Origin of the sequence: Ensifer adhaerens (genome assembly GCF_000697965.2) — a bacterium.
In the GTDB taxonomy this organism is placed as follows: Bacteria; Pseudomonadota; Alphaproteobacteria; order Rhizobiales; family Rhizobiaceae; genus Ensifer; species Ensifer adhaerens.
Map to the genome: position 1 here is coordinate 1,237,639 of NZ_CP015880.1, position 56,539 is coordinate 1,294,177.

Genomic DNA, 56,539 nt, shown 5'->3' on the forward strand with positions numbered 1-56,539 from the left:
ATCATGCTGCACGAAGGATCCGACTGGGATGACGGCATCGATTGCCCGGGAGTCTATCTCTGGCGCTTCATGATCGCTCGGCCTTTCCAGGGCAAAGGGTATGGCAAGCAGGCGATTGCCCTTGTCGTGCGCGATCTGAAGGCGCGGGGCCTGCATGAGCTCTACACGAGTTACGGGCAGGGCCCTGGCAGCCCTGAGGGCTTTTACCAAGGCCTCGGCTTCAAGCCGACGGGCGAGTACTATGATGACGAGCTTGAGGCTGTGCTGAAATTCTAAGGGCGCCGGGATACGGGGAAAAAACCTCCCGTGTCTCTCCCAGATGTTCAAGAGTTGGAACATGAGTATTGATCTTCACGAGGCCAATCGCCTCTCGTGGAATGCCGCGACCGTCGCGCACAACAGTCACAAGGGCGACCAGGCCGCTTTCTTCCGCGCCGGCGGCTCCACGCTCTATCCGGAAGAGATCGAGTTGCTCGGCGATATCGCTGGGCTCGACGTCCTCCACCTGCAATGCAATTCCGGCCAGGATAGCCTGAGCCTGGCGCGGCGCGGCGCGAACGTGACCGGCGTCGATATCTCGGATGAGGCGATCGCCTTTGCCACACGGCTTTCGGCGGAAAGCGGCATCGCCGCCGTCTTCGAGCGGTCCGACCTGTTCGGCTGGTTCGACGACGCCCGCAAGGCCGGCCGCCGGTTCGATCGCGTCTTTGCTTCCTATGGTACCATTTGCTGGCTATCGAACCTCGGTGTCTGGGCGCGTGGCATTGCCGATGTGCTGAAGCCCGGCGGGCGTTTCGCCTTCGTTGAATTCCATCCCTTTGCGATGGTTTTCGATCAGGGCTGGAAGCCACACTACGACTACGCGCCCAAAGACCCGGTCGCGGAAGCGGGCGTCGGTGACTATGTCGCCGACTCGGGCGCAGGCCTTGCCCATGGCGGCTATCAGGAGGGCGTGGTGGGATTCGCCAATCCGCACCCGTCCTTCGAGTTCAACTGGGGTATCGCCGATGTTGTGCAGGCGCTGATCGACGCCGGGCTCCGGATGGAAGTCCTGAAGGAATACCCCTATGCCAATGGCTGGGTGGCGTTTGAAGGCATGCGCGACCTTGGCGGCGGGCGCATGGCGCCGCCGGCGGCCATGCCGAGCCTGCCGCTGATGTATGCGATTGTGGCCGCAAAGGTCGGGTCGACGGCGGAATATCGCGAGAAGGCAGGGCGTCCTTCGTCATGATGCTGGCGACGCGCAACGCCTGATGGCGGGGCAGGGCAACCGGCCCCGCGGCCCATGAATAATCGCCGGCGGTGCTTTTATTTGCCGGCTGCATTTGCTAGGCCGCTTCCGGAGAAAAGTACCCGGAGGAAATAGCATGACGCCCGATATCCGCCCGCTCGTCGCCGGCAACTGGAAGATGAACGGAACCCGCGCTTCGCTCGATCAGATCAAGGCGATGGCCGAAGGGGTCAAGGGCGAACTCTCCGCCAAGGTCGAAACGTTGATCTGCCCGCCGGCAACGTTGCTCTACGTGGCGACGGCGCTTTGCGACGACAGCCCGCTGCTGATCGGCGCGCAGGACTGCCACCAGAAGCAGTCGGGCGCCCACACTGGCGACCTTTCCGCCGAAATGATCGCCGATTGCTTCGGCACCCACGTCATTGTCGGCCATTCCGAGCGCCGCACCGATCATGCCGAAAGCGATGCGCTGGTACGCGCAAAGACGGAAGCGGCCCATTCGGCCGAACTCGTCGCGATCGTGTGCATCGGCGAGACCGGTGATGAGCGCAAGGCCGGCAAGACGCTCGATGTTTTGAAGCGCCAGCTCGCCGAAAGCCTGCCGGATGCAGCAACCGCGGAAAACACCGTGATTGCCTATGAGCCCGTCTGGGCGATTGGCACCGGCCTGACGCCGACGGCCACGGATGTCGAGGAAGCCCACGCCTTCATGCGCAAGGAGCTGATCGCACGCTTTGCCGACGCCGGCGCCAAGATGCGCATCCTCTATGGCGGCTCGGTCAAGCCGTCCAATGCGAAGGAATTGATGGGCGTTGCCAATGTCGACGGCGCACTGATCGGTGGCGCAAGCTTGAAAGCCGAAGACTTCCTCGCCATCTACCGGGCTTATGAAGAATTGACGGCCTGATCGCCCGGGTTACCGGGCAGGGGCTTTTAATGGCGCACGGCATGGTATAAAGAGGCGCGAAAATTGCGCCCGGCCATGCCGAGTTTGCGCAGGGTTTGATTCGTGTGCCCCAAGGGCAGGACTGGAAGCTGATGCAGACCGTACTACTCGTCATCTATCTCATGGTCGTCGTCGCCCTGATCGGCGTCGTACTCATTCAGCGTTCCGAAGGCGGTGGCCTGGGCATCGGCGGCGGCTCGGGCTTCATGTCCGCGCGCGGCACGGCCAATGCGCTGACCCGCACGACGGCGATCCTTGCCGCGCTCTTCTTCGTCCTGGCGCTCGGCATGGGCATTCTCGCGCGTTACCAGCCGCAGGCGACCGACATCCTCGACCGTATCCCGGGCACCAGCTCGAACGGCGGTGGCGTTCTCAATTCGCTCGGTGGCGGCGCTCCGGCTCCGGCTGGCGGTGCGACTGGACAGCAGCCGGCAACCGGCAACGCCGCTCCGGCCGACAATGGCGTTCCCTCGACGACCGCACCGGCAACGACGGGCGAAGCCCCGGCCGGCGGCGCAACGACCCCGGCGCCCGCCGCTGGCGCCAACAGCAATACGGGATCGCAAGTTCCCAGCGGCCAATAAGGTCGCAATTCTGAAGAACCCGCCGGCGGATGTTTCATCCGCCGGTTTTGTTTTGTGTGAAATCTGCCTCCATCCCAAGACGAAAAGTTCTGGAACATGAATTTTTCGGTGGCGGAATCATTTGTTAAAAGGTATCCGGTGACTCCCATGGCGCGATATGTATTCATCACAGGCGGCGTGGTTTCCTCCCTCGGAAAAGGCATCGCTGCAGCGGCTCTCGGAGCACTGCTGCAGGCGCGTGGCTACCGGGTGAGACTGCGCAAGCTCGACCCCTATCTCAACGTTGACCCGGGCACCATGAGCCCGACCCAGCACGGTGAGGTTTTCGTAACCGACGATGGCGCGGAGACAGATCTCGATCTCGGCCACTATGAACGCTTCACAGGGCGTTCGGCGACGAAGACCGACAACATCACCACGGGCCGGATCTATAAGAACATCATCGACAAGGAACGTCGCGGCGACTATCTCGGCGCAACCGTTCAGGTGATCCCGCACGTTACCAACGAAATCAAGAACTTCGTCACCGAAGGCAACGACGACTACGACTTCGTTCTCTGCGAAATCGGCGGCACCGTCGGCGACATCGAGGCGATGCCCTTCATGGAGGCGATCCGCCAGCTCGGCAACGACCTGCCGCGTGGCACCGCCGTCTACGTCCATCTCACTCTGATGCCCTATATCCCGGCTGCCGGCGAACTGAAGACCAAGCCGACGCAGCATTCCGTCAAGGAACTGCAGGCCCTCGGCATCCACCCTGATATCCTCCTCGTTCGTGCGGACCGCGAAATTCCGGAGGCCGAGCGTCGCAAGCTCTCGCTCTTCTGTAACGTCCGCCAGTCGGCAGTCATCCAGGCGCTCGACGTTGCCTCGATCTACGACGTTCCGATCGCCTACCACAAGGAAGGCCTCGACAACGAAGTGCTGGCAGCCTTCGGCATCGAACCGGCGCCGAAGCCGCGCATGGACGCCTGGGAACGGGTTGCCGATCGCATCCGCACGCCGGAAGGCGAAGTCACGATCGCGATCGTCGGCAAGTACACCGGCCTCAAGGATGCCTACAAGTCGCTGATCGAAGCGCTTTACCATGGTGGCATCGCCAACCGGGTGAAGGTCAAGCTCGAGTGGATCGAATCGGAAGTCTTCGAGAAGGAAGACGCAGCGCCCTACCTTGAAAAGGTACACGGCATCCTCGTTCCCGGCGGTTTCGGCGAACGCGGTTCGGAGGGCAAGATCAACGCGGCGCGCTTTGCCCGCGAGCGCAAGGTGCCGTATTTTGGCATCTGCTTCGGCATGCAGATGGCTGTCGTTGAAGCTGCCCGCAACCTCGCCGGCATCGAGAAGGCGTCCTCCACCGAGTTCGGTCCGACCAAGGAACCGGTCGTTGGTCTGATGACCGAGTGGGTGAAGGGCAACGAACTCGAGAAGCGTTCCGCATCGGGTGATCTCGGTGGCACGATGCGGCTTGGCGCCTATCGCGCATCGTTGAAGGCCGACACCAAGATTGCCGAGATCTACGGTTCGACCGAGATCTTTGAGCGTCACCGCCACCGCTACGAAGTCAACGTTGACTACAAGGATCGGCTTGAGTCCTGCGGTCTGGTGTTTTCGGGCATGTCGCCGGACGGCATCCTGCCGGAGACGGTCGAGTATCCGGATCATCCGTGGTTCATCGGCGTTCAGTACCACCCGGAACTGAAGTCGCGTCCGCTCGATCCGCATCCGCTGTTTGGAAGCTTCATCGAAGCTGCACTGGAACAGTCGCGTCTCGTTTGAGGCGCACAGGAAAGACAAGCAAAAGGCCGGTCGCAAGACCGGCCTTTTTCATTTCTGCCGTTGCGCTGCGGCCGAGCTGCGACGCCTGGAGCCACTAACTGCGACGGGCGATGTGGTAGCTATAGAGCGCTGCAATTGCGACCGGCAGCAGCAGCGCGGCGATCGTCGCTGCGGCAAGCGCTGGACCGGTGCTCATGACGAGGGCCAGCAGCGCCAGGGTGATACCGGCGCAGACCATCAGCAGGCCCGCAAGCCGGTGCGTTGCCCGCCAGTTGGCGTTATCGGCGAGCGTCCACGGCAGCCGAATGCCGGCAAGGCCGTTCGGCTGCGATTTCGGCAGGACGTTGCCGACGACGATCGACAGAAGTCCGAGGCCGAAGGCGATCACGCGCGTCATCGAGAGGTCGCCGCCAAGCCCGATCAGCACGATCACAGTTTGAATGGCGGCAAAGAGCGCGAGGATCGCCGGGAGGGTGACTTCGGCGATATGCCGGCCCGCCTGAAGCTCGGCCTGTGGTGCGAACCGACCGACGACGAACGAGAATGCGGCAAGCACGGCGACCGCCACAGGCGCCAGCGCTAGCGCCCGGTTACGCGGCCAGAAGGCATCGGCCGTGCCGTCAACACCCCAATGGATCGGAAGCAGCGCCTCGGCGGGGATTGCGAGATAGCCGACGAGCGTCGCGGAAAAAAGTATGCCGCCAGCGACCAGCGCGATCGGGGAACGCAAAAGCAAGGTCATGGTGCTTGATCCCTTGTGCTGAGGAGACCGCCGAGCGCCTCTTCGAGAATGGACATGTTGAGGTGGTAGATGAGGCTCGTGCCGCGCCGCTCGACCGCGACGAGTTCTGCCTCGCGCAGCTTGTTGAAATGCACGGAAAGCGTCGGCTTGGTCAGGTCGAAATGCTCGGCGAGTTCGCCGGCGCTCATCGGCCCGGCCTTCAACAGTGCCAGGATCTGCCGCCGCACGGGATGAGAAAGCGCCTCGAAAACCCTGTTGATCCGCATCGTCTCCGCTCGCTTGTTGTCTCAATATTTAGACAAACATCTAATTAGAGTCAAAGCGAAATAGTGCCGAACTGCGTCTCAAGCCAGGAAGCGAAAATGCCCAGCGCCGAAGGCGCCGGGCAGCATTGGTTGCGGGAATTGGCTGGTGTCCGTCAGCGCGCCTCCGCCGGGCGGCGCCACTGCGGCACGCGGCCGATGGTGATGAAGCGCAGGATCCATTCGAGCGGGCCATAGGCGAAACGGGCCATCCACCAGTGGCTGATGAAGAGCTGGGCGGCAAAGATCGCAAGCGCGATCAGCACGCTTGCCAAAGGCGCGACCTGGCCGATGAGACCAAGGCCGTAACCATGGAAGATCAGCGCCGCGATCAGCGACTGCAGCAGATAGTTGGACAGCGCCATGCGGCCGGCAGGCGCCAGCAGGTTGCGCAGGCTGTGGCCGGTTTCGGATCCGAAGAGCAGCATCATGGCGCCGACATAGGCGCCGGTGAGAAGCGGGCCGGTGGCGAGCCCGATCGAAAGCGCGATGACCGCGATTGGCGATTCGGGCATCTCGACGCTGACATAGGCATAGATGACGGCGCCAGGCAGGCCGATCCAGAGACCGGTACGAACGAGGCGCTGGAACAACGCCGTGTTCTCCTCCGGCCGCGCCAAGGTCTTGCGACGCCCGGCGATCAGGCCGAGCAGGAACATCGCCAGCGCGCACGGCGCTTGCAGCAGGACGAGGATGATCCAGACCGAGTTGAGCTCCGTAAGGTGCTGACCGATGACGGCTTGCCAGTCGCCTTGGAAGGCAAGCTCGGCCGCCTCCGCGGCGGAAAGAATGGCAGACCGATCGAGCGGTACCGGATCCAGCGTGATGAGGATGCCGAGTGTGCCCCAGACCACTGCAAGGATAAGGACCAGCCATTTCGCCAGGCGGAAGAGGGCCCCATCGCTGCGGTTTTTGAGCATCAGGAGGACGATGCCAAGCACCGCGTAGGTGGTGAGAATATCGCCATGGAAAAGCAGGACCGCATGGGCAAGCCCGATCAGCCAGAGGCCCATCTGTCGGCGCAGGAGCCTGGGAACGAAGGCCTCGCCGGATTTTTCCGCCGAACGCATCTGCAGGGTGAAGCTGTAGCCGAACAGGAACGAGAAGAGCAGGTAGAATTTCATTTCGAAGAACAGGGCGATCACGAAATGCACGCTGCGATCGAGGATGCCGCCGAAGGCGGGGTCGGAAATTTCCAGCCCGTAGAAGGCGGAGGCGAAGGCCATGATGTTGACAAGGAGGATGCCGAGCAAGGCAAAGCCACGCAATGCATCGACGTCGTCGATGCGGTCTGGGGTACTCATTCGTGTTCTCCGTTACGGGAGGCGCTATAAATTTGCGCCGTAACCGATTGAAAAAGTTTGCTTTCAGGAAGCTGCGACCATGTGCCTGATCCCCGCCGATCTTGGTGCGCGAGAGCATTCGTTCATCGCCGATGCTCGTAGCATTTAATAAATAGACTAATCTATCTAATAATTGGCATGGACATACGTCAAGAGGGCCGCGCGATGTTGCTGCGGCCTCGTTCATGATGCGTGAAGAGGGTGTTTAGCCTTTGTGGGGAGCGTTTTGCCGAAGCCAGGCAATCTGGCGACGAGCGCGCAGCAGGGCCGTAAGCGCAGCCCCAGTCGAGATCGCAAGGAGCGCGATCCACAGCAGTTCGCCATCGCCGAGCCAGAGGCCTTCGAAGGCGGACACCACGGCGGCCAGCGTCATCGTCGCCATGCGGTGTTGTTTGGCCATCGGGCCGGAGAAATCGCCCGGCGCGCCATTGGCACGGCCGAGCTCGCGCACGTAGGCGGTCAGCACGCCGAAGGTGGCCGCGGCAAAACCGAGAGCCGGCACGCCGATGGCAAATCCGGCGCCGACGAAGATGAAGATGTCGGCGATGCGATCGGGAAACTCGTTCCAGAAGGGACCATCGGCCTCGCCCTTGCCACCCTCGACGGCGACCATGCCATCGAAAAGGTTGCAGAGCAGGCGCAACTGGCAGAAGAGCGCGGCGGCGATGAACAGGCTCGCCCTTACGCCGTCCTCGCTTTCGCCCGTGAGCCAGAAGGAAAGGCCGGCAAGGGCGGCCGCCAGCATGCTTGCCTGCGAGATCCGGTTTGGCGTGAGGTTCATCGATGCCAGGCGGCGCGCAGTGGCCTGCGCCCAGCGGGTGTTGCGGCTTGCGAGCGGCCTGCGGTCACCGGTCTCGGTCATGTTCGCCTCGGCTGATGGAATAGTTGTAGATGGCGGCGTAGGTGGTCGAAACCGTGAGCGGCAGCGCAATCGTTTTCAGGATCTCGGGCGTGCCGCTGGCGGCATGGATCGCGACCAGAATTGCAGACGAGCCGAGGCACGCGAAGAGCGGTGGCAGAACCAGGCGCCTGGCGCCGTTGAACCGCCTGGAAAGCGCATCGATCGCCGTCTTGAGGTAGAGGGTAAGCAGCGCCGAAAGCGTTCCCTGGACGAGGCCGGCAACAAGCGGCTTGGGCATGGGGTGATGGCGGTTGGCGAAAAGCGCCCAGCCGCCCATGGCGAAAAAGGCGAAGGCCACATGTACGACCCCGCTTGATGCCAGCCCCTTCAGTTTCGCGCTCATGTCAGCGACCACCAGTAGCGCGTCAGGTGGAAGAAGATCGGCGCGGAGAAGACGACGGAATCGAGCCGGTCGATCAGCCCGCCATGGCCTTCGATCAGATGGCCCCAGTCCTTGACGCCGCGGTCCCGCTTGATCGCCGACATCACGAGCCCGCCGAAGAATCCCATCAGGGTTATGATGAGCGACATCAACGCGGCTTGCGCCGGGGTGAACGGGGTAATCCACCAGAGCGAGGCGCCGATCAGCGTTGCGCTCGCAACGCCGCCGACGAAACCCTCGACCGTTTTCGACGGCGAAAGGGTTGGCGCGATCTTGGTTTTGCCGAAGAGCTTGCCCCAGACATATTGCAGCACGTCGCTCGACTGAACGACGATGACGAGGAAGGCGATGAGAAGCACGTTGCGTCCCTCATAGCCCGGAATCTGCAGCGTTAGCAGCGCCGGCACGTGCGAGGCGCAGAAGACGCAGATCATCAACGCCCATTGCACCTCGGAGATCCGGACCAGGAAGTCGCGCGTGTCGCCGCGAAGAACCGCAACGATCGGCATCAGCAGGAAGGCGTAGACCGGCACGAAGATCGAATAGATGCCGTATTGCTCGGCCCAGAGCAGGAAGTAGTTGATCGGCAGGACGACGAAGAAGGCGCCTGCGATCGCCCAGTGGTCGCCGCGCCGCGTGTTGATGAGCGTGATGAACTCGCGCAGCGCCGCAAACGAGCAGAAGGCAAAGAGCAGGAGCACGCCGACCCGTCCGGCAACGAAGGCGATGGCGATCAGCACTACCATTGCCCACCACGCCTTGATGCGGGCGTTGAGGTTCTCGATCGAGCCGTTCGACCCGTCAGGCGACAGCTTCTGCTTGAGCATGTAGCCGACGCTTGACGCCAGCACGAGAACGCCGCCGACGCCGAAGAGCAGCTTGAGCATGTCCAGGCTGGCCGCGCTCATGCGCCGTCATCCGTCGATGAAGGCGCGAGCGAAAGCAGGGCGGTCTCGGCGCGAGCGATGAACTCTTCCTTCGTCTCCTGCGCCTTGAGGCGCATCGGTTCGCCGAAATTGACGGTGCAGATGAGCGGGATCGGCACGAACTCCCCCTTGGGCATGACGCGGTTGAGATTGTTGATCCAGACGGGAACCAGCGCCACGTCCGGGCGCTTGCAGGCGAGGTGATAGAGCCCGCTCTTGAACGGCAGCAGTCGCGCTTCGGTCTGGTTGCGCGTTCCCTCGGGAAAGAGAATGAGCGACGATCCGTCGTTGAGCACGGCCGTCATCTGCTCGACCGGGTCCTGCGTGCGCGCATCCGGGTCGCGCTCGATCAGCACCGCGTCGAAGACGTCGCGGCCGATGAAGGTCGAAAGCTTCGATTTCAGCCAGTATTCGGCACCTGCGACCGGCCGCGCGCGTTCCCTGAGCCAGGGCGGCAAGACCGCCCAGATCAGCACGAAATCGCCGTGGCTGGAGTGGTTGGCGAAATAGATGCTCTGCTTCGGCGGCAGGCCGGTCTCATGCCAGAGGGCGCGCGCCGCCGTCAGCGCCCGCGCAAACATCATGATGGCGATGGAAGCCAGCTTGGCCATCATCTCGCGCATCATGTGGGTTTGTGCCCGGTTGGGAGCCGAGTCAGTGTGCCGAAGCGCCCCTTGGCGTGACTCGGCCGTGCCCGGATGCGTTTCTTGTCTTGCGACTCAATAATCAAATGCTGCCCCTCAGCCTGCTGCCCGGCATAACTCCAGGCTGCAATGACGAATTTTACGCAATTGTGACGGCTTCTCAAGCGGTTGAAATCATGCGCAACATGATAACGCGCAGACCATGCCGGATATTCGTTCGCCGACACCATGACGGAGAAACCATTGCGGCGGCACGTCGCAGCCGTGGGCCTCCGTTCGCGTTGACCATCCGCAACTTAGCCGCTAGCTTGCGGCTTCCAGTAAGGGGAGCGTCGTCCAATGCGCCAGTAATGCCCGGTGAAAACCGAATCGCCTCAACTTCGCTTGCGAAGAAGATGGACGATGGCATTGCTGCGATCCGCATCGACGGACGAACGCTAGGGCATTTCTGCCTGCGATCTCCATTCGCCTTCGTGAGCGGTCACATCAGGACAAGTTCCAGGGACCGAACATGCAAGACATTTCCTCCTCCAATCTCGATATCATCGATCACAATCGCCAGGCGTGGGACAGGCAGGCAAGCCAGGACTGCGAATGGTCCCGCCCGGTCACACGCGAGATGATCGCCGACGCCCGCAAAGGGCAGTGGCAGGCGCGGCTGACGCCCGGCGATCTGCCTGAGGGCTGGTTGCCCGACGTCAAGGGCAAGAAGATCCTCTGCCTGGCGTCCGCCGGCGGGCAGCAGGCGCCGACCCTGGCCGCCGCCGGTGCGGACGTTACGGTCTTCGACCTCTCCGAGGGACAGCTCGAACAGGATCGGCGCGTCGCCGAACGCGAAGGGCTTTCGCTTTTGACCGTGCAGGGCGACATGCGGGACCTCGCGACCTTTGCGGACGAAACCTTCGACATCGTCTTTCATCCGATCTCGAACCTCTATGTTCCCGACATCCAGCCGGTCTGGCGGGAGTGCCACCGGGTGCTGAAGACCGGCGGTCGGCTGCTTTCGAGCTTCTACAATCCGATCGTTTTCGTCGGCGACCGCGATCCGGCCCATGCGGAAAAGGGCCTTATCCGCCCGGCTTACCGGCTCCCCTTTGCCGAGGTGGAGCATCTCGCGCCCGATGTCGTGCAGGCCAAGGTCGATCGGGGCGAGGCCCTGGTCTTCGGACACAGCCTTTCTGCGCAGATCGAGGGGCAGCTGAAGGTCGGTTTCCTGTTGGCCGGCTTTCACGAGGATTGGCAGCCGTCGGCTCGTTTCCTGATCGACAGGTTCGTGCCGACTTTCATCGCCACCTTTGCCATCAAGAGCGATCTTCATCCCTGATGCGGCAGGCCCGGCGCTCTGTTCGGGCCCGCAAGCTCGCACGCAACGAGGGCAGTCGCAGCGGCCGGAAGGCGCTGCGGTTGCCGATCCCGGCTTCCGCACCGCCTTTTTACCTCGCGTTACTGTTACGTACTCGCCAACGCATCGGTTTCGTACTTTCCTGTCGTCAGCGAAACTGGAAAGGGGTCAATCCATATGCGCTTCATCGCTTTGTTGTTCGTGCCTTTGGCGGTTGCCGTGCTGGGGCTTTCGGGTTGTGCCTCGACGTCCTCGACCAATACATCCTACACGCAGCCCCAGACGTTCGCCCCCGGTCTCGGTGCGGGGAACACGGCGAACGCCACGACGGCGCCGGGCTACTACTGACCTTCCGGCGGTTCGTCTCCCGCTGACAGGCATAATCCGCGGCGGGCGCAGCCGGCCGCGGACGGCTCACTTTGCGGCAACGGCCCGAACCCGGATGGCCGATCCGGCCCCTGGCGGTGACCCGGCTTGCATTCGCCGGCCAAAAGTTGCAAACAGCGGCGAACCATCAGGGAACACGCCATGAGCCTCTCCAAGCGCACCACCCGCCCGCTCGATCACCTCGTGCTGCCGGTGGATACGCTTACCCAGGCGCGGCGTCGGCTTTCCAATCTCGGCTTCACCGTCGCCGACGATGCCCGCCATCCGTTCGGCACCGAAAATGCCTGCGTCTTCTTTGCCGACGGCACCTATCTCGAACCGCTAGCCATAGCGTCCCGCGAGGAGTGCGAGGCGGCGGCACTCGACGGCAACGCCTTTGTGGCGCGTGACCAGGCGTTTCGTTTCCGCCAGGGACCGGAAGGCCTCTCGGCGCTGGTCTTCGGCACCGAGGATGCGGCGAGCGACCACATTCGTTTTAGGGCGCGGGGCATCTCCGGCGGTGACATGCTGGAGTTTTCCCGGCCGATGAAGTTGCCGGATGGCCGCGAAGGACTGGGCTCGTTCCGTCTTGCCTTTGCGGCCGACCTGCGCGCGCCGGATCTCTTTCTTTTCAGCTGTCAGCGCGTTCGCGCACTCCCCACCGATCGGGCGGCGCTGGAGCGACACGACAACGGCGTGATCGGCATAAGCGAAGTGGTGCTGTCGGAAGCCAATCCGACTGATTTCCAGTATCTGCTGCAGGAAGCGGTCGATGAGCGCGAGGTTTCGGCGCATTCCTTCGGCATGGATGTCGCGACCACCAACGCCAAGATCTCGGTGCTGAACGCCGCCGGCATGGAAGCCTTCTTCGGTCGCTCGGTGCGCGGTGCCGAACGGGGCCTTCGCGGACGGGCGGTCGTCTTCCGTGTTGCCGATCTCGAGGCAACGCGGGCGCTCTTTGCCGAGAACGATATCGAATTTGCAGAAATGGGCGGGCGCCTCATTGTCCCCGAAATGCCGGGGCAAGGGGTGATCTTCGCGTTTGGAGCTTGATGATGAAAACCAATGCCAGAGTCGTTGTCGGTGAGGGCGCCCGTCAGGTCGCCTTCGCACAGACCGAGAAGTTGTCGCTGATCGCCGGCCCCTGCCAGATGGAGAGCCGTGAACACGCCTTCATGATGGCGGGCGCGCTCTCAGAACTCTGCAACAAGCTCGGCCTCGGCCTCGTCTACAAGTCCTCCTTCGACAAGGCCAACCGCACCTCCCTTTCGGGCAAGCGTGGCATCGGTCTCGACAAGGCGATGGAAATCTTCGCCGACCTGAAAAGGGAATTCGGCTTTCCGGTTCTGACCGACGTGCACACCGAAGAGCAATGTGCTCTGGTCGCGCCGACGGTCGATATCCTGCAGATCCCGGCCTTCCTGTCGCGCCAGACCGATCTTCTGGTCGCAGCCGCCAAGACCGGCCGCGCGATCAACGTCAAGAAGGGCCAGTTCCTGGCGCCCTGGGATATGAAGAACGTGTTGGCGAAGTTCACCGAGAGCGGCAACCCCAATGTCATGCTCTGCGAGCGTGGCGCTTCCTTCGGCTACAACACGCTGGTCTCCGACATGCGCTCGCTGCCGATCATGGCTTCGCTCGGCGCGCCGGTCGTCTTTGATGCGACCCATTCGGTTCAGCAGCCGGGCGGGCAGGGCGGCTCTTCGGGCGGTCAACGAGAATTTGTCGAGACCCTGGCGCGTGCGGCCGTGGCGGTTGGCGTCGCAGGTGTGTTTGTCGAGACGCACGAAGACCCGGACAACGCACCCTCGGACGGCCCGAACATGGTGCATCTGAAGGATATGCCGAGGCTGCTCGAAAAGCTGCTGGCTTTCGACGCGATCGCCAAGGGCTGAGACCCGCGCGACGCTTCGTGAAATTTTCATGAACCGCAATGGCGCGGTTGTTTTTGCATATTGCGCGCCATTGTAATTTCGAGGCCTTGGCGTATGACAGGCCCCGACCACCCACCGTCCTCAACAGGGAAGAGATCATGACTGCAATCATCGACATCATCGGCCGAGAAATTCTGGACAGCCGCGGCAACCCGACCGTCGAGGTCGACGTGTACCTGGAAGACGGAAGCTTCGGCCGCGCGGCAGTCCCGTCGGGCGCCTCGACCGGTGCCCATGAGGCTGTTGAGCTGCGCGATGGTGGTACGCGTTACCTCGGCAAGGGCGTTGAACGTGCCGTCGAAGCCGTCAACGGCGAGATCTTCGAAGCGATCGGCGGTCTCGATGCCGAGAACCAGATCCAGATCGACAAGACCATGATCGAGCTCGACGGCACGGCGAACAAGTCGCGCCTCGGCGCCAACGCCATTCTCGGCGTTTCGCTTGCCGTTTCCAAGGCTGCCGCCGAAGCTGCCGGCCTGCCGCTCTACCGTTACGTCGGTGGTCCGAACGCCCACGTGCTCCCGGTTCCGATGATGAACATCATCAACGGTGGCGCGCACGCCGACAACCCGATCGACTTCCAGGAGTTCATGATCGTTCCGGTTGGCGCCGACACGATGCGTGATGCTGTTCGCATGGGCTCGGAAGTGTTCCACACGCTGAAGAAGCAGCTTGCAGCCGACGGCCACAACACCAATGTCGGCGACGAAGGCGGCTTCGCGCCGGGTCTCGCTTCGGCCCCGGCAGCGCTCGACTTCATCATGAAGTCGATCGAGAAGGCTGGCTACAAGCCGGGCGAAGACATGTTCATCGCGCTCGATTGCGCAGCGACCGAATTCTTCAAGGACGGCAAGTACGTACTCGAAGGCGAAGGCCGCACGCTGGAGCCGGGCGCAATGGCTGAATATCTTGCCGAACTCGCCGCCAAGTACCCGATCTTCTCGATCGAAGACGGCATGGCCGAAGACGACTGGGACGGCTGGAAGGCTGTGACCGATCTCATCGGCAACAAGTGCCAGCTCGTCGGGGACGACCTGTTCGTCACCAACTCGGCCCGCCTGCGCGACGGCATCAAGATGGGTGTCGCCAACTCGATCCTCGTCAAGGTCAACCAGATCGGCTCGCTGTCGGAAACGCTCGACGCCGTCGAGACCGCACACAAGGCGCGCTACACCGCCGTCATGTCGCACCGTTCGGGCGAAACCGAAGATGCGACGATCGCCGATCTCGCGGTTGCCACCAACTGCGGCCAGATCAAGACCGGCTCGCTTGCCCGTTCGGACCGGCTCGCAAAGTACAACCAGCTGATCCGCATCGAAGAGCAGCTTGGCCTGCAGGCCAAGTACGCCGGCCGTTCGATCCTGCGCGGTTGATCGCCGCCTGATTTTTGTCTGAAAACTGAGCCCGCCCACACAGCCCCGTGTGGGCGGGTTTCTATTTTCCTGCCGTTCATGGTCAACGGTCGGTTAATCAATCGACGCTAATCTGATTGCCGTACTGCGTATCAGGGCGGGAATGCATGTGGACACGGCATCATAAGAAACGGAAACTGGGTCGGCTGGTGATGCCGCTGATCGCGGTCGCCTTTCTCTCCTACTTCGGCTATCATTCCATTCACGGCGGCTATGGCCTGAAGGCGACCGAGCAATTCGATCGTCAGATCGTCGAGCGGCAGGCGCGGCTGGATAAGCTCACGAAGCAGCGAATGATCCTCGAAAAGGAGGTTCAGCTGATGAGTGATGGGTCGCTGGAACGGGACATGCTGGATGAAAAGGCTCGCCTCGCGCTGAACATGTCGCGAAGTGACGAGATCGTTATTTTTCACCGTGCCGCAAATTAACCAGAATTCAGTTAATTGAAATTTGTAAAGCAAAATCAATTATTTGCGTGGAATGTGAGCCATGCAAATATGGCATTGCTGTGTCTGCTTTCTTTCCCTATGGTAACCGCAAAAGGCTAACCATTGGGAGGAACGAATGGCTCCGCGAAAATCCGCGTCCGTTTCCAGCCGCAAGAGTGCCGCAAAGCCGGCGAAGAAAGACTTCAACGGCGGCACGTTCGCCGACTTCTCCAAACAGGAAGATCTGAGTGCCTACCGCGAGATGCTGCTGATCCGGCGTTTCGAGGAAAAGGCCGGCCAGCTCTATGGCATGGGCTTCATCGGCGGCTTCTGTCACCTCTACATCGGCCAGGAAGCCGTTGTCGTCGGCATGCAGATGGCGCTGAAGGAAGGCGACCAGGTCATCACCGCCTACCGTGATCATGGCCACATGCTGGCCTGCGGCATGAGCGCCCGCGGCGTCATGGCCGAACTCACCGGTCGTCGCAGCGGCCTTTCCAAGGGGAAGGGCGGCTCGATGCACATGTTCTCCAAGGAAAAGCACTTCTATGGCGGCCACGGCATCGTCGGCGCCCAGGTGTCGCTCGGCACCGGTCTTGCCTTTGCCAACCGCTATCGCGGAAACGACAATGTGTCCGTTGCCTATTTCGGTGACGGCGCTGCCAACCAGGGCCAGGTCTACGAAAGCTTCAACATGGCGCAGCTCTGGAAGCTGCCGGTGATCTACGTGATCGAGAACAACCGCTACGCCATGGGTACTTCCGTTTCGCGGGCTTCGGCACAGACCGACTTCTCGCAGCGCGGCGTCTCCTTCAACATTCCGGGCTTCCAGGTCGACGGCATGGACGTGCGCGCGGTCAAGGCCGCTGGCGACGAGGCGGTCGAGCATTGCCGCTCGGGCAAGGGTCCGATCATCCTTGAGATGCAGACCTATCGCTACCGCGGTCACTCGATGTCCGATCCGGCGAAGTACCGCTCGAAGGACGAAGTGCAGAAGATGCGCTCGGAGCATGACCCGATCGAGCAGGTGAAGGCGCGTCTGACCGAAAAGGGTTGGGCGAACGAGGATGAGCTGAAGCAGATCGACAAGGAAGTCCGTGACATCGTTGCCGACAGCGCCGATTTTGCCCAGGCCGATCCGGAGCCGGATGCATCCGAGCTCTACACCGACATCCTGCTTTGATCCGGGGAGGGACAAACATGCCAGTAGAAATTCTTATGCCCGCCCTTTCCCCGACCATGGAGGAAGGCACGCTCTCGAAATGGCTGAAGAACGAGGGGGACAAGGTGTCCTCCGGCGACGTCATTGCCGAAATCGAGACCGATAAGGCAACGATGGAAGTCGAAGCCGTCGATGAAGGCACGATCGGCAAGCTCTTGATTGCCGCCGGCACCGAAGGCGTCAAGGTCAATACCCCGATCGCCGTGCTGCTGCAAGACGGCGAAGGCGCTGGCGACATCGCCGCTCCGAAGGCCGAAGCGCCGAAGGCAGCCGCTGCCGAAGCGCCGGCCGCTTCCGCGCCGGCTCCGGTTGCAGCCCAGCCGAAGGTCGAAGTCGCTGCTGATCCGGCGATCCCTGCCGGCACCGAAATGGTGACGATGACCGTTCGCGAAGCACTTCGCGACGCCATGGCCGAAGAAATGCGCGCAAGCGACGACGTCTTCGTCATGGGTGAAGAAGTCGCCGAATATCAGGGCGCCTACAAGATTACCCAGGGCCTGCTGCAGGAATTCGGCGCCCGCCGTGTCATCGATACCCCGATCACTGAGCACGGCTTTGCCGGCGTCGGCGTCGGCGCTGCCATGACCGGCCTTCGTCCGATCGTCGAGTTCATGACCTTCAACTTCGCCATGCAGGCGATCGACCAGATCATCAACTCCGCTGCCAAGACACTCTATATGTCCGGCGGCCAGATGGGCGCGCCGATCGTCTTCCGTGGCCCGAGCGGTGCCGCTGCCCGCGTGGCCGCCCAGCACTCGCAGTGCTACGCCGCCTGGTACAGCCATATCCCGGGCCTCAAGGTCGTCATGCCCTACACGGCTGCCGACGCCAAGGGCCTGCTCAAGGCTGCGATCCGCGACCCGAACCCGGTCATCTTCCTCGAAAACGAAATCCTCTACGGTCACTCCTTCGAAGTGCCGAAGCTTGACGATTTCGTGCTGCCGATCGGCAAGGCCCGTATCCACAAGATCGGCAAGGACGCAACGATCGTTTCCTTCGGTATCGGCATGACCTACGCCGTCAAGGCGGTTGCCGAACTCGAAGCCCAAGGCATCGATGTCGAACTGATCGACCTGCGCACCATCCGTCCGATGGACCTGCCGACGGTCATCGAATCCGTCAAGAAGACCGGCCGTCTGGTCACCGTCGAAGAAGGCTATCCGCAGTCTTCCGTCGGCACCGAGATCGCAACCCGCGTCATGCAGCAGGCCTTCGACTACCTTGACGCCCCGATCCTGACGATCGCCGGCAAGGATGTGCCGATGCCTTACGCCGCGAACCTCGAGAAGCTCGCGCTTCCGAACGTCGCAGAGGTTGTCGATGCGGTGAAAGCCGTTTGCTACAAATAAGGGGAGGGCCCTTCGATGCCTATCAACATCACAATGCCTGCCCTCTCCCCGACGATGGAAGAAGGCAATCTGGCCAAGTGGCTCGTCAAGGAAGGCGACAAGGTCAAGTCCGGTGACGTGATTGCCGAGATCGAGACCGACAAGGCGACGATGGAAGTCGAAGCCGTCGACGAAGGCACCGTTGCCAAGATCGTCGTTCCCGCCGGCACCGATGGCGTCAAGGTCAATGCGCTGATCGCCGTTCTCGCCGCCGATGGCGAGGATGTCGCCGCCGCCGCCAAGGGCGGCAACGGCGCGGCAGCACCGGCACCCGCCGCCAAGGCCGAAGCGCCTGCACCGGCAGCGCCGAGCGCTCCGGCTGCGGCTCCTGCCGCTGCACCGGCAGCAGCCCAGCCGGCCAGGGCCGAGGGCGGCGCACGCGTCTTCTCCTCGCCGCTCGCACGCCGTCTGGCAAAGGACACGGGCATTGACCTGTCGGCAGTTGCCGGCACCGGTCCTCATGGCCGCGTCGTCAAGAAGGACGTCGAAGCCGCCGTCTCCGGTGGCGCTGCCAAGCCCGCCGCCGCACCGGCCGCCGGCGCTGCTGCTCCTGCAGCCGCACCGCTTGCCAAGGGCATGTCGGAAGACGCCGTTCTCAAGCTGTTCGAGCCGGGTTCCTACGAACTCGTGCCGCATGACGGCATGCGCAAGACGATCGCCAAGCGTCTCGTCGAATCCAAGCAGACGATCCCGCACTTCTACGTGTCGGTGGACTGCGAACTCGACGCGTTGCTGGCACTGCGTGCGCAGCTCAACGCAGCGGCTCCCGAGCAGGGTGGCAAGCCGGTCTACAAGCTCTCCGTCAACGACATGGTCATCAAGGCCCTGGCGCTGGCACTGCGCGATGTTCCGAACGCGAATGTCTCGTGGACCGAGAGCAACATGGTCAAGCACAAGCACGCCGACGTCGGCGTTGCCGTGTCGATCCCGGGCGGCCTGATCACCCCGATCATCCGCCAGGCGGAACTGAAGAGCCTGTCGGCCATCTCCAACGAGATGAAGGACCTCGGCCAGCGTGCCAAGGACCGCAAGCTAAAGCCCGAAGAATACCAGGGCGGCACGACTGCCGTCTCCAACATGGGCATGATGGGCGTCAAGAACTTCGCCGCCGTCGTCAACCCGCCGCATGCCACGATCCTCGCGGTCGGCGCCGGCGAGGAGCGCGTCGTCGTCAAGAACAAGCAGATGGTCATCGCCAACGTCATGACCGTCACGCTTTCGACCGACCATCGCTGCGTCGATGGCGCGCTCGGTGCCGAACTGCTCGGTGCCTTCAAGCGCTACATCGAAAACCCGATGGGCATGCTGGTCTGAGTTGGATGAGGGCCGGCCTTCGGGCCGGTCCGTTCCTTTTCGCGCAGTCGAAGGCGGGCCCGGACGATGAAAACAGTTCTCTGCTATGGCGACAGTCTGACCTGGGGCTATGATGCCACGGATGGCGGTCGACATGCGCTTGCCGATCGCTGGCCGAGTGTCTTGCAGAAGGCGCTGGGGCCGGACGTCCAGGTCATCGCCGAGGGGCTGAACGGCCGCACGACCGCCTACGACGATCACCTCGCCGATTGCGACCGCAATGGTGCGAAGGTGCTGCCGACGCTGCTGCACAGCCACGCGCCGCTCGATCTCATCATTCTTCTTCTCGGCGCAAATGACATGAAGCCGGTGATCCACGGAACCGCCTTCGGCGCCGTGAAGGGCGTCGAGCGGCTGGTCAATCTGGTGCGCCGTCACGATTGGCCGGTTGAGAGTGAGGACGGCCCGGAGATCCTGATCGTGTCGCCGCCGGTGCTTTGCGAAACTGCCGACGCCGGCTTTGCCGCAATGTTCGCAGGCGGCATCGAGCAGTCTTCGATGCTGGCGCCCCTTTATCGCGATCTCGCCGACGAACTCGATTGCGGCTTCTTCGATGCCGGATCAGTGGCGGTGACGACGCCGCTCGATGGCGTGCATCTCGATGCGGAAAACACGCGTGCGATTGGCCGGGGTCTGGAACCGGTCGTGCGGATGATGCTCGGGGTCTGAGAATGGTCGGGGGCGTCACCATACGTCCGGCCGAAAGACGTGAGGCGGCGGAACTCGCCATCCTCGTCGATATCGCCGCGCATGGCTTTGCCACCTGGCTCTGGTACGGCGCCGTCCAGCATGGGGTGACGGATACGGCTTTTGAGCGCGGGCGCAACAAGCTGCGCGAAGAGCCGGGTCCGGGGAACTGGCGTGATGCGCTGGTTGCCGAGGTCGATGACGAGGTTGCCGGACTGTCGCTCGGCTATGGGGTCGGGCCGGAAGCGGCTGAGATTGTTGCCGGGCACCCGGTTCTCGAGCCCCTGCTGGCGCTGCAGCGGCAGATCGTCGGCCACTGGTTCATAGAGAGCCTGGGCGTCTATCGCCATCAGCGCGGCCGGGGGATCGGCAAGGCGCTTCTGGCAAAGGAATTCGAACGCGCCGGATCGGCGCCGGTGAGCCTGATCACCGAGAGCCACAACGGCAGGGCTCAGGCACTATACAGGGCAAACGGTTTCGGCGAGGCAGCGCGCGCCGAGGCGGTTCCGCTCTTTGAGGAAAGCAAGAAACACGACTGGGTGCTCTTCACCCGCAAAGTCGCTTGAGACAAAGGCAGGAAACACATGGCTGAGAATTACGACGTCATCGTCATCGGTTCGGGTCCGGGGGGCTATATCGCCGCCATTCGTGCGGCACAGTTGGGTCTCAAGACCGCGGTCGTCGAGCGCGAGCATCTGGCCGGCATCTGCTCCAACTGGGGCTGCATCCCGACCAAGGCGCTGCTGCGCTCCGCCGAAGTTCTGCACTACGCCCAGCACCCGGGCAGCTATGGCATCAAGATCGAAGGCACGGTGACGCCGGACCTGAAGGCGATCGTTGCACGCTCGCGCGGCATTGCCGAGCGCATGAATGGCGGCGTCGGCTTCCTGATGAAGAAGAACAAGGTCGATGTGATCTGGGGTGAAGCCAAGCTCACGAAGCCCGGCGAAATCGTCGTCGGCAAGTCGACGAAGCCGGTCGTCCAGCCGCAGGCGCCGCTGCCGAAGAACACCAAGGGCGAGGGCACCTACACCGCCAAGCATATCATCATCGCGACCGGCGCCCGCCCACGCGCGCTGCCGGGTATCGAGCCCGATGGCAAGCTGATCTGGACCTACTTCGAGGCGATGAAGCCTGAGGAAATGCCGAAGTCGCTGCTGGTCATGGGCTCGGGCGCGATCGGCATCGAATTCGCCTCCTTCTACCGCACCATGGGTGTGGACGTGACGGTCGTCGAAGTGATGCCGAACGTGATGCCGGTCGAAGATGCCGAGATTTCGAACATCGCCAAGAAGCAGTTCGAAAAGCAAGGCATGAAGATCCATCTCCAGGCCAAGGTGACGAAGGTCGAGAAGGCTGCCAACTCGATCACCGCCCATGTCGAGATGAAGGACGGCAAGGTCGAGAAGATCACCGCTGACCGCATGATCTCGGCCGTCGGCGTTCAGGGCAACATCGAGAACCTCGGCCTCGAAACGCTCGGGGTCAAGACCGACCGCGGCTGCATCGTCATCGACGGCTACGGCAAGACCAACGTTCCCGGCGTCTACGCCATCGGCGACGTCGCCGGACCGCCGATGCTCGCACACAAGGCCGAGCATGAGGCCGTCATCTGCGTCGAAAAGATCGCTGGCCTGCCGAACGTCCACCCGATGGACAAGCTGAAGATCCCGGGCTGCACCTATTGCCACCCGCAGGTCGCCTCCGTCGGCCTTACGGAAGCCAAGGCCAAGGAACTCGGACGCGACATCCGCGTCGGCCGTTTCCCCTTCGTGGCCAACGGCAAGGCGATCGCGCTCGGCGAGGACCAGGGCATGGTCAAGACGATCTTCGACAAGAAGACCGGCGAACTCTTGGGCGCCCACATGGTCGGTGCGGAAGTCACCGAACTGATCCAGGGCTTCGTCGTCGCGATGAACCTCGAGACGACCGAAGAAGATCTGATGCACACGATCTTCCCGCATCCGACGATCTCCGAGACGATGAAGGAAAGCGTGCTCGACGCCTACGGCCGCGCGCTCAACGCCTGATGGTTTCGGCGCCGGCGTTTTTGGTGTAGCTTTGGCATTGATAATGGGCGCATTTTCAATGCACGGAGACCAAAATGAGCGTGAACGGCGTCGGTATTTTGGCTGCGATCATCGTCGGCGGTTTGGCTGGGTGGCTCGCGGAGAAGTTCATGGGCAGCAGCATGGGGCTGATCATGAACATAGTGCTCGGCATCATCGGTGCGGTGGTGCTGAATTTCGTCCTGGCGGCCTTCGGCATGGCCTATGCCGGCTGGGTCGCCTACCTGATCATCGGCTTCATCGGCGCATGCCTGTTGATCGCCGCTGGTCGGGTCGTAAAACGATAGTCTGCCGGGCCTTCTGTGCTTCCGTCGGGCTTCGAAAATAGACGGCCTGACATTTCTGGTCGGGCCGTCTATATAGAGCGAAAATGGGTCATCCGGCCTGATGCCGAACCCGCCGCGACGAGGAAGACAGTATGGTAACGGTGTTCGATGCCGTCTCTGACCGGGCGCAACGCGTCCGCCACCCGGAAAAGGCCCACAAGCCCGACACGGAAGTGATGCGCAAGCCGGAGTGGATCCGCGTCAAGGCGCCGATGTCCAAGGGCTACCAGGAGACGCGCGAGTTGGTGCGTTCGCACAAGCTCGTGACCGTGTGCGAGGAAGCCGGTTGCCCGAACATCGGCGAATGCTGGGACAAGAAGCACGCCACCTTCATGATCATGGGCGAGATCTGTACCCGCGCCTGCGCCTTCTGCAATGTCGCGACCGGGAAGCCGAATGCGCTCGACATGGAAGAGCCGGCCAACATCGCCAAGGCCGTCAAGCAGATGGGCCTCAGCCACGTCGTCATCACTTCGGTCGACCGTGACGATCTGGAAGATGGCGGCGCCGAACATTTCGAGAAGGTCATCTGGGCGATCCGCGAGGCCTCGCCGACGACGACCATCGAGATCCTGACGCCGGACTTCCTGAAGAAGCCGGGCGCTCTGGAGCGCGTCGTTGCCGCCAAGCCCGACGTCTTCAACCACAATATGGAAACGGTTCCCGGCAACTACCTGACGGTCCGCCCCGGTGCGCGCTACTTCCACTCCGTCCGCCTGCTGCAGCGCGTGAAGGAACTGGACCCGACCATGTTCACCAAGTCCGGCATCATGGTCGGCCTCGGCGAAGAGCGCAACGAAGTGCTGCAGTTGATGGACGACCTGAGGACCGCCGATGTCGACTTCCTGACGATCGGCCAATATCTGCAGCCGACGCGCAAGCACCACAAGGTCGAAGCGTTCGTCACGCCCGAGGAGTTCAAGTCCTACGAGACCGTCGCCTACACCAAGGGCTTCCTGATGGTGTCGTCGAGCCCGCTGACGCGCTCGTCGCACCACGCCGGCGACGACTTTGCGCGGCTGCGTGCAGCCCGCGAAAAGAAGCTGGCGGCCGTGGCAGGCTGACGGCTCGGCTGCTCAAAAAAGACCGAAACTCCGGCCCCGCGCCGGAGTTTCGTATTGGGTTTCGTTGTTCCCGAGTTCCGCGGGAGTTTCCATGGACCTGCTGTCAAAACCGGCAATCGTCAACTATGTCGACGATGCCGTTGCCGCCGACCATATTCGCAGTGCCAGGCGTATCCTCGTTGTCGGGTGCTCCGGCGGCGGCAAGTCGATGCTTTCACAGAAGCTCGCCCGTCAGTTCCAGTTCACCTACATCTCGATCGATCGCGATATCCGGTGGTTGCCGGGTTGGGCAGAGCGTGACCGGGCGGAGCAGCGCCAGCGCATTGTCGAGAGGATCGCCGCCGATCGCTGGGTCATGGATGGCACCGGTCCGTCCACATTCGATATCCGGGTGCCGAGGAGCGACATCGTGATCTGGGTGCGTATGCCGCGGCTTGTCTGCATATGGGGCGTCGTCACCCGCTGGCTGAAACATTTCGGCCGCACCCGCCCGGAGATGGCGCCGGGCTGCATCGAAAAGGTCGATTGGGATTTCCTTCAGTTCATCTGGACGTTTGAGCAGAAGTTTACGCCGCACATCGTCGCAGGTCTGGCGAAGCACGGCCCTAACGTGCCAGTTCTGCAGTTGAAATCGCGGCGCCAGATGCGCAGGCTCCTTGATCTTCTCGGTTCTCCCGCTTAACTCCCCTCTATGCCGCATTTCGAAACCAACCACGTCGTCAAGCACACCGCAGACCAGATGTTCGACCTCGTTGCCGACGTCGAGCAGTATCCGCAGTTCCTGCCGCTCTGTGAGGCGCTGACGGTGCGCTCGCGCAAGGAGCGCGATGGCAAAGTGCTGCTGCTTGCCGATATGACCGTCGGTTACAAGGCGATCCGCGAGACCTTCACGACGCAGGTGCTGCTGAACAAGGCAGAGCGGACGATCGACGTCAAATACATCGACGGGCCGTTCAAATATCTCGACAACCGCTGGCACTTCGAGCCTTCGGGCGAGGGGCAGTCGATCGTGCACTTCGACATCGACTACGAGTTCAAGAGCCGCATCCTCGGGGCCTTGATGGGCTCGATGTTCGACCGTGCCTTCCGCATGTTCTCCGACGCCTTCGAAAAGCGCGCCGACAGCATCTATTCGGCCTGAGCGATCTGCGTGAGCAGATCGAGTGCGGTGCGGATGGTCGCAAGCCTTATGTTGCTGCGGCCGATATCGCCGTAGCGCATCTCGCGATGCAGCAGCGCGCCGTTTCGCCCTGCCGCAGCGAGATGCACAAGGCCGACAGGCTTTTCAGCCGAACCACCGCTCGGCCCGGCGATGCCGGTGACGGCAACGGCGAAGTCAGCCGCCGAATGCGCGATTGCGCCCTGTGCCATCTCGATCGCCGTCTGCCGCGAGACGGCACCGTGGGCGACGAGCGTCGCCGTCTCGACGCCGAGCATTGCGACCTTTGCCTCATTGGAATAGGTGACGAAGCCGCGGTCGAGGACTGCCGACGAACCGGAGATCTCGGTCAGCGCACCGGCGATCAGGCCACCAGTGCAGGATTCGGCGGTCGCGACCTTGCGGCCATTTGCCGTGAACTGCGCGATGATCTCACCGGCTTTGACTTCGATGTCGGCGGACCACATCACGAAAGGTTCCCATAGACGACCGTCGCCGTGGCGATCGCGGCGATGCCTTCGTCGCGGCCGACGAAACCAAGGCGTTCGTTGGTCGTTGCCTTGACCGAGCACCGGTCGAGTGAAATCCCCAGCATGTCCGAGAGATTTTCGCGCATCGTCAGGCGGTGCGGCCCGACCTTCGGCGCTTCGGCGATCAGCGAAACGTCTGCATTGGTGATGATGCCGCCGCGCTCGCGCACGATTTTGGCCGCGTGCTCCAGGAAAATGCGAGACGGCGCGCCCTTCCATTGCGGATCGGACGGCGGGAAATGATCGCCGATGTCGCCGGCGCCACAGGTGGCGAGCAGCGCGTCGGTGAGCGCATGCAGCGCCACGTCGGCATCGGAATGGCCGGAAAGTTTCTTGGTGTGCGCAATGAAGACGCCACAGAGCGTGACGCCGTCGCCCTCGACGAGCTGGTGCACGTCGTAGCCGTTTCCGGTGCGCACATCGGGCAGGGCAATCCGATTGAGTTTCTCGTCGGCCATGGCGATATCCCTTTTCAGCGTAAGCTTGACGTTGTCGACGGCGCCTTCGACGAGCACGACCTTGAGGCCGGTCCATTCAGCGATCGACGCGTCGTCGGTAAAATCCGTGCGGCCGCTTCTCGCCGCCTCCCGGTGAGCGGCAAGAATGGCCTGGAGATCGAATGTCTGTGGCGTCTGTGCGCCGTAGAGGCCGTCGCGCGGCACGGTTTCCGTGACCATGCCATCCTTGCCGGCACGCTTCAGCGTGTCTGCGACGGCGACCGCCGGCAGTACGGCCCTGACGTCCTCACTCAATGCCGCAGCGCACCGCGACAGCAGCGCGTGATCGGCAAAGGGGCGCACCGCATCGTGGATCATCACGCGGCGCGCGCCGATGTCGGCCAGGGCTTCGAGGCCGGCGAGCACCGATATCTGCCGGGTCGCGCCACCGTGGACGATGATCACGTCGCTGGCCACGGAGCGCTTGCATGCAGCGTCGAACAACGCCTCGTCGTCCGGATGGATGACGACGACGATCGGACCGGCGCCCGGCCATGTCGCGAAAGTGTCAAGCGTATGGGCGATAACGGGGCGGTCGCCGATGGTTCGGTACTGCTTCGGGCCCTCGGCGGATTGCCCGGCGCGTTCGCCGCGTCCTGCCGCGACGATAACCACGCCGCACTTGAACTGTTCTTGAGGCTGCATTTTCTGTATGAGGTCCCGCATTCGCCGATCTTCGCCGTGATGTACCGCGAAGGGTCGTGCTTTGCCAGCTGAGCTTAGAATTTTGCGCGCCGCGCCGAAATCGCTTGGCAAGTCCGAGAACAGTGTCTAAAAATAGTGCAGGAACAACATGTGCCTGAAAGATATGCATTTGCCAATTCCGGCTCTTTCGTCTCCGCTTCGCATCGGATCCATCGAAATCCGCAACCGAGTTGCGCTCGCGCCTATGTCCGGCGTCACCGATCTCCCATTCCGGCGGCTTGCCTGGCGCTTCGGTGCGGGTTTCGTCGTGACCGAAATGGTGGCTAGCCGTGAACTGGTCGGCAATGCCCAGGAATCCTGGGCGCGGCTGAAGAACTCCGGGATCGAGCCGCACATCGTCCAGCTTGCGGGCCGTGAGGCCCACTGGATGGCGGAGGCCGCGAAGATCGCTGCCGACAATGGCGCCGACATCATCGACATCAATATGGGCTGCCCGGCAAAGAAGGTGACGGGCGGTTATTCCGGTTCGGCCCTGATGCGCGACCCCGATCACGCGTTGTCGTTGGTCGAGGCGACCGTCAACGCCGTCGATGTGCCCGTTACGCTGAAGATGCGGCTCGGCTGGGATGAAAACTCGATCAATGCGCCGCTGATTGCCAAGCGCGCCGAAGAGGCGGGCGTGAAGGCAATTACCGTGCACGGCCGCACGCGCATGCAGTTCTACAACGGCAAGGCGGATTGGGATGCGATCCGATTGGTCCGCGAGGTCGTCACCGTGCCGCTGGTCGCCAATGGTGACGTGGAGACGGTCGCCGATGCAGAAGAGATTCTCCGCCGATCGGGCGCGGACGCCGTCATGGCCGGCCGGTCCTCGCAGGGGCGCCCGTGGCACGTCGGGCTTCTCGCCGGGGCGGTCACGCATCCGTCAGCGGCGGAGGTCGCCGATATCTTTGCGGAGCACTACGAGATGATGCTCGAGTTCTATGGCGTTGAGGTCGGCCTCCGGCATGCCCGCAAGCATGTCGCCTGGTATCTCGATCGCGCCGCCCCTGACCTTGCGGGCCCGGAAAAGGCCGCAATCCTGACATCGACCGATGCCCGTTTCGTCCGTGACAGGGCCCGTGCGGCGATGCTCGACGCCACCTCGAGTAAGCCGGAAGGCGAGGCGGTAGCAGAAGGAATTGCCGCATGACCGAGAAACCGAGCATGCCGGATGCCGTCGCCAACGGTCTGTCGATGGCGGTTCTGAACGCCATCCAGAACCCGGTGATCATGGTGGACGCCAAGGGTCTCGTCGCCTTTGCCAACTGGGAGGCCGAATCGTTTTTCGGCGCCAGCGCCAACCACCTGGCGCGCCATGACATCAGCGCCTTCATTCCCTTTGGTAGTCCGCTGCTGACGCTGATCGAGCAGGTGCGCGAGCGCAAGGCGCCGGTCAACGAGTATCGCGTCGACCTGAGTTCGCCGCGCCTTGGGGCGGACAAGCTGGTCGATCTCTATGTCGCCCCTGTACTGTCCGAGCCGGGTGCGGTCGTCGTCGTCTTCCAGGAGCGTTCGATGGCCGACAAGATCGACCGGCAGCTGACGCATCGCGGTGCTGCCCGTTCGGTGACCGGTCTCGCCTCGATGCTGGCGCATGAAATCAAGAACCCGCTCTCGGGCATCCGAGGTGCTGCGCAACTGCTGGAGACCTCCGCCAACGACGAGGACCGCGCGCTGACGCGACTGATCTGCGACGAGACCGACCGCATCGTTTCGCTGGTCGATCGCATGGAGGTGTTTTCCGACGAGCGCCCCGTCGATCGCGTGCCGCTGAACATCCATTCGGTGCTCGACCACGTGAAGGCGATCGCCAAGGCCGGCTTCGCCCGCCACATCAAGTTCGCGGAGCACTACGATCCGTCGCTGCCGCCCGTCTATGCCAACCGCGATCAGCTGGTTCAGGTGTTCCTGAACCTGATCAAGAATGCGGCCGAAGCGATCGGCGAACGCCACGACGGCGAAATCCTGCTGACGACCGCCTACCGGCCGGGCATTCGCCTGTCGGTTGCCGGGACGCGCGAGAAGATCTCGCTGCCGCTGGAATTCTGCGTGCACGACAATGGCCCAGGCGTCCCTCAGGACCTGCTGCCGCTCTTGTTTGACCCCTTCATCACCACCAAGACCAATGGTTCAGGCCTGGGTCTCGCTCTGGTTGCCAAGATCATCGGCGGCCATGGCGGGATCGTCGAATGCGACAGCCAGCAGAACCGCACCACCTTCCGCGTGCTGATGCCTGCCTCCAAGGGCCAGGCCGCGGATGACGACGACATGCCGATGACAAAAGGAAACCTTGCATGACCGGTGCCACGATCCTCGTCGCGGATGACGACGCCGCCATTCGCACCGTGCTGAACCAGGCGCTGAGCCGCGCCGGCTACGATGTCCGCATCACCTCCAACGCGGCGACGCTGTGGCGCTGGATTGCGGCGGGCGATGGCGATCTGGTCGTGACCGACGTGGTGATGCCGGACGAAAACGCCTTCGATCTTCTCCCGCGCATCAAGAAGGCGCGCCCCGACCTGCCGGTGCTGGTCATGAGCGCCCAGAACACATTCATGACGGCGATCAAGGCCTCGGAGAAGGGCGCCTACGACTATCTGCCGAAGCCTTTCGACCTGACCGAGTTGATCGGCATCATCGGCCGGGCGCTGTCGGAGCCGAAGCGCCGGCCGGCAAAGCTCGACGACGACACCCAGGACGGCATGCCGCTGGTCGGCCGCTCGGCTGCGATGCAGGAAATCTACCGGGTGCTGGCGCGCCTGATGCAGACCGACCTGACCCTGATGATCACCGGCGAGTCCGGCACCGGAAAGGAGCTTGTTGCCCGCGCGCTGCACGACTATGGCAAGCGCCGCAACGGTCCGTTTGTCGCGATCAACATGGCGGCGATCCCGCGCGACCTGATCGAATCGGAACTGTTCGGCCACGAGAAGGGCGCGTTTACCGGCGCGCAGATGCGCTCGACCGGGCGTTTCGAGCAGGCCGAAGGCGGAACGCTCTTCCTCGACGAAATCGGCGACATGCCGATGGACGCGCAGACGCGTCTTCTACGGGTCTTGCAGCAGGGGGAATATACGACCGTCGGCGGACGCACGCCGATCCGCTCCGACGTGCGTATTGTCGCGGCAACCAACAAGGACCTGAAGCAGTCGATCAATCAGGGCCTGTTCCGCGAAGACCTCTACTATCGTCTGAACGTCGTGCCGCTGCGGTTGCCGCCGCTGCGCGACCGTGCCGAGGACATTCCGGACCTCGTGCGCCACTTCGTCCAGCAAGCGGAAAAGGAAGGCTTGGACGTCAAGCGCTTCGACCATGAGGCGCTGGAGCTGATGAAGGCGCACCCCTGGCCAGGCAACGTTCGCGAGCTGGAGAACCTGGTGCGGCGCCTGACGGCACTTTATCCACAGGATGTCATCAGCCGCGAGATCATCGAAAACGAGCTTCGCTCCGAGATCCCGGATAGCCCAATCGAGAAGGCGGCGGCGCGTCCGGGCTCGCTGACGATTTCGCAGGCGGTCGAAGAAAATATGCGCCAGTATTTCGCAAGCTTTGGCGAGGCCTTGCCTCCGGCCGGCCTTTACGACCGGGTACTTGCGGAAATGGAGTATCCGCTGATCCTCGCAGCGCTCACCGCCACCCGCGGCAACCAGATCAAGGCGGCCGATCTGCTCGGACTCAACCGCAACACGCTGCGCAAGAAGATCCGTGAGCTCGGTGTTTCGGTCTATCGCAGCTCACGCAGCGCTTGACTTGGCCGCACCCACCGTTGCATTTTCGCCACAATGCGTTGCTTGAACGGATAACGGCCGCCGAATCGCGCGTCGTTGCCGTCCTGTTCAATCGATTTGACCCAATCGATTGACGGGGGGGCCGCGCGGCAGCCCATCTGGGTGGTGAGGTCAACCTTTGACCCGAGAATGCAAGCAAGAGATGCCGTCGCCGGCCGGCGACGGTTGGGGGAACGCTTTTCATGGTGGACGCAATGGCCTTGCCGCTGGGCACAGATGAGGGACTGGCGGCGCAGGATCGCCGTGGCTCCTTTGCCCTGCCGGGCCTGATGTTGGCAACCGGCGCGCTGATCTGTGCGACCGTCTCCCTGCTCGTGCTTCTCGGCCTGACGCCAATCAAGCTCGAACGAAATATCGTCATCGCCTGTGCGGCGATCAACAGCCTCTTCGTCGTCGGCCTCATCTATCTGATCGCCCGTGAAATCCTGCGTCTGCTGCGCGCCCGCCACAAAGGCCGTGCCGCAGCCCGACTGCACGTGCGCATCGTCGCGCTGTTTTCAATCGTGGCGATCACGCCGGCGGTTCTCGTCGCGATCTTTGCCAGCATCACGCTCGATGTCGGCCTTGACCGCTGGTTCTCGCTCCGAACCCAGGCGATCGTCCGCTCCTCGATCAACGTGGCGCAGGCCTACGTGCTCGAGAATGCCAGCTATCTCCAGGGCCAGACCGTCTCGATGGCGAACGACCTCGAGCGCAACCGTCAGCTCTACAGCCTCGACCGTACGGGCTTTGCCGAGCTGATGACCCGCCAGGCGCGCGGACGCGGCATGCTTGGCGCCTTTCTTGTGCGTGCCGACGGCAGCCCCATCGTGCAGGCCAACATCTCGACCGATCGGCCGCTGCCGGCGATCCCGCCGGATGCGTTGAAGAGTTCCGTCTCCGGCCAGCCGACCCTGATCCCGCCAGGGATCACCAACCTTGTCGGCGCAGTCATCCCGCTTGACGACATCCCGGGCACCTTCCTCTACACGGTTCGCAACGTCGATCCGGAGGTGATGCGCTCGCTCCGGCTGATGGAGGAGAACACCGCCGAGTACAAGATGCTCGAGGCCGGGCGAACCTTCACCCAGATCGCCTTCGGCGTCCTCTATCTCGGCTTTGCCCTCATCGTACTGCTGGCCGCGATCTGGACCGCGATCGCCGTCGCTGACCGGATTGTCCGGCCCATCCGCCAGCTGATCGGTGCCGCCGACAGCGTCGCTTCCGGTAATCTCGATGTCGTCGTGCCGGTGCGCGCCGTCGATGGCGACGTCGGTAATCTGTCACGAACCTTCAACAAGATGGTTTCTGAGATCCGCAGCCAGCAGGAGCAGATCCTGGAGGCCAAGGACGAAGTCGACCACCGCCGCCGCTTCATCGAGGCGGTTCTGTCGGGCGTGACCGCGGCTGTCATCGGTGTCGGTCGTGACCGCCAGATCACCATTGCCAATCCGTCGTCCGAAGATTTCCTGAAGAAGGCCGCGCCGGATCTTCTCGGTGCCGATCTCAGGCAGATCGCGCCCGAGATCGAGGAGGTCCTGGTCGAGGCCGAAGGGCGCCATCGCAACGATTACCGCAAGCAGATCAACGTTATGCGCGGCGGAACCGAGCGCACGCTGAACGTTCAGGTGACGCGCGAAGAGGGCGGCGAGGCGAACGAATCCTACGTCATCACCATCGACGACATCACCGATCTCGTCATCGCCCAGCGCTCGACCGCCTGGGCGGACGTGGCGCGCCGCATCGCCCACGAGATCAAGAACCCGCTGACGCCGATCCAGCTTTCCGCCGAGCGCCTGAAGCGGCGCTACGGCAAACAGATCAATCAGGACGACAAAGCCGTTTTCGACCAGTGCACGGACACCATTGTGCGCCAGGTGGAAGACATCGGACGCATGGTGGACGAGTTCTCGGCCTTCGCGCGCATGCCGAAGCCGACAAAGGAACGGGCGGATCTTCGCGCGATCCTGAAGGATGCAGTGTTCCTGCGCGAAATGGGCAACAACCACATCAACTTCGTGCGCGATCTCGGCGAGGAGCCGCTTGAGGGCTCGTTCGACGGGCGCATGCTCGGTCAGGCCTTCGGCAACATCGTCAAGAATGCCGTGGAATCCATCGAGGCGGTGCCGGCAGATGCGGTCCGCGGCCAGCCTGTCGTCGTGGCGCGTGCGCGAACCGATGCGGCGACCGGCCAGTTTGTCGTCGACATCATCGACAACGGCAAGGGTCTGCCCACGGAAAACCGGCACCGTATTCTGGAGCCATACATGACGATGCGCGAGAAGGGCACGGGCCTGGGTCTCGCCATCGTCAAGAAGATCATTGAGGACCATGGCGGACAATTGGAATTGCACGACGCGCCTGCCGAATACGACGGCGGTGTCGGGGCGATGATCCGCGTGATCCTGCCGCCTGCCGGAGAAACCGGGGGCGAAGAGAGTTTGAAGGATAAGGGTGCGAGCGATGGCCGCTGATATTCTGGTTGTGGACGATGAGGAAGATATCCGCGAGATCGTGTCGGGTATCCTGTCCGACGAGGGGCACGAAACGCGCACCGCCTTCGACAGCGACAGCGCGCTGGCGGCGATCAGCGATCGCGTGCCGCGGCTGGTCTTCCTCGACATCTGGATGCAGGGAAGCCGCCTCGACGGCCTGGCGCTGCTCGACGAGATCAAGGGGCGGCACCCGGATCTTCCGGTTGTCATGATTTCCGGTCACGGCAACATCGAGACCGCGGTCAACGCCATCAAGCGCGGCGCCTATGATTTCATCGAGAAGCCCTTCAAGGCTGACCGTCTGATCCTGATCGCCGAACGGGCGCTGGAAAATTCCAAGCTCAGGCGCGAAGTCTCGGAGCTGAAGAAGAAGTCCGGCGATCCGGTCGAGCTGATCGGCACGTCCGTTGCCGTCTCGCAGCTTCGCCAGACGGTCGAAAAGGTCGCGCCGACCAACAGCCGCATCATGATCCAGGGGCCCTCTGGTTCCGGTAAGGAACTGGTCGCGCGTATGATCCACCGCAAGTCGACGCGATCGACGGGCCCCTTCGTGGCGCTGAACGCAGCGGCGATCACGCCGGACCGAATGGAAATCGCGCTCTTCGGGACCGAGGGCACGCCGGGCCAGCCGCGCCGCACGGGCGCGCTCGAGGAAGCCCATGGCGGCATCCTTTATCTCGACGAGATCGGCGAAATGCCGCGCGAGACGCAGAACAAGATCCTGCGCGTGCTCGTCGACCAGCAGTTCGAGCGTGTCGGCGGCACCAAACGCGTGAAGGTCGACGTCCGGATCATCTCGTCGACGGCCTACAATCTCGAAAACATGATCTCCGAGGGCCTGTTCCGCGAAGACCTGTTCCACCGGCTGGCGGTCATTCCGGTTCGTGTTCCGGCACTCGCCGAGCGGCGCGAAGACATTCCGTTCCTCGTCGACATGTTCATGCGCCAGGTCAGCGAGCAGGCGGGCATCCGTCCGCGCAAGATCGGCGACGACGCGCTGGCGGTGCTGCAGGCGCATGACTGGCCGGGCAACATCCGCCAGCTTCGCAACAACATCGAGCGGCTGATGATCCTTGCCCGCAGCGACGGTCCGGATACGCCGATCTCGGCCGACATGCTGCCGACCGAAGTGGGTGACACCCTGCCGAAGATTTCGGCCCAGGGCGACCAGCACATCATGACCTTGCCGTTGCGCGAGGCTCGCGAAATGTTCGAACGTGATTATCTGATCGCGCAGATCAACCGATTCGGCGGCAATATTTCGCGCACGGCGGAGTTTGTCGGTATGGAGCGGTCGGCGCTGCATCGGAAGCTGAAGTCGCTGGGCGTCTGAACCGGAATTTCCGGCCAACCCGCCCGCGCTCGCATGTGAAAGAACGACATGAAGGTAGTCATTTGTGGCGCGGGGCAGGTCGGTTACGGCATTGCCGAGCGACTGGCGCAGGAAGACAACGACGTTTCGGTGATCGATACGTCGGCGGCGCTGATCGCCAACATCACCGAGAGCCTCGACGTGCGCGGTTACGTCGGCCATGGCGCGCATCCGGATGTGCTCGCCAAGGCGGGTGCTGACCAGGCCGACATGCTGATTGCGGTCACGCTGTCCGACGAAGTCAACATCGTCGCCTGTGAAGTGGCGCACGCGATCTTCAACGTGCCGACGAAGGTTGCGCGCATTCGGGCGCAGAGCTATCTCGCGCCTGAGTATGCGAACCTGTTTTCGCGCGAGAACGTGCCGATCGACGTCACCATCTCGCCCGAAGTTGAGGTCGGGCGGCTCGTGCTGCGGCGCATTTCCTTTCCCGGCGCGATCGACGTTGTGCGTTTCGCCGATGACCGCATCGCCATGGTCGCCTTCGAGTGCCTGGAAGACTGTCCCGTCGTCGGCACGCCGCTGCAACAGTTGAGCGAACTGTTTCCTGACCTGCTTGCGACCGTCACCGGCATTTTCCGCAACGGCAAGGTGATCGTGCCCCATTCCGACGACCAGTTGCAGGCGGGCGATATCGCCTATGTCGTTTGCGATCGGGATCATGCGCGGCGCACGCTGACGCTCTTCGGCCACGAAGAGCAGGAGGCGCGGCGCATCATCATTTTCGGCGGCGGCAATGTCGGCTATTTCGTCGCCAAGACGATCGAGGAACACCAGCCGCGCACGCGGGTGAAGCTGATCGAGAGCGATCGCGACCGCGCGGTGATGATGGCCGACAAGCTGAGCAGCACGGTTGTCCTCAACGGGTCGGCCATGGACCAGCGGATCCTCGCGCAGGCCGATGTCCAGGACGCCGATCTCGTCGTGGCGCTCACGAACAACGACCAGATCAACATCCTCGGCAGCATGATGGCGAAACACCTGGGTGCAAAGTCCACACTCGTCCTCATCAACGAACCGTCCTACCAGGATTTTGCCGCGACTGCCGGCGTCGACGCCTATGTGAACCCGCGCGCGGTGACCATTTCGCGCGTGCTGCAGCATGTCCGCAAGGGCCGCATCCGCTCGGTCTATGCGGTGCAAAAGGGCATGGCCGAGGTGATCGAGGCCGAGGCTCTGGAAACGTCCCCGCTCGTCGGCAAGGCCCTGCGCGACCTCGAACTTCCCGACGGAATCCGCATCGGCGCGCTCTATCGCGACAAGACGTTCATCCGCCCCGATGGCGCCACCCGGATCAAGGCGAAGGACCGCGTCGTGCTCTTCGCCACCGCCGATGCGGTGCGCCATGTCGAGCAACTGTTCCGCGTCAGCATCCAGTATTTCTAAGGTCGAGACGATGTCCCGAATTGCCTATGTCAACGGCGCCTACGTGCCGCACGCGGACGCCGGCGTCCATATCGAGGACCGCGGTTATCAGTTCGCCGACGGGGTCTACGAGGTCTGCGAGGTCCGTCACGGCTATATCGTCGATCTCACCCGTCATCTCGATCGCCTCGGCCGCTCGCTCAGCGGACTGCGCATCGACTGGCCGATGACAAGGGCCGCGCTCGTCCACGTGATCCGCGAAGTCATCCGGCGCAACCGGGTGAGAAACGGCCTGTTCTACATGCAGGTCACGCGCGGCGTGGCGCGCCGCGATCACGTCTTTCCCGTAGCGGAAACACGCCCGTCGATCGTGGTGACGGCGAAGCGCACCGACGCTGCAGCCATTGCCAGGAAGGCGACCCATGGCATTGCGGCGATCACGGTGCCGGAAAACCGTTGGGATCGTGTCGATATCAAGTCGGTCGGGCTTCTGCCCAACGTGCTGGCGCGCCAGAAAGCCAAGGAGGAAGGCGCACAGGAGGCGATCTTCGTCGATGCTGACGGCACGGTGAAGGAAGGCGCAGCGACCAATGTCTGGATTGTCGACCGCGACGGAAACCTGCGCACACGACCGGCAGAACACGGCATCCTCAAGGGAATCACCCGCACCACCTTGATGGATGTGGCGGTGCCGCTTGGGCTTAAAATCGAGGAGAGGGCGTTCTCGGTCGATGAGATGCTCGCGGCGCGCGAAGTCTTTATTACGGCCGCCACCAGCATCTGTTTTCCGGTCGTTTCGATCGACGGCAAGCCGATCGGCAACGGCCATCCAGGAAGCATAGCACAGAATATTCGCGAAGCCTTTTTCGGCGTTGCGGAAAAGACATTGATTTGATACCAACTCTGAAGAGGTGTCGGGGAAGGTACTTGTGGCGCCTCTGATTGCTGAATTTGACAAAAATGCACCGGCGCAAAACGCCGGCAAATAAGAAAGAAGCGGCGCGATGGCGGAACGTTCTCAAAACTTGCAGGATCTCTTTCTCAATACGGTCCGCAAGCAAAAGATTTCCTTGACAATTTTTCTCATCAACGGCGTCAAGCTTACCGGCGTTGTGACCTCGTTCGACAACTTCTGCGTCCTGCTGCGTCGCGACGGCCACTCGCAACTGGTCTACAAGCACGCGATCTCGACCATCATGCCCGGCCAGCCGCTGCAGATGTTCGAGAACGAAGAAGCCGCATCCTGACGGGACGTTAGGCACATTACCAAACGTGATTCAAAATTGTCGTCGATCATTCCGGAGCTCGAGAAGCTCCGCGACGACATGCGCGCGGTCGTCATCGTTCCAGTCTTGAAAAAGACCGGACGGCAGTCCGCAGATATGCTCTCGACCACCACGACGCGCTCGGACGAAAGTCGCCTCGAAGAGGCGACCGGTCTCGCCATGGCGATCGATCTTGAGGTCGTGCATGGCGCCATCGTTCCGGTGGCGCAGCCGAAGCCGGGCACCTTGCTTGGTACCGGCAAGATCGAAGAGATTGGCCACATCCTCGTCGAGCTCGATGCCGGTCTTGTCATCGTCGACCATCCGCTGACGCCGGTGCAACAGCGCAATCTCGAGAAGGAATGGAACGCCAAGGTCATTGACCGTACGGGCCTCATTCTCGAAATCTTCGGCCGCCGCGCCTCCACCAAGGAAGGCACGCTGCAGGTCGATCTCGCGCATCTCAACTATCAGAAGGGCCGCCTGGTCCGAAGCTGGACCCACCTTGAGCGCCAGCGCGGCGGTGGCGGCTTCATGGGCGGTCCGGGTGAAACCCAGATCGAAGCGGACCGGCGCTTGCTGCAGGATCGCATCGTCAAGCTCGAGCGCGAGTTGGAGCAGGTGCGCCGCACACGGCAGTTGCATCGCTCTAAGCGCAAGAAGGTACCGCACCCGATCGTCGCCCTCGTCGGCTACACCAATGCCGGCAAGTCGACGCTGTTCAACCGCATGACCGGGGCAGGCGTTCTGGCCGAGGATATGCTGTTTGCGACGCTCGACCCGACGCTTCGGCGGCTGAAGCTGCCGCATGGCCGGATGGTCATCCTCTCCGACACTGTCGGCTTCATTTCCGACCTGCCGACCCATCTCGTAGCCGCGTTTCGCGCGACGCTGGAAGAGGTGCTGGAGGCGGATCTGATCCTGCATGTCCGCGACCTCTCGGACCCGGACAACCAGGCACAAGCAAGCGACGTTCTCAGAATCCTGTCCGATCTCGGCATCGACGAGAAGGAAGCCTCCGAGCGCCTGATCGAGGTCTGGAACAAGATCGACCGGTTGGATGACGAATCACGCGAGGCATTGCGCGGCAAAGCGGCGACGTCCAACAACACGGTTGCCGTTTCCGCGATCACCGGTGACGGCGTCGACGAACTGCTCGGCGAAATCGGCCGTCGTCTTTCCGGCGTCCTGACGGAATGCACTGTCGTTCTCGGCATCGATCAGCTGCAGCTTCTGCCCTGGGTCTACCAGCACGCGATCGTCGACGGTCGCGAAGACCTGGAAGACGGGCGTGTGAGCCTTGATCTCAGGTTGACCGAGAACGAGGCCTCCGAGCTGGAGCGTCGCCTTGGAAACGGGCCGAAGCCCGTCGAGGAAGACTGGTAAGCCGTAGCTTTCCAGGGGTCGGCGGCTAGCGGGCTGTCGGCCTCAGCTTTGGGAAAGGGGACGTATGGCGGGCACGCGTCCCGCTCGTTCTAGCCCAGCTGTCGCTCGATCGCCTTGGCTGCCTGCCAGAGCTCTTCCATCCGCTCCAGCGTTGCCTCATCCAGCGTCTCGCCGGCCGCGCCGAGTTCCCGCTCGATATGGGCGAAGCGGCGGCGGAATTTGGTGTTGGTGCCGCGAAGCGCCATCTCCGGATCGGTGCCGACATGGCGCCCGATGTTCACCACGGCAAAGATCAGGTCGCCCAGTTCGTCGCTGACTTTGGCGCGGTCCTTTTCTCGCAGAGCCTGGCGCAACTCGCCGATTTCCTCCTCGATCTTGTCGAGGATCGGTTCCGGCTCCGACCAGTCGAAGCCGACTTTTGCGGCGCGCTCCTGCAGCTTCAGGGCTTCTACGAGCGCCGGAAATGAGCGCTGCACCGAGCCCAAATGGTTTGCGGCTGCATCAGGCGCGAGGCCGCGCTTGGCGCGCTTTTCTTGCCGCTCGGCCTTTTCGGCCTGCTTGATCTCATCCCATTGCAGCTTCACCGCCTCGGGCGTATCGGCGTCGGAGCGGGCAAAGACATGCGGGTGCCGGCGGATCATCTTGCGGGTCACCGCCTCAACGACGTCGCCGAAAGCGAAGTCGCCGGCCTCTTCGGCCATACGGGCGTGGAAGACCACCTGCAGCAGCAGGTCGCCGAGCTCGTCGCAGAGGTCGTGCATGTCACCGCGCTCAATGGCGTCGGCAACCTCATAGGCCTCTTCGATCGTATAGGGCTTGATGGTCTCGAAGGTCTGGACGATGTCCCAGGGGCAGCCGGTCTCGGGCTGGCGGAGCGCCGCCATGATGTCGAGCAGGCGCGTTATGTCGCGTGAAGGTTCCATGGATCTCAGTTCAGCGGAATGGCGTTGTCGTCCTTACCCGACTGGTAGCTGTCGGAAAGGCTCTGGTAGCGGGCGCGGATGCGGGCATCCTGGGCGGAAAGCCGATCGCGGGTTTCGGCATCGGCGTCTTTCGAGAGTGCAGCAATCGAGGCCGAGTGCCAGAAGGCGTTGTCTTGCGCGTAGCCACCCGGTTCCAGCCGGAAGACCTCCTTCAGAATTTTGAGGTCGTGCGGGATCGCGAACGCGTCGCGCGAATCCTCGTGGCTGAAGAAATAGTAGAAATTGTCGAAGCCGGCCCAGGTGATGGCAGAAAGGCACATGGAGCAGGGCTCGTGCGTCGAGAGGAAGATGAGGTCGCGCGTGTCCGGTTTCTCCGCCATCTCGTAGAAACGCTTCAGCGTGTGCACTTCGCCGTGCCAGAGCGGATTTTCCGTCTCGTTGTTGGTTTCGGCAAGCACCAGCGACAGATCGGACTTGCGCAGGATCGCTGCGCCGAAGACCTTGTTGCCGGCGGCAACACCCTTTTCGGTAAGCGGCAGGATATCCTGCTCGATGACGGTCAAAAGCCGTTCGGCGAGTTCGGGTTTTGTCATGTCTTGGGCCTCCGGCAGGTCGTTGACGGCATTTAACGGAGGTTACCCATGCGGCGCAATGGCCGCGCCAAGGTCGGCGATTGAACAGGCTCGGAGATATTTGCTCAAAATGGTGCACCGCCGAGCAAAACAATACGTGCCTGGAAAGGCATTGAAATTTCTGTTCCTTCAATTGTCGTGCGCCATAAGGGATATTCGCCGCAGCCTGTAGAAGGAACGACCGCCAGACCATGTCGCAGCAGCTCGCCGTTTTCCCCGCATTCTTTCGCGTCGCGCAAAAGCGCGTGGCGGTTTTCGGCAATGGCGACGAAGCCTTTGCCAAGGTGCGGCTGCTGCTGAACACCGAAGCGTCGATCGTCGTCTTCGCCGACGCGCCGGAAGCGGAGTTCGCACAATACCTTCGTGACCGTGGGATCGAACATGTCGCGGCCGCCTTCGCACCCGAGCAGCTCGACGGCGCTATTCTCGTTTTTGCCGCCACCGGCAATGCCGTCGAGGATCAGCGCATCGTCCTTGCAGCGCGTGAACGCAAGATCCCGGCAAATGCCGTCGACCAGCCCGACTTCTGCGACTTCTTCACGCCGGCGCTCGTGAACCGTGCCCCCGTTGCAGTCGCCATCGGGACCGAAGGGGCAGGACCCGTTCTGGCGCAGATGATCCGTGCGCAGATAGATCAGCTGCTGTCCCCCTCGCTCGGCGTCGTTGCTTCGCTTGCCGCGAGCTATCGCGAGGCCGTCGATCGCCTGGTGCCGCGCGGCGTTGCCCGCCGCATGTTCTGGCGCCGGTTTTTCCAGGGGCCGGTGGCAGACAAGGTCGCCGGCGGCGATCTGGCTGCTGCCCGCCGTGAGGCTTCGCGTCTGCTCGATGCGCCCGAGAAGGCGAGGGGCCATGTCTGGCTCGTCGGTGCCGGTCCAGGCGCTGAAGACCTGCTGACGCTCCGCGCCCAGCGCGTGATGATGGAAGCCGATGCGATCGTTTATGATGCGCTGGTGCCGCAGACGATCGTTGATATGGGTCGTCGTGACGCCGAGCGCCTGTCGGTCGGCAAGCGCAAGGGCTGCCACACCAAGTCCCAAGACGAGATCAACCAGCTGCTGGTGACGCTGGCTGCCGAAGGCAAGCGCGTCGTCCGTCTGAAGTCCGGAGATCCTTTGGTTTATGGCCGCGCCGGCGAAGAGATGGCGGCGATGCGCGAAGCCGGTATCAGCTATGAGATCGTCCCGGGTATCACTTCGGCCTTCGCCGCGGCGGCCGATTTTGAACTGCCGCTGACGCTTCGCGGTGTTGCCTCCTCGCTGGTCTTCACGACCGGCCACGATCTGACCGGCGAAGTCCTGCCCGATTGGGCGCGGCTTGCCGTCTCGGGCGCAACGATCGCCGTCTACATGGGGCGCACTGTTGCGGCGTCGGTCGCCGGTCGTCTGATGCAGGCAGGTCTTCCGCCGGAAACGACGGTTGCCGTCATCGAGAATGCCAGCCGCGCCGATCGCCGCCTGCTGCACGGCACGCTGAAGGACCTTCCGGATCTCGAAAACCGCAGCGAGCTTGCAGGTCCGGTCATGGTCATCATCGGCGATGCCGTCGCCGGCGCCAATTTCGAGCGGTCCGAACCGCTTGTCGCAGGCAAGGCACGTGGCGAGAAGAAAAACATTGAAGCCGCTTTCGGGCGCGACGAACAGATTTTGAACTGAGGAAGAGGTCATGGTGAGTAAGGTTTTGACGGCAAATCGACTTTCGGACGGCATTTCCGTCTGGCTGGATGCCGCGGGCAACTGGGTCGAGCAGCTTCAGGATGCCTTCATCGCTCGCCATGCCGAGGCCGTGACGGCGCTCGAAGCCACCGGTAAGCAGGCGTTCGATGACAACAAGGTCGTCGATGCCAACGTCGTCGACGTCGAAGAGATCAACGGCACACTTCGCCCGCTGCGCATGCGCGAGCGCATCCGCGCTGAAGGCCCCTCGATCCCCTACGCTGCCGGCTACAATGGCCTTTCCGGCCCGAAACACGCTGCCTGAGGAACCGATACCCGATGTACCGTTACGATGAATTCGACCACGCCTTCGTTTCCTCCCGCGTCGAACAGTTCCGCGATCAGGTCGAGCGGCGACTGAGTGGCGAGCTTGCCGAAGACGCCTTCAAGCCGCTGCGCCTGATGAACGGCGTCTACCTGCAGCTTCACGCCTATATGCTGCGCGTCGCCATTCCCTATGGCACGCTGTCGAGCCGCCAGATGCGCATGCTCGCCCATATCGCGCGCAAATATGACCGCGGCTACGGCCACTTCACCACGCGCCAGAACATCCAGTACAACTGGCCGCGTCTGTCCGACACGCCGGATATCTTGCAAGAGCTCGCAAGCGTCGAGATGCATGCGCTCCAGACCTCGGGCAACTGCATTCGCAATGTGACCGCCGATCACTTTGCCGGCGCGGCCGCCGATGAGGTCGCAGACCCAAGGCCTTACGCCGAGATCTTGAGACAGTGGTCGAGCGTACATCCGGAATTCTCGTTCCTGCCGCGCAAGTTCAAGATCGCCGTCACTGGCGCTGAGCGCGACCGCGCCGCAATCCAGGTCCATGATATCGGTCTGCACCTGAAGAAGGACGAAAACGGCCGCATCGGCTTTGCCGTCTATGTCGGCGGTGGTCAGGGCCGCACGCCGATGATCGCCAAGAAGATCCGCGACTTCCTGCCGGAGGAGGACCTGTTGTCCTACACGACGGCGATCATGCGCGTGTACAACCTGCACGGCCGCCGCGACAACAAGTACAAGGCCCGCATCAAGATCCTCGTACACGAGACCGGCGCCGAAGAATTGTCGCGTCAGGTCGAAGTCGAGTTCGCGGCCCTCAAGGACACCGAGCTGAAGCTGCCGGAGACCGACATCCAGGCGATCTCCACCTATTTCGCACCACCGGCCCTCGAAAACCGTGCTGAAGGCTGGGAGAGCCTCGCGCGCTGGAAGAAGACCGATCCCGAGTTTGCCCGTTGGGTGCAGCAGAATGTGCAGCCGCACAAGCACCCGGACTACGGCATGGTGACGATCTCGCTGAAGCCGATCGGCGGCATTCCGGGCGACGCCAGCGACGCGCAGATGGATGCCGTTGCCGATATCGCCGAGGAATACGCCTTCGACGAAATCCGAGTCAGCCACGAACAGAACCTGATCCTGCCGCATGTGGCGCTGGCCGATCTCGAGCCGGTCTACCGCGCGCTGGTCGCCTCAGGTCTTGCCACTGCCAATGCCGGCCTGATCACGGATATCATCGCCTGTCCTGGGCTGGACTACTGCGCGCTTGCCAATGCGCGCTCCATCCCCGTGGCGCAGGAAATTTCGACCCGCTTCGGTTCGCCCGAGCGTCAGGCCGAGATCGGTGAGTTGAAGATCAAGATCTCCGGCTGCATCAATGCCTGCGGTCATCACCATGTCGGCCATATCGGGCTGCTTGGCGTTGAAAAGAAGGGTGCGGAACTCTATCAGATTACGCTTGGTGGCTCCGGCGACGAAAACACCTCGATTGGCGAGATCATCGGCCGCGGCTTCGAACCGGAGAAGGTGACCGACGCCGTCGAGACCATCGTCGACACCTACTTGGGACTGCGCCGCGACGGTCAAGAGACCTTCCTCGAAGCCTATCGCCGCGTCGGCCCACAACCCTTCAAGGATGCGCTCTACGGCAGCGCGCAGGAAGCTGCCTGAGGCGCTGAGGAACGGAAATGACGAAAATCTGGAAGGAAACCGGTTTCGTGGGCGATGATCCCTGGGTCATCGAGACGGAGGAAACCAAGGCAGGCTCGAACGAGAAGGCGATCGTCGGTCTCGACGCATTCCTGGCCAAGGTTGCAGACAGCGACGAAACCGGTCTTGGCGTGGTCATCGCGCCGGCAGACGACGTGACGAAGCTCGCACCGCACCTTGATCGCCTTGCGCTGGTCGCCGTCGCGTTCCCGGCGTTCAATGACGGCCGCGCCTTCAGCCATGCGTCGCTGCTGCGCGCGCGCCTTGGCTTTACCGGCGAGGTGAGGGCGGTCGGCGACGTGCTGATCGACCAGATCCCGCTGATGCTGCGCTGTGGCGTCGAAAGCTTCGCTGTCAGCAATGCGACGGCGCTGAAGCGTTTGTCCGAAGGACGCCTGCCGGGCATTGCTGTGCACTACCAGCCGACCGCCAAGCCCTCGACCGATGCTAAATCCTATAGCTGGCGCCGGGTGTCATAGGGTAGGGTTGGCCGCGACAGTGTGAAGCACGCCGAAATCCCCAAAAGCGACTATATTTGGAAGAGATTTCCTTTCAACAAGGCGCAGCTTGGAATATCGGCTTATTGTTGATAGACAGGGTCATCATTTACAGGACTTGTAGCTAAGATGAATGCTCCGGCAAAAACGGAAGATTTCGCGATCCAGGCACCGGCAGGCGTCTACGTCGAGACGGTGACCAGCGTTGAACACTATACGGATCGGCTCTTCCGCTTCCGCATGACCCGCCCTGCCGAATTCCGCTTCCGCTCGGGCGAATTCGCGATGATCGGCCTAATGGTCGGCGACAAGCCGGTCTATCGCGCCTATTCGATCGCTAGCCCCGCCTGGGACGAAGAACTCGAGTTCTTCTCGATCAAGGTGCCGGATGGCCCGCTGACCTCGCACCTGCAGGGGATCAAGCCGGGCGACAAGGTGCTGATGCGCAAGAAGCCGACCGGTACGCTGGTGCTCGACGCGCTCGTTCCCGGGCGCCGTCTCTACATGTTCTCGACCGGCACCGGCATTGCGCCCTTTGCAAGCCTGATCCGCGATCCCGAGACCTATGAAAAATTCGAGGAAGTGATCCTCACCCATACCTGCCGCGATGTTGCCGAACTGAAATACGGCTTCGATCTGGTCGAGGAAATCCGGAACCATGAGTTCCTGAACGAGATTGTCGGCGACAAGCTGCGCCACTACGCGACGGTGACCCGCGAAGACTTCCCGTTCAAGGGCCGCATTACCGACCTGATGGTAAACGGCAAGTTCTTCTCCGATCTCGGTCTGCCGCCGCTCGATCCGGCTGTCGATCGCGGCATGATCTGCGGCTCGACCGCGATGCTGAAGGACACCAAGGAAATCCTCGAGGCCGCTGGTCTCACCGAAGGTGCCAACAACAAGCCGGCCGAATTCGTGATCGAACGCGCCTTCGTCGGCTGACCCTTTTTTGTGCAGTTTATCGTTAGAGGGGCGCGCCAAGGGTGCGCCCCGCGTCGTTTAAGGCGAAATGCCATCGAGCTATGCGTCGGCGGTAGTTCCGCCTTGCCCATTCTGCGTACCGCCCTGCGGTCCGAGCGGCTATCGTGCTCCTGCAAATCTTCATAGCGTGCGCACGCAGACATGCGAAAATAAGCGCACGACGAACCAAGCCCGCGCCGTCCTGATATGAGCCTCGTGGGCCATTTCTGGGAGTGCCCGATGAGTCATGTTCCGCCAACCGACCTGGAAGCCAGGATCCGCTGCAAATCGCTGCGTGATCGCATCGCTACGCCGGAAGAGGCGGCCGCGCTGATCAAGGACGGCATGACCATCGGCATGAGCGGCTTCACCAAGGCCGGTGACGCGAAGGCCGTGCCGCTTGCCATGGCCGAACGGGCCGCACGGGAGAAGTTTCGCATCACGCTGATGACGGGCGCCTCGCTCGGTCATGACATCGACAAGACGCTGACAGAGGCGGGTGTTCTTGCCCGGCGCCTGCCGTTCCAGTCGGACCCGGTTCTGCGAGCGGCGATCAACCGCGGCGAGGTGATGTTCATCGATCAGCATCTCTCGGAAACCGTCGAGCAGTTGCGGTCCGGCCAGATCAGCCCGATCGACTATGCAGTGGTCGAGGCGGTGGCGATCACCGAAGACGGCGGCATCGTTCCGTCGACATCGGTCGGCAATTCGGCAAGCTTCGCGATCCTGGCGAAGAAGGTGATCGTCGAGCTCAATCTCAGCCACAGTCCCGAACTCGAAGGCCTGCACGATATCTTCATTCCGGCGAAGCGACCGAGCCGCACGCCGATCCCGGTCGTTGCCTGCGATAGCCGTGCGGGCTCGCCCTACATTCCTGTCGATCCGGAAAAGATCGTCGCAATCGTCGTCACCGAGAAAGAGGACAGCGCCGCACGGATCTCTCCGCCGGATGCGGAGACGACGGCGATCGCCGGCCATCTGATCGCCTTCTTGCAGGAGGAGGTGCGCAAGGGCCGCCTCGACATGACGCTCAACCCGCTGCAGGCGGGCATCGGCGTCATCGCCAATTCGGTGCTGAGCGGCCTGGTCGACAGTCCGTTCCATGATCTGCGTATGTATAGCGAGGTGCTGCAAGACAGCACGTTCGAGCTTTTCGAGGCCGGCAAGCTGAGCTTCGCCTCGGCCTCGTCGATGACGCTTTCCAGCGCCTGGGCTGATCGCGTGTTCCGCAACATCCGCGCCTACAAGGACAAGCTGGTGCTGCGGCCGCAGGAGGTGAGCAATCATCCGGAGATCATTCGGCGCCTCGGTGTCATCGGCATCAACACGGCGCTCGAATTCGATATCTACGGCAACGTCAACTCGACCCATGTCGGCGGTACCGACATGATGAACGGTATCGGCGGCTCCGGCGATTTCGCCCGCAACGCCTTCCTGTCGATCTTCGTCGCCAAGTCGGTTGCCAAGGGCGGGGCGATATCGTCTGTCGTGCCGATGGTGTCCCATGTCGACCACACGGAGCACGACGTCGATATTCTGGTGACCGAGCATGGTCTTGCAGATCTGCGCGGCCTGGCGCCGCGGGAGCGCGCACCCGTCATCATCGAAAACTGCTGCCACCCGGCCTATCGGGAGCTTTTGTCGGATTACTTCAATCGTGCGGTCGCCACCCGTGGCGGACAGACCCCGCATATTCTGGAAGAGGCTTTCGACTGGCATGTGCGCCGGCTGAAGACCGGCAGCATGATGCCGACGGCCTGAAGTGTGTTGAAGAAACAACCGTGAAAGCAATCGCTTGCCGTTGTTTCTTCTCGTGCAGGCAAGGTTTCTTCAGGCGTCTGATAGATAGCTCATCAGGTCCGCCATCGCGGCCGACGCGCCTTCAGCGTCGGCCCGCTCGATCGCATCGATCACCGTGACATGGCGGCGGACCGATCCGGCCATCTTTTCAGGCGAGGACGAAGCAAACCAGATGCGGCGCGCATGTGTCTGCAGCGGGGCAAGTGCTGCGGTCAGGAACCGGTTGGGGCAGGCTTCTTCCATCAGTTCGTCGAACACCTTGTCGGCGACGAGAAAGCCCTCCATTTCGCCCGCATCAAGACAGGTGGCCATCTCCGCACCGCAAGCTTTCATCGCGCTTCGCTCCTCGGCGCTTGCGTGCGTTGCGACGAGGGCGGCGGCAAGCGGCTCCAGTTTCTGGCGCGTCTGCATGACATGCACCTGGTCGTCCGGCCGGATCGTGGTGATTTGCAAGCCGACACGGGGACGGATATCCATGAGACCCTGCCAGGCCAGCTTCTGGATCGCCTCGCGAACCGGTGTTCGCCCAAGCCCGGCAAGTTCGATCAACTGCCTCTCGGTGACCAGGGCGCCGGGCTCGAGCTTCAGAGTGACGATCAGGCGTTCGAGCGCGAGATAGGCGAGGTGAGCCTGAGATTGCGGTGACATGCCGTTCCTTTGGTTCTGATATATCAGTAGCTTGCACGATTTCATACAACCAGGCAAGCGCGCCGGTTGCCTGGCTTTGTGCAGGTCAAAGGGGGTGGTTTGCCTATGTGATCAATAAAATAAGCGAATGCTTAAAAAATACGAATTTCAAAGGCATGAATAAACGAACCTCATAGGACGTTTCCAATAGGAATCGTGTTGACGAACCGAGAGGTGCTTGCCACTCTCCCAACAAAGGCCCGGCGTGAAAGAGGCGCGTGGGTCGTTGCGGCAAGAAGCTGGTTGCATGTTTCCTTGGTCGCTAGGGATCGAAGGCAACAGGCACAAGGCAAGGCAACAACCGTCAGCCATCGGCGTTGAGGGGCGCAAGATGCAAGTGGGCGCGTTTCTGGTCTGGTCCTTGATGGCATTTGCGGCGCTGCTGGCCGTACCCGCAGTCAGTCACACCAATGCATTGACGACATTTTCGCTGATGGCGTCGTCGGCGGCCTTTGTCGGCATGGCCGTCGCGCAGTTCATGGCCGCGCGCCCGCCGTTCGTCGAGGCTCTCTTCGGGGGGCTCGACCGTGTCTATCATTTTCATCGCAGGATAGGCATCTCGGTGCTGTGCCTCATCCTCGTGCACTATTTCCTGAAACCAGACTTCAAGGGCCTGGCGCTGACGAGCGGTCTGAACCAGCTTGCTGCATCCGCCGGCAAATATGCCTTTTACGGTTTCGTCGTGCTGCTCGTTCTCAGTATCGTCAAGATCATACCGCGGACGAAGATCGAGATCCCCTACCATCTGTGGCGCTACACGCACCGCTTCATCGGCCTGCTCTTCGTGATGGTCGCCTTCCACCAGATGTTCATCAAGCGCCCCTATGACGGTACCGCGCTTCTGGCGGTCTACCTCAACGCCTTCGCAGCACTTGGCATCCTGAGCTACACCTATACCCAGCTGCTGCCCTGGCTCCGAACCCGCGGCTACGAAGTCTTCGATGTCGCCCGGGAGGACGGGGCGACGGTGATTGCGGCGCGGCCGCTGCGCCGTGCCTTGCGCGCCAAGCCCGGGCAATTCGGTTTTCTGCGGGTGCTGAAGCCTGGGCTGCGCGAGCCGCATCCGTTTACGATCGCTGGTATCGAGCCCGACGGGGTCGTGCGCTTCGCGATCAAGCCGCTTGGCGACTACACCCAGGCCCTGCGCGACGGAATCGCTGTCGGCGACCGGTTGAAGCTCGAGGGTGGCTATGGCCGCTTCAACCACCGCCGTGGCGGCAAGAAGCAGATCTGGCTCGCCGGCGGCATCGGCGTTACACCGTTCCTGGCGATGGCGCGGCATCTCAATGGCGACGAGGGGCAGGACATCCACATGGTCTATTGCGTGCGCGACCGGCGCGAGGCGATCGGGCTGGAGACCTTCGAGGGGCAGGCCGGAAAGCTCGGCAACTTCACTTTTGTCCTGCACGATTCCTCCGTGGACGGGCGCCTGGATGCGGCCAAGCTCGCGAACGGTAGCGCGATCGATCCGGCGGAAGCCGATCTGTGGTTTTGCGGCCCGCCACCTCTCAGGGAGGCGATCGTCAAAGGTCTGAAAGATCTCGGCAAGCGGCCGAAGCGGGTTGAATTCGAGCGATTTCAGTTTCGATAGTGCAGCGGATTTCAGTAGCGATTCTATTGTTTTAGGGAGTGGGTTTCATGCGCGGTCTGCAGAGAAAGCGAGAAGGCGCCTCGTCATTGTCCGGTCTTGGCCGCGGATATTGGGCCGTTTCATTTGCGGCGCTGGTCGCAGTCTCGCTCTGTCCCGCTGGTGCCTCGGCGCGCGATGCCTTCGCTGAGGATGCCTTCTCCACCTACAAGGCCAACGTCGACAACGGCAAATACATGTTCAACGCCGCAGGCTGCGGCGCCTGCCACGGCTCCGGCGACAACACCGAACTGCTCTCCGGCGGCATGGAGATGAAGACGGCGATCGGCACCTTCTATGCGCCGAACATTTCGCCGCACGCCAATGGCATCGGCGGCTGGACCAATGCGCAGTTTCTGAATGCGGTTCTGGTCGGTCTCGATCGCGAGGGCAACAACCTCTATCCGGTTATGCCCTACACCTCCTATGGCGGCATGAAGCCGGAGGATGCGCTCGACATCAAAGCCTATATCGAGACGTTACCCCAGGCGGATGCAGTGTCGAAAGAGGATGAGATTGCTTTTCCGTTCAGTCGTCAGACGACGATCACGCTCTGGAAGCGCAGCCACTTCACGGTGCCGGCCTACCAGCCGCGCGAGGAGACGCAAGCCGAGCGCGGCCGCTATCTGGTCGAGAATGTCGGCGGCTGCGGCGATTGCCACACACCGCGCACCACGACCTATGGGCTCGACCTGGAGCGCGCCTATGAGGGCGAAAAGGATTTGAGCGGCGCGGTCGCGCCCGACATCAGCAAGACGAAGATGGCCGGTCTTGCCTCGCCCGACGTTTTCACCAGGGGCCTGATCGAGGAAGGCAAGAAGCTCTCGGGCGCGCCGATCAGCGATCCGGTGATGCGGCGTATAGCCAAGGGGCTGAGCGTTCTTTCTGACGACGATCGCCGCGCGATCTATGCCTTCCTTGCCGATCGTGAAGTGAAGGCCCCCGCGCCGGTGGCGCAGTCGGTCACGGCCGTCTGCAAGGAGAATACGGCGACCGAAGCGCTGGGCGGCGGCAATGCGGCGCTGGCGCAGCAGGCCGATGCCTTCATCGGCAGATACTGCCGCAACTGTCACGGGCCGGGCGAAAGTTCGCAGGGGAGCTACCCGGCGGGCGAACTCGCCTCGATTGCCGCCGACGCAAACTTCGTGACCCCCGGAGATGCCTCGAAGTCACGGCTCTACGCGACTGTGGTCAGCGGCCGCATGCCGCTTGGCAAGCGCCCCTCTGCCGAAGAGATCAAGGTGCTGGAGGACTGGATCAACGCACTGAACGAAAAGAGCCTGCCGCAGACGGTGGCCGCAAAACCGGCGCGCGCCCGCCCGATGTTGGGTTATGGCCAGTTCGTCGATGCGGCGCTGAAGGACATCGAGACGGTCAGTGCCCTCGACCGCCCCTACATGCGCTACTTTTCCTATCGCGACCAGTACAACGGCATGATGGGCTGCGAGGACGACCAGACCTTCATGAAGCGCATGGACGTGCTTGCCGGCGGCTTTAAGAAGTTGCTGAATTCGCTGTCCTACGGGCCAAAGCTGGTGCTTCCGACAGAGGTCGACGGCACCAATGGCTTGCTGGTGCGCGTTGATCTGCGCGAACTGCAATGGGACGCGGCGGACTATGACTTCCTGATCAAACGCTATTTCTATGGGATTGATCCCGAGAGCGATGCGTCGCTTTCGGCCCTTTCGAAGGAAACGGCGACGCAACTGCCGATCATGCGGGTCGACTGGTTCATGAGCAACGGCGCGCGCCCGGAGATCTACAACCGGCTGATGAAGTTGCCGACCGAGATCGCCGAACTCGAAAAGCGCTTCAAGATCGACGTGGCCGGCAACATTCGCAGGCGCGATGTGTTGCGGGCCGGTTTCGCCGACGGCTCGTCCGGGGTTTCCGACCACAACCGCATGCTCGAACGGCACGACATGCCGTTCGGCGGCTACTACTGGAAGTCCTATGATTTCGGCGGCGACATCGGCAAGCAGGTGCTGAAGCGCTTCCCGCACGGGCCTCGGGAATTGGCACCGCTCGACGCGGGCCTCGTGCCCTTCGAGCACGACGGCGGCGAAATGATCTTCTCGTTGCCGAACGGCCTGCAGGGCTACTACCTCTCGACGTCAGCAGGAAAGCAGCTTGATGTCGGGCCGACCACCATCGTGTCCTTCCGCAAGCGCCCGATCGGCAAGGGCGTCGAGATCATCAACGCGCGGTCCTGTGTCGATTGCCACGCCGATGGCATCCTTTCGAAACGCGATCAGCTGCGCGAGCAGATCGAGACGTCGACGCTGTTCAGCAAGGACCAACAGGACGTGCTGCTTGCCATGTATGTGAAGCAGGAGGAACTGGACGAAACCTATCGCAAGGACCGCGAGCGCTTCGTCAACGCGTTGAAGGTGCTGGGCATCACGGAGCCGACGCCCGATGGGGGCCTCCAGAGCAAGCATGCGCCGGGCGAGGCGGAGCTCATCACCTACTTTGCCGACAAGTACGAAGACGAGCTCGACTTCGATGCCCTGGCGGCCGAGTTTGACATGACGCCCAGGCAATTCTCAGAAACGATCAAGCGGGTGACAAACACCGATGTCCTGCGCCTCGGGCTCGACTGGGTGACGACGCTGGAAGCGGGCGGAACCATTCCGCGCAACGAGGTCGAGCAACAATATGCATTGCTGATGGCGCCGCTAACCCAGCGCCGTCCGCTCGACACGACGGCGATCGTCATTGCCGGTTCCGAGCCGATGGTGGACGACAGGCCGCAGTCGGTCGCGGCCGCCGTGCCGGACTATCGCAAGGAGGATGCGGGGACTGGCCACAAGCTCGAGCTGGCCCTGAACGTGAAGTCGACGACGGCGAAGGTTGGCGACGAGCTTTCCTTCGAACTCAGCGCCAACCAGGCCTGCGAGCTGCAAATCCTCTATGTCGAGGAGAACGGCAACGTCGAGGTCATCCCGGACGTGATGATCGGCAACACCACGCTTAAGCCGGGCGAGAGACGCCTGATCCCGCAGCCGGGCACGGGCACGCTCACCTTCGACACACCTGCGCCCGCCGAAACGATGCTGGCCTTCTGCCGTGCCGGCGGGCTCGGTGACCAGAAGCTGACGGTGGAGAAGGCACGCCAATATGTCGCGACGTCGCGGTTGCCGCCGACACGGGGACTCGCGATCAACCTGGCCAAGCGGGCGCAGGGTGACGCGGGTGCCAGCAGTGTTCAGATGGTGACGTTCGAGATCAAGGATTGATGGTCGAGTCATGGTTCAGCTACGAGCATTTCTCCTCGCTTCGGCGGTTCTGGCGGTCTTCACCGCGCCGGTCATGGCCTGCGACGGTCTTCGCCTGGCCTCCGAGGCGCTGAACCGCGCCGACGAGGCCGGCACTAAGGTGGCGGCCGACCCCGTAAACATGAAGGGTTGCTCGGCGACCGAGATCGCGCTCACCCGGCGCATCGCGGCGCTCGCAACCTTCAACCGGGTTGCAGCGGCAGTGGGGCAAGGCGCGAAGCTTGAAACCTTCGAAGCGGAACTGACGGCCGCAAGCCGCGACGCCGGCGGCCCCTGGCAGATCCTCGATGCGCTCGGCGATATCAAGCGTGAGCGCAAGGATTACGACGCCGCGGCGACCTCCTATCAGCAAGCGCTGGAAGATGCGGCAAACGAGGAACTGACACCGGATTGGATGGCGCCGGACAAGGCCTACATCGAGCGGCTGGACCGCCTGGCTTCGGAAATGCGGCTCGCTGCAACCAAGCCGGTCAAGCTCGTCGCGCGCGGCGCCTGCAAGTTCTCCTATCGCGGTGTTTCGATCCGGAAAAAGGCGACGCCGGTGCGCTACGTCTTCGGCACGGCCGAGTTTACGCCCGAAGGCCTCGAGTCGGCCAGGGACCTGTTCGAGTGCCTGAAGTCGGCAAAGCCGGCCGCGATCACCCTGATCGGTCACACCGATCCGGTAGGTACCCCCGAGGCGAACATGGCGCTCTCGCTCGCCCGTGCAAAAGCGTTGGCTCAATACCTCGTCGACGCCGGTTATCCCGGCACCTGCACGGTTGTCGGCAGGGGCGAGGACGAACCGTTCAAACCCGATGATCCGACCGCCTATAGCGAGGAGATGTTGCACCAGCTCGACCGGCGCGTGGATGTGGATGTGGGGAAATGACAGTGCTGTGCAGAACCCTGCTTGCGATGAGCTTGCTCGCATTGCCGGCGGCCCCGGCGATGGCCTCGACCTCGGCGCTGGTCGTCGGGGTGGACAAGTATCCGCACGAAGTAAGCCTCGATGGTGCCGTCCGCGATGCGCAAGACGTCACGCAGGCGCTGAAGGCGGCGGATGTCGCCCCGATCCGCCAATTCATCAACGAACAGGCGACCAAGGATGCAATCCGTGCGGCCTGGGGCGAGCTTGTGGCGGCCGCTGAGCGCGGCGATACGATCGTCTTCACCTATGCCGGGCACGGTGCGCAGATGCCGGAGCTGGTCGCCGGCAGTGAGGAGGACGGGCTCGACGAATTCCTGGAGTTGCCGGGCTTCGACCGGGCGCGTGCTGAGGAGACGGCGAGCGAAATCATCGTCGACAACGAGCTCAGCGCCTGGTTCGCGGAGGCGGAAGCCAAGGGCATTCATGTCCTGTTCGTCTCCGACAGCTGTTATTCAGGCGGCATGAACCGCTCGATCTCCGGCAAGACGCGGCTGGCGCCGATGGTGCGCGCCAAGCTGCCGCCGCCATCCAAGGAGGCGCTGTCCGGCGCCAAGGTGAGGGACGTGGAGCTGTCGCAGGTGACGATCCTCGCCGCATCGCTCGAAAGCCAGCCGACCCCGGAAGTGGTTATCGGCGGCGAGCCCCGCGGCGCCCTGAGCTGGAGTTTTGCCCGTGCGTTGGAAGGCGCCGCCGATCGCGATGGCGACGGGCGGATTTCGCGGGTCGAACTCGAAGACTACGTGTTTTCCAACGTCAAGCTGCAGTCGGAAGCCCTGCAGGTGCCGAACTTCACGCCGCAACTGGCGCGCTCCGACAAGGAAATCGTGCTGTCCCTGCCGCGTAGCGCCAAGGTCGGCGTGGCGCCAACAGTGAGCGGCACGAAGCATGCACTGAAGTCGCCGCGCGAAACCGGATGGACGGGCAATTTGCCATTGAGCGTCGTCGGTGACATGCCTGATCTTGCCAATATCGGTGGCGACGGCGTGCCCTACCGGTGGGAGGCGACATCCGGTGTCTTCTATACGCCGAACGGGGACGTCGCCGCGGAACATGTCGCGCCCAAAAGGCTCCAGGGCGTGGTCGACAAATTCATCCTGGTGGATTTTCTGAAAGCACTTGCGGCGCAGAGCCCGGGAGCCGTTTCGCTGAAGCCCGTCAAGGACATCTACTTTGCCGGCGACCGCCTGAACGTCGAGGCGCCGCAGGGCGGCTATGCCAACATGCTGGTCTTCAACCTCGCCAATACCGGCGAAGCACAACTGCTCGACGTGCAGATTGCCGGCAGCGAAAGCCATGCCTTCAAGCTGCGTGACCTGGAGGTGGTCAAGCCCTTCGGTGCGGACCATCTGGTCGTCATCGCGACCAATGCGCCTGTCGACGCGATCGCGGCCGCCTTTGCCAATTCGGACCTCGACGCAGCGGCCTTGCTGCGCTTGCTCGAAACGCGCCTGGAAGGGAGTGAGAGTACGATCGCGGTTCAACCGCTTTACACGAGAGGTCAGGGCCAATGAGCATGGGCGCCAGATCGCGAGTGCCGTTCCTTCACGCCCTTGCGTGTTTCATGCTGCTGGCTGCTCCTGCGGTCGCCGGAGATCGGGCTTTGCTGATCGGGGTCGGCAACTATCAGAATCTGCCGACCGAGTTTTCCCTGCCCGGACCGGCGAACGATCTGGTCGCGATGCAAAGGCTGCTCACGGAACGGCTCGGCTTCGACAGTGCCTCGATCCGCGTGCTGAAGGACGGGCAGGCGACCAGAGCTGAAATCCTGTCATCCATGAACGGCTGGCTTGTCGATGCGACGAAGCCCGGCGATCGCGTCTATCTCTATTTTTCAGGCCACGGCCTGCAGGTGAAGGATGCGGATGGCGACGAAGCGGATGGGCTGGATGAAGCGATTGCGCCTGCCGACATTGCCGCCGGTGAAACGGACTGGCAAGGCGCTGTCCTCGACGACGAGATCGATGCGGTGCTGGAGCGCCTGAAGGGGCGCGCTGTGACGGTCGTGATCGACGCCTGTCACTCCGGCACGATCTCCCGGTCGCTGTCCGAGGACATCAAAAAGCCTATCGACGGCGCCCGCTTTCTCCCGCGTCCCGATGCCAAGCCGGTCGAGCAAGCGCTGACCCGCGGCCTTAGGATTGATCTTGCCCTCGTCGACAAGCCGAAGCTCGTCGATGCCGGGGTGACCGCCTGGAGTGCGGCGGCGCCCTATCAGGTCGCCTGGGACGATGTCCGGCTACCGACAGCGGATCGGCACGGGGTTTTCACCGCAGCCTTCGTCGCCGGCCAGACCGGCGACGCTGCCGATGGCAATGGCAACGGATTGACGAGCAACGCCGAGCTTCTTGGATATGTAAAGGCGCAATCTGCCTCCTACTGCGCCTTGCAGGAGCAATGCGGCAATCTCGACCCGCAGTTGGAAGGCAGACCCGAGGCGCTCGGCGACAGCGCGATGGTGCCGGAAAAGCGCGATGCGGATGGCAGCGGGCAGGGTGCGTATACCATTACTCCGAATGCAGCGGTGCCGAGCTATCAGGCGGCCAACCCCATCGATGCCGTCGGTGATATCATCGGCAAGAGCGAAGCCGGCGATGTCATGCTCTCTATCGACAAGCCGACCACCATGAAGGCCGGCGAAGTCTTCAAACTGACGGTCAACAGCCACACGGCCGGCAATCTCCTGATTTTCGACGTCAACAGCCAGGGCAATGCAACACAGATTTTCCCGAACGAGTTCGCGCAAAAGATCACGACGTTGGCGCCGGACGTGCCGCTGACCTTGCCGGATGAATATTACGGCTTCGATTTCGAGGCCTCGGGCGAGGGGGACGGCATTTTCGTGGCGCTTGTCGTCAGCGATGCTGTCGACTTGAGCGATCTTGCGCCGATATCGCGGGGCCTCAAGGTGGAGGTCGATGCGCGCGAGACCTTGAGCGAGATCATCGCGCGGCTGCAGAAGAACTGGACCGAAGATCTCGACACGCGCGGAATCCATTGGTCAGTCGGCACCCTGCGCTATCGCGTCGAGTAGGATCGATAACGGACAGAACGAAAAAACCCGCCTCGATGAGGCGGGCTTCTTTTTGTGTCGTCTCGTCCGGTTCTAGTGCAGGATCTGGCTGAGGAAGAGCTTGGTGCGCTCGTGCTGCGGATTGTCGAAGAACTCAGCCGGCGAGTTCTGCTCGACGATCTGGCCCTGGTCCATGAAGATCACGCGGTTGGCGACCTGGCGGGCGAAGCCCATTTCGTGGGTCACGCACAGCATGGTCATGCCTTCTTCGGCGAGCGACACCATGGTGTCGAGCACTTCCTTGACCATTTCCGGGTCGAGCGCCGAGGTCGGCTCATCGAAGAGCAGGATCTTCGGCTTCATGCACAGCGAGCGGGCGATCGCCACGCGCTGCTGCTGGCCGCCCGAAAGCTGGCCCGGATACTTGTTCGCCTGCTCGGGGATCTTGACGCGCTTCAGGAAGTGCATCGCGATTTCTTCGGCCTGCTTCTTCGGCATCTTGCGCACCCAGATCGGGGCAAGCGTGCAGTTTTCGAGGATCGTCAGGTGCGGGAAGAGGTTGAAGTGCTGGAACACCATGCCGACTTCGCGGCGCACTTCGTCGATCTTCTTCAGATCGTTGG

General features: G+C 62.6%; 53 protein-coding genes (2 of these 53 running past the window's edge). 40 read left to right on the forward strand and 13 right to left on the reverse strand.

Annotated elements, in window-relative coordinates; genetic code table 11:
• From FA04_RS05960 to FA04_RS05980, 5 genes are all read left to right on the forward strand, one after another.
• Positions 1–276: the 3' portion of a GNAT family N-acetyltransferase gene (locus FA04_RS05960; protein WP_034795892.1), read on the forward strand. The gene continues 210 nt to the left of window position 1, outside the view; the window shows 276 of its 486 coding nt (coding positions 211–486); its start codon lies beyond the left edge, outside the window; the stop codon is at positions 274–276.
• 61 nt (positions 277–337) lie between these two features.
• Positions 338–1,231 (forward strand): class I SAM-dependent methyltransferase, encoded by an 894-nt coding sequence (locus FA04_RS05965; RefSeq protein ID WP_051659339.1) that lies wholly within the window; start codon positions 338–340, stop codon positions 1,229–1,231.
• A 136-nt stretch (positions 1,232–1,367) separates the two neighbouring features.
• Positions 1,368–2,138, forward strand: coding sequence for a triose-phosphate isomerase (tpiA, locus tag FA04_RS05970; protein ID WP_034795878.1), 771 nt, complete (start codon positions 1,368–1,370; stop codon positions 2,136–2,138).
• Between the two features lie 131 nt (positions 2,139–2,269).
• Complete coding sequence (gene secG / locus FA04_RS05975) at positions 2,270–2,761, forward strand: preprotein translocase subunit SecG (protein WP_034795875.1); 492 nt, start codon at positions 2,270–2,272, stop codon at positions 2,759–2,761.
• Positions 2,762–2,899: 138 nt separating this feature from the next.
• A complete protein-coding gene (locus FA04_RS05980; RefSeq protein WP_082572995.1) occupies positions 2,900–4,537 on the forward strand; it encodes a CTP synthase in 1,638 nt (545 codons plus the stop codon).
• Positions 4,538–4,631: 94 nt separating this feature from the next.
• On the opposite strand, the gene FA04_RS05985 is transcribed toward FA04_RS05980, so the two are convergent.
• The 7 genes from FA04_RS05985 to FA04_RS06015 all read right to left on the reverse strand — a co-directional run bounded on the left by FA04_RS05985 (position 4,632) and on the right by FA04_RS06015 (position 9,756).
• On the reverse strand, positions 4,632–5,279 hold the full coding sequence (locus FA04_RS05985) for an SdpI family protein (protein WP_034795869.1): 648 nt from the start codon (positions 5,277–5,279) through the stop codon (positions 4,632–4,634).
• Entirely contained in the window at positions 5,276–5,545 is a 270-nt protein-coding gene (locus tag FA04_RS05990) for an autorepressor SdpR family transcription factor (protein WP_197067148.1), read from the reverse strand. Before FA04_RS05990 ends, FA04_RS05985 begins: the two co-directional genes overlap by 4 nt.
• Before the next feature lie 152 nt (positions 5,546–5,697).
• Positions 5,698–6,885 carry a DUF418 domain-containing protein gene (locus tag FA04_RS05995; RefSeq protein WP_034795866.1) on the reverse strand — a complete coding sequence of 396 codons (1,188 nt, stop codon included), beginning with the start codon at positions 6,883–6,885 and terminating at the stop codon, positions 5,698–5,700.
• 244 nt (positions 6,886–7,129) lie between these two features.
• Positions 7,130–7,786, reverse strand: a complete 657-nt coding sequence (locus tag FA04_RS06000; RefSeq protein ID WP_034795863.1) for a CDP-alcohol phosphatidyltransferase family protein — start codon at positions 7,784–7,786, stop codon at positions 7,130–7,132.
• Positions 7,770–8,168 (reverse strand): hypothetical protein, encoded by a 399-nt coding sequence (locus tag FA04_RS06005; RefSeq protein ID WP_034795860.1) that lies wholly within the window; start codon positions 8,166–8,168, stop codon positions 7,770–7,772. The genes FA04_RS06000 and FA04_RS06005 overlap by 17 nt, the downstream gene beginning before the upstream one ends.
• Positions 8,165–9,115 carry a phosphatidate cytidylyltransferase gene (locus FA04_RS06010; protein WP_034795857.1) on the reverse strand — a complete coding sequence of 317 codons (951 nt, stop codon included), beginning with the start codon at positions 9,113–9,115 and terminating at the stop codon, positions 8,165–8,167. Before FA04_RS06010 ends, FA04_RS06005 begins: the two co-directional genes overlap by 4 nt.
• Positions 9,112–9,756, reverse strand: a complete 645-nt coding sequence (locus FA04_RS06015; protein ID WP_034796029.1) for a lysophospholipid acyltransferase family protein — start codon at positions 9,754–9,756, stop codon at positions 9,112–9,114. Before FA04_RS06015 ends, FA04_RS06010 begins: the two co-directional genes overlap by 4 nt.
• 532 nt (positions 9,757–10,288) lie before the next feature.
• On the opposite strand from FA04_RS06015, the gene FA04_RS06020 reads away from it, so the two are divergent.
• From FA04_RS06020 to FA04_RS06090, 15 genes are all read left to right on the forward strand, one after another.
• On the forward strand, positions 10,289–11,101 hold the full coding sequence (locus FA04_RS06020) for a class I SAM-dependent methyltransferase (protein ID WP_034795853.1): 813 nt from the start codon (positions 10,289–10,291) through the stop codon (positions 11,099–11,101).
• Positions 11,102–11,647: 546 nt separating this feature from the next.
• Positions 11,648–12,538 (forward strand): VOC family protein, encoded by an 891-nt coding sequence (locus FA04_RS06025; protein ID WP_034795850.1) that lies wholly within the window; start codon positions 11,648–11,650, stop codon positions 12,536–12,538.
• Positions 12,538–13,380 (forward strand): 3-deoxy-8-phosphooctulonate synthase, encoded by an 843-nt coding sequence (kdsA, locus tag FA04_RS06030; protein ID WP_034795847.1) that lies wholly within the window; start codon positions 12,538–12,540, stop codon positions 13,378–13,380. The genes FA04_RS06025 and kdsA overlap by 1 nt, the downstream gene beginning before the upstream one ends.
• A 137-nt stretch (positions 13,381–13,517) precedes the next feature.
• On the forward strand, positions 13,518–14,792 hold the full coding sequence (gene eno, locus FA04_RS06035; protein WP_034795843.1) for a phosphopyruvate hydratase: 1,275 nt from the start codon (positions 13,518–13,520) through the stop codon (positions 14,790–14,792).
• Between the two features lie 146 nt (positions 14,793–14,938).
• Complete coding sequence (locus FA04_RS06040; RefSeq protein ID WP_034795840.1) at positions 14,939–15,259, forward strand: FtsB family cell division protein; 321 nt, start codon at positions 14,939–14,941, stop codon at positions 15,257–15,259.
• Between the two features lie 136 nt (positions 15,260–15,395).
• Positions 15,396–16,442, forward strand: coding sequence for a pyruvate dehydrogenase (acetyl-transferring) E1 component subunit alpha (gene pdhA / locus FA04_RS06045; RefSeq protein WP_034795824.1), 1,047 nt, complete (start codon positions 15,396–15,398; stop codon positions 16,440–16,442).
• 17 nt (positions 16,443–16,459) lie between these two features.
• The gene (locus tag FA04_RS06050; protein ID WP_034795821.1) at positions 16,460–17,830 is read left to right on the forward strand and encodes a pyruvate dehydrogenase complex E1 component subunit beta; all 1,371 of its coding nucleotides are present in this window, start codon (positions 16,460–16,462) and stop codon (positions 17,828–17,830) included.
• Positions 17,831–17,845: 15 nt separating this feature from the next.
• Positions 17,846–19,183, forward strand: coding sequence for a pyruvate dehydrogenase complex dihydrolipoamide acetyltransferase (locus tag FA04_RS06055; RefSeq protein WP_034795817.1), 1,338 nt, complete (start codon positions 17,846–17,848; stop codon positions 19,181–19,183).
• A gap of 66 nt (positions 19,184–19,249) precedes the next feature.
• Entirely contained in the window at positions 19,250–19,891 is a 642-nt protein-coding gene (locus tag FA04_RS06060) for an SGNH/GDSL hydrolase family protein (protein WP_034795815.1), read from the forward strand.
• A gap of 2 nt (positions 19,892–19,893) precedes the next feature.
• Positions 19,894–20,475 carry a GNAT family N-acetyltransferase gene (locus FA04_RS06065; RefSeq protein WP_034795811.1) on the forward strand — a complete coding sequence of 194 codons (582 nt, stop codon included), beginning with the start codon at positions 19,894–19,896 and terminating at the stop codon, positions 20,473–20,475.
• An 18-nt stretch (positions 20,476–20,493) separates the two neighbouring features.
• The gene (lpdA, locus tag FA04_RS06070) at positions 20,494–21,939 is read left to right on the forward strand and encodes a dihydrolipoyl dehydrogenase (protein WP_034795808.1); all 1,446 of its coding nucleotides are present in this window, start codon (positions 20,494–20,496) and stop codon (positions 21,937–21,939) included.
• A 74-nt stretch (positions 21,940–22,013) separates the two neighbouring features.
• The gene (locus FA04_RS06075) at positions 22,014–22,265 is read left to right on the forward strand and encodes a GlsB/YeaQ/YmgE family stress response membrane protein (RefSeq protein WP_034795805.1); all 252 of its coding nucleotides are present in this window, start codon (positions 22,014–22,016) and stop codon (positions 22,263–22,265) included.
• 131 nt (positions 22,266–22,396) lie between these two features.
• Positions 22,397–23,368 carry a lipoyl synthase gene (lipA, locus tag FA04_RS06080; protein ID WP_034795803.1) on the forward strand — a complete coding sequence of 324 codons (972 nt, stop codon included), beginning with the start codon at positions 22,397–22,399 and terminating at the stop codon, positions 23,366–23,368.
• Positions 23,369–23,459: 91 nt separating this feature from the next.
• Positions 23,460–24,050 (forward strand): P-loop NTPase family protein, encoded by a 591-nt coding sequence (locus FA04_RS06085; RefSeq protein WP_034795798.1) that lies wholly within the window; start codon positions 23,460–23,462, stop codon positions 24,048–24,050.
• A gap of 9 nt (positions 24,051–24,059) precedes the next feature.
• Positions 24,060–24,509 (forward strand): type II toxin-antitoxin system RatA family toxin, encoded by a 450-nt coding sequence (locus FA04_RS06090; protein WP_034795795.1) that lies wholly within the window; start codon positions 24,060–24,062, stop codon positions 24,507–24,509.
• Here FA04_RS06090 and FA04_RS06095 read toward each other — a convergent pair.
• Positions 24,497–24,994 carry a CinA family protein gene (locus FA04_RS06095; RefSeq protein ID WP_034795789.1) on the reverse strand — a complete coding sequence of 166 codons (498 nt, stop codon included), beginning with the start codon at positions 24,992–24,994 and terminating at the stop codon, positions 24,497–24,499. The genes FA04_RS06090 and FA04_RS06095 overlap by 13 nt on opposite strands.
• Positions 24,994–26,199 carry a bifunctional 2-C-methyl-D-erythritol 4-phosphate cytidylyltransferase/2-C-methyl-D-erythritol 2,4-cyclodiphosphate synthase gene (locus tag FA04_RS06100; protein ID WP_177235725.1) on the reverse strand — a complete coding sequence of 402 codons (1,206 nt, stop codon included), beginning with the start codon at positions 26,197–26,199 and terminating at the stop codon, positions 24,994–24,996. The genes FA04_RS06095 and FA04_RS06100 overlap by 1 nt, the downstream gene beginning before the upstream one ends.
• A 148-nt stretch (positions 26,200–26,347) precedes the next feature.
• Between FA04_RS06100 and dusB the strand changes: the two genes are divergently transcribed.
• From dusB to hflX, 9 genes are all read left to right on the forward strand, one after another.
• The gene (gene dusB / locus FA04_RS06105; protein WP_034795782.1) at positions 26,348–27,391 is read left to right on the forward strand and encodes a tRNA dihydrouridine synthase DusB; all 1,044 of its coding nucleotides are present in this window, start codon (positions 26,348–26,350) and stop codon (positions 27,389–27,391) included.
• Positions 27,388–28,539: a two-component system sensor histidine kinase NtrB gene (locus FA04_RS06110; RefSeq protein ID WP_034795779.1), complete on the forward strand. Its 1,152-nt coding sequence runs from the start codon at positions 27,388–27,390 to the stop codon at positions 28,537–28,539. Before dusB ends, FA04_RS06110 begins: the two co-directional genes overlap by 4 nt.
• Positions 28,536–29,990 (forward strand): nitrogen regulation protein NR(I), encoded by a 1,455-nt coding sequence (gene ntrC, locus FA04_RS06115; protein WP_034795776.1) that lies wholly within the window; start codon positions 28,536–28,538, stop codon positions 29,988–29,990. The genes FA04_RS06110 and ntrC overlap by 4 nt, the downstream gene beginning before the upstream one ends.
• 221 nt (positions 29,991–30,211) lie before the next feature.
• A complete protein-coding gene (locus FA04_RS06120) occupies positions 30,212–32,482 on the forward strand; it encodes a sensor histidine kinase NtrY-like (protein ID WP_034795774.1) in 2,271 nt (756 codons plus the stop codon).
• Entirely contained in the window at positions 32,472–33,836 is a 1,365-nt protein-coding gene (gene ntrX / locus FA04_RS06125; RefSeq protein ID WP_034795770.1) for a two-component system response regulator NtrX, read from the forward strand. Before FA04_RS06120 ends, ntrX begins: the two co-directional genes overlap by 11 nt.
• A 48-nt stretch (positions 33,837–33,884) precedes the next feature.
• The gene (trkA, locus tag FA04_RS06130) at positions 33,885–35,261 is read left to right on the forward strand and encodes a Trk system potassium transporter TrkA (RefSeq protein WP_034795767.1); all 1,377 of its coding nucleotides are present in this window, start codon (positions 33,885–33,887) and stop codon (positions 35,259–35,261) included.
• A 10-nt stretch (positions 35,262–35,271) separates the two neighbouring features.
• A complete protein-coding gene (locus FA04_RS06135; RefSeq protein WP_034795762.1) occupies positions 35,272–36,135 on the forward strand; it encodes a D-amino-acid transaminase in 864 nt (287 codons plus the stop codon).
• Positions 36,136–36,244: 109 nt separating this feature from the next.
• Positions 36,245–36,487, forward strand: a complete 243-nt coding sequence (hfq, locus tag FA04_RS06140) for an RNA chaperone Hfq (RefSeq protein WP_003535434.1) — start codon at positions 36,245–36,247, stop codon at positions 36,485–36,487.
• A 78-nt stretch (positions 36,488–36,565) separates the two neighbouring features.
• Positions 36,566–37,891: a GTPase HflX gene (gene hflX / locus FA04_RS06145; protein WP_034796024.1), complete on the forward strand. Its 1,326-nt coding sequence runs from the start codon at positions 36,566–36,568 to the stop codon at positions 37,889–37,891.
• 89 nt (positions 37,892–37,980) lie between these two features.
• Here hflX and mazG read toward each other — a convergent pair whose 3' ends face one another.
• Both mazG and FA04_RS06155 read right to left on the reverse strand, forming a co-directional pair.
• Positions 37,981–38,814, reverse strand: a complete 834-nt coding sequence (gene mazG, locus FA04_RS06150; protein WP_034795753.1) for a nucleoside triphosphate pyrophosphohydrolase — start codon at positions 38,812–38,814, stop codon at positions 37,981–37,983.
• Between the two features lie 5 nt (positions 38,815–38,819).
• Positions 38,820–39,407, reverse strand: a complete 588-nt coding sequence (locus FA04_RS06155) for a deaminase (RefSeq protein ID WP_034795738.1) — start codon at positions 39,405–39,407, stop codon at positions 38,820–38,822.
• A gap of 230 nt (positions 39,408–39,637) precedes the next feature.
• Between FA04_RS06155 and cysG the strand changes: the two genes are divergently transcribed.
• From cysG to FA04_RS06185, 6 genes are all read left to right on the forward strand, one after another.
• Positions 39,638–41,098 carry a siroheme synthase CysG gene (cysG, locus tag FA04_RS06160; protein WP_034795735.1) on the forward strand — a complete coding sequence of 487 codons (1,461 nt, stop codon included), beginning with the start codon at positions 39,638–39,640 and terminating at the stop codon, positions 41,096–41,098.
• A gap of 10 nt (positions 41,099–41,108) precedes the next feature.
• Positions 41,109–41,423: a DUF2849 domain-containing protein gene (locus tag FA04_RS06165; RefSeq protein ID WP_034795732.1), complete on the forward strand. Its 315-nt coding sequence runs from the start codon at positions 41,109–41,111 to the stop codon at positions 41,421–41,423.
• A 14-nt stretch (positions 41,424–41,437) separates the two neighbouring features.
• Complete coding sequence (locus FA04_RS06170; RefSeq protein ID WP_034795728.1) at positions 41,438–43,108, forward strand: nitrite/sulfite reductase; 1,671 nt, start codon at positions 41,438–41,440, stop codon at positions 43,106–43,108.
• A 17-nt stretch (positions 43,109–43,125) separates the two neighbouring features.
• Positions 43,126–43,626, forward strand: a complete 501-nt coding sequence (locus FA04_RS06175) for a DUF934 domain-containing protein (RefSeq protein ID WP_034795725.1) — start codon at positions 43,126–43,128, stop codon at positions 43,624–43,626.
• Positions 43,627–43,773: 147 nt separating this feature from the next.
• Positions 43,774–44,586, forward strand: a complete 813-nt coding sequence (locus FA04_RS06180) for a ferredoxin--NADP reductase (protein ID WP_034795721.1) — start codon at positions 43,774–43,776, stop codon at positions 44,584–44,586.
• 258 nt (positions 44,587–44,844) lie between these two features.
• Positions 44,845–46,365 (forward strand): acetyl-CoA hydrolase/transferase family protein, encoded by a 1,521-nt coding sequence (locus FA04_RS06185; RefSeq protein ID WP_034795713.1) that lies wholly within the window; start codon positions 44,845–44,847, stop codon positions 46,363–46,365.
• A 69-nt stretch (positions 46,366–46,434) separates the two neighbouring features.
• Here the strand turns inward: FA04_RS06185 and FA04_RS06190 are convergent, their stop codons facing one another.
• A complete protein-coding gene (locus FA04_RS06190) occupies positions 46,435–47,052 on the reverse strand; it encodes a GntR family transcriptional regulator (protein WP_034795711.1) in 618 nt (205 codons plus the stop codon).
• 370 nt (positions 47,053–47,422) lie between these two features.
• On the opposite strand from FA04_RS06190, the gene FA04_RS06195 reads away from it, so the two are divergent.
• The 5 genes from FA04_RS06195 to FA04_RS06215 all read left to right on the forward strand — a co-directional run bounded on the left by FA04_RS06195 (position 47,423) and on the right by FA04_RS06215 (position 55,937).
• Complete coding sequence (locus FA04_RS06195) at positions 47,423–48,682, forward strand: ferredoxin reductase family protein (protein WP_034795708.1); 1,260 nt, start codon at positions 47,423–47,425, stop codon at positions 48,680–48,682.
• Positions 48,683–48,729: 47 nt separating this feature from the next.
• Entirely contained in the window at positions 48,730–51,957 is a 3,228-nt protein-coding gene (locus FA04_RS06200; RefSeq protein ID WP_156552951.1) for a c-type cytochrome, read from the forward strand.
• Positions 51,958–51,967: 10 nt separating this feature from the next.
• Positions 51,968–52,867 (forward strand): OmpA family protein, encoded by a 900-nt coding sequence (locus FA04_RS06205; protein ID WP_034795701.1) that lies wholly within the window; start codon positions 51,968–51,970, stop codon positions 52,865–52,867.
• Positions 52,864–54,417, forward strand: coding sequence for a caspase family protein (locus tag FA04_RS06210; protein WP_082572996.1), 1,554 nt, complete (start codon positions 52,864–52,866; stop codon positions 54,415–54,417). The genes FA04_RS06205 and FA04_RS06210 overlap by 4 nt, the downstream gene beginning before the upstream one ends.
• A gap of 89 nt (positions 54,418–54,506) precedes the next feature.
• Positions 54,507–55,937 (forward strand): caspase family protein, encoded by a 1,431-nt coding sequence (locus FA04_RS06215; RefSeq protein WP_034795696.1) that lies wholly within the window; start codon positions 54,507–54,509, stop codon positions 55,935–55,937.
• 72 nt (positions 55,938–56,009) lie between these two features.
• Here FA04_RS06215 and FA04_RS06220 read toward each other — a convergent pair whose 3' ends face one another.
• On the reverse strand, positions 56,010–56,539 hold the 3' portion of the coding sequence (locus tag FA04_RS06220; RefSeq protein WP_064816988.1) for an amino acid ABC transporter ATP-binding protein. The gene runs 247 nt beyond the window's last position; 530 of the gene's 777 nt are visible here — the last part of the coding sequence; its start codon lies off the right edge, out of view; it ends in the stop codon at positions 56,010–56,012.

What these genes read in the sequence shown, in the direction of transcription:
- FA04_RS05965 (WP_051659339.1), top strand. Translation starts at nt 338, where the DNA reads ATGAGTATTGATCTTCACGAGGCCAATCGCCTCTCGTGGAATGCCGCG.
- tpiA (WP_034795878.1), top strand. Translation starts at nt 1,368, where the DNA reads ATGACGCCCGATATCCGCCCGCTCGTCGCCGGCAACTGGAAGATGAAC.
- secG (WP_034795875.1), top strand. Translation starts at nt 2,270, where the DNA reads ATGCAGACCGTACTACTCGTCATCTATCTCATGGTCGTCGTCGCCCTG.
- FA04_RS05985 (WP_034795869.1), bottom strand. Translation starts at nt 5,279, where the DNA reads ATGACCTTGCTTTTGCGTTCCCCGATCGCGCTGGTCGCTGGCGGCATA.
- FA04_RS05990 (WP_197067148.1), bottom strand. Translation starts at nt 5,545, where the DNA reads ATGCGGATCAACAGGGTTTTCGAGGCGCTTTCTCATCCCGTGCGGCGG.
- FA04_RS05995 (WP_034795866.1), bottom strand. Translation starts at nt 6,885, where the DNA reads ATGAGTACCCCAGACCGCATCGACGACGTCGATGCATTGCGTGGCTTT.
- FA04_RS06000 (WP_034795863.1), bottom strand. Translation starts at nt 7,786, where the DNA reads ATGACCGAGACCGGTGACCGCAGGCCGCTCGCAAGCCGCAACACCCGC.
- FA04_RS06005 (WP_034795860.1), bottom strand. Translation starts at nt 8,168, where the DNA reads ATGAGCGCGAAACTGAAGGGGCTGGCATCAAGCGGGGTCGTACATGTG.
- FA04_RS06010 (WP_034795857.1), bottom strand. Translation starts at nt 9,115, where the DNA reads ATGAGCGCGGCCAGCCTGGACATGCTCAAGCTGCTCTTCGGCGTCGGC.
- FA04_RS06015 (WP_034796029.1), bottom strand. Translation starts at nt 9,756, where the DNA reads ATGCGCGAGATGATGGCCAAGCTGGCTTCCATCGCCATCATGATGTTT.
- FA04_RS06020 (WP_034795853.1), top strand. Translation starts at nt 10,289, where the DNA reads ATGCAAGACATTTCCTCCTCCAATCTCGATATCATCGATCACAATCGC.
- FA04_RS06025 (WP_034795850.1), top strand. Translation starts at nt 11,648, where the DNA reads ATGAGCCTCTCCAAGCGCACCACCCGCCCGCTCGATCACCTCGTGCTG.
- kdsA (WP_034795847.1), top strand. Translation starts at nt 12,538, where the DNA reads ATGATGAAAACCAATGCCAGAGTCGTTGTCGGTGAGGGCGCCCGTCAG.
- eno (WP_034795843.1), top strand. Translation starts at nt 13,518, where the DNA reads ATGACTGCAATCATCGACATCATCGGCCGAGAAATTCTGGACAGCCGC.
- FA04_RS06040 (WP_034795840.1), top strand. Translation starts at nt 14,939, where the DNA reads ATGTGGACACGGCATCATAAGAAACGGAAACTGGGTCGGCTGGTGATG.
- pdhA (WP_034795824.1), top strand. Translation starts at nt 15,396, where the DNA reads ATGGCTCCGCGAAAATCCGCGTCCGTTTCCAGCCGCAAGAGTGCCGCA.
- FA04_RS06050 (WP_034795821.1), top strand. Translation starts at nt 16,460, where the DNA reads ATGCCAGTAGAAATTCTTATGCCCGCCCTTTCCCCGACCATGGAGGAA.
- FA04_RS06055 (WP_034795817.1), top strand. Translation starts at nt 17,846, where the DNA reads ATGCCTATCAACATCACAATGCCTGCCCTCTCCCCGACGATGGAAGAA.
- FA04_RS06060 (WP_034795815.1), top strand. Translation starts at nt 19,250, where the DNA reads ATGAAAACAGTTCTCTGCTATGGCGACAGTCTGACCTGGGGCTATGAT.
- FA04_RS06065 (WP_034795811.1), top strand. Translation starts at nt 19,894, where the DNA reads ATGGTCGGGGGCGTCACCATACGTCCGGCCGAAAGACGTGAGGCGGCG.
- lpdA (WP_034795808.1), top strand. Translation starts at nt 20,494, where the DNA reads ATGGCTGAGAATTACGACGTCATCGTCATCGGTTCGGGTCCGGGGGGC.
- FA04_RS06075 (WP_034795805.1), top strand. Translation starts at nt 22,014, where the DNA reads ATGAGCGTGAACGGCGTCGGTATTTTGGCTGCGATCATCGTCGGCGGT.
- lipA (WP_034795803.1), top strand. Translation starts at nt 22,397, where the DNA reads ATGGTAACGGTGTTCGATGCCGTCTCTGACCGGGCGCAACGCGTCCGC.
- FA04_RS06085 (WP_034795798.1), top strand. Translation starts at nt 23,460, where the DNA reads ATGGACCTGCTGTCAAAACCGGCAATCGTCAACTATGTCGACGATGCC.
- FA04_RS06090 (WP_034795795.1), top strand. Translation starts at nt 24,060, where the DNA reads ATGCCGCATTTCGAAACCAACCACGTCGTCAAGCACACCGCAGACCAG.
- FA04_RS06095 (WP_034795789.1), bottom strand. Translation starts at nt 24,994, where the DNA reads ATGTGGTCCGCCGACATCGAAGTCAAAGCCGGTGAGATCATCGCGCAG.
- FA04_RS06100 (WP_177235725.1), bottom strand. Translation starts at nt 26,199, where the DNA reads ATGCAGCCTCAAGAACAGTTCAAGTGCGGCGTGGTTATCGTCGCGGCA.
- dusB (WP_034795782.1), top strand. Translation starts at nt 26,348, where the DNA reads ATGTGCCTGAAAGATATGCATTTGCCAATTCCGGCTCTTTCGTCTCCG.
- FA04_RS06110 (WP_034795779.1), top strand. Translation starts at nt 27,388, where the DNA reads ATGACCGAGAAACCGAGCATGCCGGATGCCGTCGCCAACGGTCTGTCG.
- ntrC (WP_034795776.1), top strand. Translation starts at nt 28,536, where the DNA reads ATGACCGGTGCCACGATCCTCGTCGCGGATGACGACGCCGCCATTCGC.
- FA04_RS06120 (WP_034795774.1), top strand. Translation starts at nt 30,212, where the DNA reads ATGGTGGACGCAATGGCCTTGCCGCTGGGCACAGATGAGGGACTGGCG.
- ntrX (WP_034795770.1), top strand. Translation starts at nt 32,472, where the DNA reads ATGGCCGCTGATATTCTGGTTGTGGACGATGAGGAAGATATCCGCGAG.
- trkA (WP_034795767.1), top strand. Translation starts at nt 33,885, where the DNA reads ATGAAGGTAGTCATTTGTGGCGCGGGGCAGGTCGGTTACGGCATTGCC.
- FA04_RS06135 (WP_034795762.1), top strand. Translation starts at nt 35,272, where the DNA reads ATGTCCCGAATTGCCTATGTCAACGGCGCCTACGTGCCGCACGCGGAC.
- hfq (WP_003535434.1), top strand. Translation starts at nt 36,245, where the DNA reads ATGGCGGAACGTTCTCAAAACTTGCAGGATCTCTTTCTCAATACGGTC.
- hflX (WP_034796024.1), top strand. Translation starts at nt 36,566, where the DNA reads ATGCGCGCGGTCGTCATCGTTCCAGTCTTGAAAAAGACCGGACGGCAG.
- mazG (WP_034795753.1), bottom strand. Translation starts at nt 38,814, where the DNA reads ATGGAACCTTCACGCGACATAACGCGCCTGCTCGACATCATGGCGGCG.
- FA04_RS06155 (WP_034795738.1), bottom strand. Translation starts at nt 39,407, where the DNA reads ATGACAAAACCCGAACTCGCCGAACGGCTTTTGACCGTCATCGAGCAG.
- cysG (WP_034795735.1), top strand. Translation starts at nt 39,638, where the DNA reads ATGTCGCAGCAGCTCGCCGTTTTCCCCGCATTCTTTCGCGTCGCGCAA.
- FA04_RS06165 (WP_034795732.1), top strand. Translation starts at nt 41,109, where the DNA reads ATGGTGAGTAAGGTTTTGACGGCAAATCGACTTTCGGACGGCATTTCC.
- FA04_RS06170 (WP_034795728.1), top strand. Translation starts at nt 41,438, where the DNA reads ATGTACCGTTACGATGAATTCGACCACGCCTTCGTTTCCTCCCGCGTC.
- FA04_RS06175 (WP_034795725.1), top strand. Translation starts at nt 43,126, where the DNA reads ATGACGAAAATCTGGAAGGAAACCGGTTTCGTGGGCGATGATCCCTGG.
- FA04_RS06180 (WP_034795721.1), top strand. Translation starts at nt 43,774, where the DNA reads ATGAATGCTCCGGCAAAAACGGAAGATTTCGCGATCCAGGCACCGGCA.
- FA04_RS06185 (WP_034795713.1), top strand. Translation starts at nt 44,845, where the DNA reads ATGAGTCATGTTCCGCCAACCGACCTGGAAGCCAGGATCCGCTGCAAA.
- FA04_RS06190 (WP_034795711.1), bottom strand. Translation starts at nt 47,052, where the DNA reads ATGTCACCGCAATCTCAGGCTCACCTCGCCTATCTCGCGCTCGAACGC.
- FA04_RS06195 (WP_034795708.1), top strand. Translation starts at nt 47,423, where the DNA reads ATGCAAGTGGGCGCGTTTCTGGTCTGGTCCTTGATGGCATTTGCGGCG.
- FA04_RS06200 (WP_156552951.1), top strand. Translation starts at nt 48,730, where the DNA reads ATGCGCGGTCTGCAGAGAAAGCGAGAAGGCGCCTCGTCATTGTCCGGT.
- FA04_RS06205 (WP_034795701.1), top strand. Translation starts at nt 51,968, where the DNA reads ATGGTTCAGCTACGAGCATTTCTCCTCGCTTCGGCGGTTCTGGCGGTC.
- FA04_RS06210 (WP_082572996.1), top strand. Translation starts at nt 52,864, where the DNA reads ATGACAGTGCTGTGCAGAACCCTGCTTGCGATGAGCTTGCTCGCATTG.